Origin of the sequence: Thalassotalea sp. G20_0 (genome assembly GCF_017744175.1) — a bacterium.
Taxonomy (GTDB): domain Bacteria; phylum Pseudomonadota; class Gammaproteobacteria; order Pseudomonadales; family Endozoicomonadaceae; genus Endozoicomonas.
Genome location: NZ_JAGHQV010000036.1, coordinates 1 through 54519 on the forward strand (window position 1 = coordinate 1; position 54519 = coordinate 54519).

Annotated in this window: 20 protein-coding genes; 1 reads left to right on the forward strand and 19 read right to left on the reverse strand. The window is 50.5% G+C overall.

Annotated elements, in window-relative coordinates:
* The 11 genes from J7438_RS18535 to J7438_RS18585 form a co-directional block, all read right to left on the reverse strand.
* Window positions 1-2458 (reverse strand): DUF1601 domain-containing protein (locus tag J7438_RS18535; protein ID WP_209277724.1); only part of this gene is annotated, 2458 nt, incomplete at its 3' end.
* A 156-nt stretch (window positions 2459-2614) separates the two neighbouring features.
* Window positions 2615-5860, reverse strand: coding sequence for an RAP domain-containing protein (locus J7438_RS18540; protein ID WP_209277725.1), 3246 nt, complete (start codon window positions 5858-5860; stop codon window positions 2615-2617).
* Window positions 5861-5966: 106 nt separating this feature from the next.
* Complete coding sequence (locus J7438_RS18545; RefSeq protein WP_209277726.1) at window positions 5967-6722, reverse strand: RAP domain-containing protein; 756 nt, start codon at window positions 6720-6722, stop codon at window positions 5967-5969.
* A complete protein-coding gene (locus tag J7438_RS18550) occupies window positions 6676-8076 on the reverse strand; it encodes a DUF1601 domain-containing protein (protein ID WP_209277727.1) in 1401 nt (466 codons plus the stop codon). The genes J7438_RS18545 and J7438_RS18550 overlap by 47 nt, the downstream gene beginning before the upstream one ends.
* Window positions 8077-8182: 106 nt before the next feature.
* Window positions 8183-11338 carry an RAP domain-containing protein gene (locus J7438_RS18555; RefSeq protein ID WP_209277728.1) on the reverse strand — a complete coding sequence of 1052 codons (3156 nt, stop codon included), beginning with the start codon at window positions 11336-11338 and terminating at the stop codon, window positions 8183-8185.
* Window positions 11339-11444: 106 nt separating this feature from the next.
* Window positions 11445-14993 (reverse strand): RAP domain-containing protein, encoded by a 3549-nt coding sequence (locus J7438_RS18560; RefSeq protein WP_209277729.1) that lies wholly within the window; start codon window positions 14991-14993, stop codon window positions 11445-11447.
* A gap of 106 nt (window positions 14994-15099) precedes the next feature.
* A complete protein-coding gene (locus J7438_RS18565; protein ID WP_209277730.1) occupies window positions 15100-17568 on the reverse strand; it encodes an RAP domain-containing protein in 2469 nt (822 codons plus the stop codon).
* 106 nt (window positions 17569-17674) lie between these two features.
* Window positions 17675-20704 carry an RAP domain-containing protein gene (locus J7438_RS18570; protein ID WP_209277731.1) on the reverse strand — a complete coding sequence of 1010 codons (3030 nt, stop codon included), beginning with the start codon at window positions 20702-20704 and terminating at the stop codon, window positions 17675-17677.
* Between the two features lie 237 nt (window positions 20705-20941).
* Entirely contained in the window at window positions 20942-24754 is a 3813-nt protein-coding gene (locus J7438_RS18575; protein WP_209277732.1) for an RAP domain-containing protein, read from the reverse strand.
* Between the two features lie 212 nt (window positions 24755-24966).
* Window positions 24967-27876: an RAP domain-containing protein gene (locus tag J7438_RS18580; protein WP_209277733.1), complete on the reverse strand. Its 2910-nt coding sequence runs from the start codon at window positions 27874-27876 to the stop codon at window positions 24967-24969.
* 238 nt (window positions 27877-28114) lie between these two features.
* On the reverse strand, window positions 28115-31519 hold the full coding sequence (locus J7438_RS18585; protein WP_209277734.1) for an RAP domain-containing protein: 3405 nt from the start codon (window positions 31517-31519) through the stop codon (window positions 28115-28117).
* Between J7438_RS18585 and J7438_RS18590 the strand changes: the two genes are divergently transcribed.
* Complete coding sequence (locus J7438_RS18590) at window positions 31514-31732, forward strand: hypothetical protein (protein ID WP_209201390.1); 219 nt, start codon at window positions 31514-31516, stop codon at window positions 31730-31732. The two genes, J7438_RS18585 and J7438_RS18590, sit on opposite strands and share 6 nt — an antisense overlap.
* 149 nt (window positions 31733-31881) lie before the next feature.
* On the opposite strand, the gene J7438_RS18595 is transcribed toward J7438_RS18590, so the two are convergent.
* The 8 genes from J7438_RS18595 to J7438_RS18630 form a co-directional block, all read right to left on the reverse strand.
* Window positions 31882-35151, reverse strand: coding sequence for an RAP domain-containing protein (locus tag J7438_RS18595; RefSeq protein WP_209277735.1), 3270 nt, complete (start codon window positions 35149-35151; stop codon window positions 31882-31884).
* A 233-nt stretch (window positions 35152-35384) separates the two neighbouring features.
* On the reverse strand, window positions 35385-38273 hold the full coding sequence (locus tag J7438_RS18600; RefSeq protein ID WP_209277736.1) for an RAP domain-containing protein: 2889 nt from the start codon (window positions 38271-38273) through the stop codon (window positions 35385-35387).
* A 51-nt stretch (window positions 38274-38324) separates the two neighbouring features.
* Complete coding sequence (locus J7438_RS18605) at window positions 38325-39917, reverse strand: RAP domain-containing protein (RefSeq protein ID WP_209277737.1); 1593 nt, start codon at window positions 39915-39917, stop codon at window positions 38325-38327.
* Between the two features lie 76 nt (window positions 39918-39993).
* Entirely contained in the window at window positions 39994-43254 is a 3261-nt protein-coding gene (locus J7438_RS18610) for a DUF1601 domain-containing protein (RefSeq protein WP_209277738.1), read from the reverse strand.
* 157 nt (window positions 43255-43411) lie between these two features.
* On the reverse strand, window positions 43412-47092 hold the full coding sequence (locus tag J7438_RS18615; protein ID WP_209277739.1) for an RAP domain-containing protein: 3681 nt from the start codon (window positions 47090-47092) through the stop codon (window positions 43412-43414).
* Window positions 47093-47151: 59 nt separating this feature from the next.
* On the reverse strand, window positions 47152-49698 hold the full coding sequence (locus J7438_RS18620; protein WP_209277740.1) for a DUF1601 domain-containing protein: 2547 nt from the start codon (window positions 49696-49698) through the stop codon (window positions 47152-47154).
* Between the two features lie 246 nt (window positions 49699-49944).
* A complete protein-coding gene (locus tag J7438_RS18625; protein ID WP_209277741.1) occupies window positions 49945-52467 on the reverse strand; it encodes an RAP domain-containing protein in 2523 nt (840 codons plus the stop codon).
* A 59-nt stretch (window positions 52468-52526) separates the two neighbouring features.
* Window positions 52527-54519 (reverse strand): RAP domain-containing protein (locus J7438_RS18630; protein WP_209277742.1); only part of this gene is annotated, 1993 nt, incomplete at its 5' end.

Here is a 54519-nt window from a genome sequence, read left to right on the forward strand (position 1 = left end):
CTTGTGGTTTAAAGGTAGCTCTCAGATCATTCACGTGGGGCAACAGTGCGGTCACGGCCTCGTTGAGTTCTGGTGTCGACTCCAGCCCGTTGTCCACCAGTTTCGCCATGGCCCACAGCAGGTTGGCGATGTGTTGAGGAATAAATTGGTCTTTCTGTATTTTCACGTGGGGCAACAGAGCGACCACGGCCTTGTTAAGCGCTGGTATCTGCTCCTGCCCGTTGTGCGCCAGTTTCGCCATGGCCCACAGCAGGTTGGCGATCTCTTGTGGTTTAAAGGTAGCTCTCAGATCATTCACGTGGGGCAACAGTGCGGTCACGGCCTCGTTGAGTTCTGGTGTCGACTCCAGCCCGTTGTCCACCAGTTTCGCCATGGCCCACAGCAGGTTGGCAATGGTCTGGGCATTAAGTTGGTTTTTCTGTGAGTTCACGCGGGGCAACAGCGCAGCTACGGCCTTGTTGAGTTCTGGTGACCTCTCATGCCCGTTGTCTATCAGTTTCGCCATGGCCCACAGCAGGTTGGCGATACCTTGTGGTTTAAAGGCAGCTCTCTGTGCATTCACTTGGGGCAACAGTGCGGCCACGGCCTGGTTGAGTTCTGAGGTCGACTCCTGCCCGTTGTCCACCAGTTTTGCCATGGCCCATAGCAGGTTGGCAATACCCTGTGGTGTAAAGTTGGTTTTCTGTGCGCTTACTTGCGGCAACAACGCGGCCATGGCCCCGTTAAGCTCTGGTGTCCGCTTTTGCCCGTTGTCCACCAGTTTCGCCATGGCCCACAGCAGGTTGGTGATTTCCTGTGGTGTAAAGTTAGCTTTCTGTGCGATCACCTGGGGCAATAGCGCGGCCACGGCCTCGTTGAGTCCTGTTGTCCGCTCCAGCCCGTTGCCCACCAGTTTCGCCATGGTCCACAGCAGGTTGGTGATAACCTGGGCATGAAATTGGTTTTTCTGAGCTTTCACCTGGGGCAGCAGTGCGGCCACGGCCTCTTTGAGCCCTGGTGTCCACTTTTGCTCGTTGTCCTCCAGTTTCGCCATGGCCCACAGCAGGTTGGTGATATCCTGGACATTAAATTGGTCTTTCTGTGCGTTCACCCGGGGCAACAGTGCGACCAGGGCATCGTTGAGTCCTGGTGTCCGCTCCAGCCCGTTTTCAACCAGTTTCGCCATGGCCCACAGCAGGTTGGCGATATGCTGAGGAATAAATTGGTCTTTCTGCGCGTTCACGAGAGGCAACAGGACGGCCACGGTCTCGTTGAGCCCTGATGTCTGCTGCTTCGTATTTTCCACCAGTTTCGCCATGGCCCACAGCAGGTTGGCGATACCCTGTGGTTTAAAGTTAGCTTTCAGTGCGTTCACGAGGGGCAACAGGGCGGCTACGGCCTCGTTGAGTCCTGGTGTCCGCTCCAGCCCGTTTTCCAGCAGTTTCACCATTGCCCACAACAGGTTGGCAATGTCCCGGGCACTAAGTTGGTTTTTCTGTGTGTTCACGAGGGGCAACAGGGCGGTCAGGGCCTCGTTGAGTCCTGGTGTCCGCTCAAGCCTGTTGTCCACCAGTTTCGTAATGGCCCACAGCAGGTTGATAATGCCCTGGTCAGTAAGTTGGTCTTTCTGTGCGTTCACGCGGGGCAAAAGGGCGGCCACAGCTTCTTTGAGCTCTGGTGTCCACTCCCCGTTGTCCACCAGTTTCGCCATGGCCCACAGCAGGTTGGCGATAGCCTGGGCGTTGAATTGGTCTTTCAGTACGTTCACGTGGGGCAGCAGGGCGGCCATGGCCCCTTTGAACTCTGGTGTCTGCTTCTGCCCGCTGTGCACCAGTTTCGCCATGGCCCACAGCAGGTTGGCGATTCCCTGGGCATCAATATCCCTGGCTTCAGGTTTTTGGTTGCAGTTAAATATTATTGCATCAAGCAGAGTTGACAATAGGGCAGCTTGAGTCGACTGAATACGCTCATGCATGGGTTTATAAGGGATGAAAGCACCCGCTGAAGTCAATGAATGAAGTGTTGTCGTCAGGCTTCGCCAATTCCAACTCCGTGTTGGGGTAAAGTTTTGCAGCATACGTATGAGCTGGCTTTGTTCCGCACGGTTTAACGATCTTTTTGCAGCTGACGTGTATTTTTTAATTGAAAGGGCATATCGACTGTGATCTCTCCCATCATAGCGATGACCGAAACGATCCGATCTTCTCACCAGATCATCCATTATTTCCTGTTTGATGAGGGCGTTAAAATCTTCAGCAGGGTTTACCGAACGGCGCTGTAGATGTTGAGAAGAGCGTGTGCCAGAAGAATGGTAACATTCATTGTGATCCGGTGCAGTGCGGGGGGGATGATCCCATTGTCTGACTGTGGCATGTCTGTATCGCCCACGCCCTGAAGAAGGGGCAGGGTTATTCGGTTGGTTGTAATCATTACCTGATCTTGTGTAATTACCACTGATACCAGCTGATCTTCTATCCATAATTATATTTCATTAATTCATGAGAATATAAAAAGCAGACTGCGGTTCTGTTCAGAAGTTCATTTTGCTGAACGGTTTATAAACGCAAGTGATTGGAGGAGAACATCTACTCTGAATTGTGAAAACGGTTCCTGAGTCATGATGGCAGGGAGACGATTACTGGCTGTTTGTTCTCTTCTTTATTTGATCAATAAATGGTTTCATTAAATCCTGGTTCCAACGCTGTTTAACCGGAATTTCAATGACCTCAAACCCTGCTTTTTGCAACAGTGCAATTTTCAGCAGAGTCGAACCATTCCTGGTTTTGAAATCACCATTCACGTAATGAAATGGTCCCTGAATTTCAATCACAATGTTGTGATCTGGCAGAAACAGGTCAACCGGAGGCAATAAGTTCAAACTCTTTTCTTCTTCAATCTTCAAAAAGGGAAGGCGTGATTGGAGTTGATTGCGGAAGGAAGTTTGAGGTTCTGAAATGGTTGCCTGGTAATGGGGGACGATCGGACATGGTCTGCCAAGCCAAATGGCGGCCATGGCAATGACGCGTTGATCCTTTTCATTGTCCGGAGGTGTATTTTCCAGGCAAGTAAACAGGTCATCCATGTGCTTTTCAAACACGTTATTTTTATTGGCTTTGGAGACCAGAGACAACCTGGCACAGCATACCATTACGCCCCAGAGAGACATCGATATATCTTGCTGCGAGAACTGAGGGTTTTCACTGATTTTGTGGACAAGCGATTTGAAGATATAGGTAACCATGTCCAGCTCAACGAGCTCACCCAGTTTCGCTGTGGCCCACAGCAGGTTGGCGATTTCCTGTGGTTTAAAGTTAGCTTTCTGTGCGTTCACCCGGGGCAACAACGCCGCCACGGCCTCGTTGAGCCCTGGTGTCCGTTCCTGCCCGTTGTCCACCAGTTTCGCCATGGCCCACAGCAGGTTGGCGATCTGCTGAGGAATAAATTGGTCTTTCTGTGCGCTCACCCGGGGCAACAGCGCAGCCACAGCTTCTTTGAACTCTGGTGTCCACTCCCCGTTGTCTACCAGTTTTGCCATGGCCCACAGCATGTTGGCGATCTGCTGAGGAATAAATTGGTCTTTCTGTGCGCTCACCCGGGGCAACAGCGCGGCCACAGCTTCTTTGAGCTTTGGTATTTTCTCCCCGTTGTCCACCAGTTTTGCCATGGCCCACAGCAGGTTGGTGATCTGCTGGGGAATAAATTGGTCTTTCTGTGCGTTCACGCAGTGCAACAGCGTGGCCACGGCCTCGTTGAACTCTGGTGTCCGCTCCTGCCCGTAGTCCGCAAGTTTCGCCATGGCCCACAGCAGGTTGGCGATACCCTGAGGTATAAAGTTAGCTTTCTGTACGTTCACGAGGGGCATCAGCGTGGTCACGGCCTCGTTGAGCTGTGGTGTCCGCTCCTGCCCGTTGTCCACCAGTTTCGCTATGGCCCACAGCAGGTTGACGATTTCCTGTGGTTTAAAGCAAGCTTTTTGTGTGTTTACGTGGGGCAACAGCGCAGCCACAGTCTCTTTGAGTTCTGGTGTCTGCTCCTGACCGTTGTCCACCAGTTTCGCCATGGCCCACAGCAGGTTGGTGATATCCTGGACATTAAATTGGTCTTTCTGTGTGTTCACCCCGGGCAACAGCGCGACCAGGGCTTTATTGAGCCCTGGTGTCTGCTCCTGTCCATTGTCCACCAGTTTCGCCATGGCCCACAGCAGGTTGGCGATATTCTGAGGAATAAATTGGTCTTTCTGTGCGTTCACATGGGGCAACAGCGCGGCCACGGCCTCTTTGAGCCGTGGTGTTCGCTCCAGCCCGTTGTCCACCAGTTTCGCCATGGCCCACATCAGGTTGGCGATTCCCTGGGCATTAAATTGGTCTTTCTGTGCGTTCACATGGGGTAACAGCGCGACCACCGCCTCTTTGAGTCCTGGTGTTCGCTCCAGCCCGTTGTCCACCAGTTTCGCCATGGCCGACAGCAGGTTGACAATGCCTTGGGGACTAAGTTGGTTTTTCTGTGCGTTCACGATGGGCAACAGGGCGGCCACGGCCTCTTTGAGCCCTGGTGTCCGCTCCAGCCCGTTGTCCACCAGTTTCGCCATGGCCCACAGCAGGTTGGCGATACCCTGTGGTTTAAAGTTAGCTTTCTGTGCGCTCACTTGGGGTAACAGCGCGGCCACAGCCGCTTTGAACTCAGGTGTCCACGCCTGCCCGTTATCCACCAGTTTCGCCATGGCCCACAGCAGGTTGGTGATTTCCTGTGGGTTAAAGTTAGCTTTCTGAGTGTTCACGTTGGGCAACAACGCGGCCACGGCCTTGTTGAGCTCTGGTGTCTGCTCCAGCCCGTTGTCCACCAGTTTCGCCATGGCCCACAGCAGGTTGGCGATACCCTGAGGAATAAATTGGTCTTTCTGTACGTTCACATGAGGCAGCAGCACGGCTACGGCCTCATTGAGCTCTGGTGTCCGCTTCTGCCCGTTGTCCACCAGTTTCGCCATGGCCCACAGCAGGTTGGCAATATTCTGGTTATCAAATTGGTCTTTCTTTGCGTTCACATGGGGCAACAGCGCGGCCACAGCCTCTTTGAGCTCTGGTGTCCACTCCCCGTTGTCCACCAGTTTCGCCATGGCCCACAGCAGGTTGGCGATACCCTGAGGAATAAATTGGTCTTTCTGTACGTTCACGAGGGGCAACAGGGCGGTCACGGCCTCTTTGAGCTCTGGTGTCTGCTTCTGCCCGTTGTCCACCAGTTTCGCCAGGGCCCATAGCAGGTTGGCGATACCCCGGGCATCAATATCCCGGGCTCCAGTTTTTTGGTAGCAGTTAAATATTATTGCATCAAGCAGAGTTGACAATAAGGCAGCTTGAGTCAACTGAACACGCTCATGCATGGGTTTATAAGGGGTAAAAACACCCGCTGAAGTAAATGAATGAAGTGTTGTCGTCAGGCTTCGCCAATCCCAACGCCGTGTTGGGGTAAAATTTTGCAGCATACGTATCAGCTGGCTTTGTTCCGACCGGTTTAACGGTCTTTTAGCAGTTGACGTGTATCTTTTAATTGAACTGGCATATTGACTGTGATTTTTTCCATTATAGCGATGACCGAAACGATCCGATTTTCTCAACAGATCATCCATTATTTCCTGTTTGATGAGGGCATTAAAATCCTGAGCAGGGTTTACTGAACGGCACTGTAGATGTTGAGAAGAGCTGGCTCCAGAAGAATGGTAAAATTCATGGCGACCCGGTGCAGTGCGGGGGGGATTATCCCATTGTCTGACGGAGGCATGTCTATATCGTCCACGCCCTGAAGTAGGGGCATGGTCTTTCGGTTGGTTGTCACGATTACCTGATCTTGTGTATTTACCACTGATACCAGCAGATCTGCTATCCATAATTATATTTCATTAATTCATGAGAATATGAAAAGCAGACTGCTGTTCTGCTCAGAAGTTCATTTTGCTGAACTGTCTATAAACGCAAATGGCTGGAGAAGAACAACTACTCTGGATTGTTAAATGATTCAGAGCCATGCCCTTGTGGCGTGGTGTTTATCCTGGTTTTTATTTTATCAATATATGGTTTCATTAAACCCGGGTTCCAAAGCTGGTTGACCGGGATTTCAATAACCTCAAATCCTGCTTTTTGCAGCAGCGCGATTTTTAGCAGAGTCGAACCATTCCTGATTTTGAAATCATTACTTACGTAATGAGACGGTCCCTGAATTTCAATAACCATGTTGTGATCTGGCAGTAGCAGGTCAGCGGGAGGCAATGAGTTCAGGCTCTTTTCTTCTTCAATCTGCAAAGAGGGCATGCATGATTGGAGTTGATCGCGGAAGTCGGATTGAGGTTTTGAAATGGTTGTCTGGTAATGGGGGACGATCGGACACGGTCTGCCAAGCCAACTGGCGGCCATGGCAATGATACGCTGATCCTTTTCATTGTCCGGGGATGTATTTTCCAGGCGAGTAAACAGGTCATCCATGTGCTTTTCAAGCACGTTATTTGTAGTGGCATTGGAGACCAGAGACAACCTGGCACAGCATACCATTACGCCCCAGAGAGACATAAATATATCTTGCTGAGAGAGCTGAGGGGTTTCACTGATTTTGTGGACAAGCGATTTGAAGATAGAGGTAACCACGTTCAGCTCAACGAGTTCACCCAGTTTCGCCATGGCCCACAGCAGGTTGGCGATACCCTGTGGTTTAAAGTGAGCTTTCTGTGCTCTCACGTTGGGTAACAGCGCGACCACGGCCGCTTTGCACTCTGGTGTCCACTCTTGCCCGTTGCCCGTTGCCCGCCAGTTTCGCCATGCCCCACAGCAGGTTGGCGATGTGCTGAGGAGTAAATTGGTTTTTCTGTGCGTTCACGTGAGGCAACAGCATGGCCACAGCCTCGTTGAGCGCTGGTGTCTGCTCCAGCCCGTTGTCCACCAGTTTCGCCATGGCCCACAGCAGGTTGGCGATTTCCTGTGGTTTAAAGTTAGCTTTCTGTGCGTTCACCCGGGGCAACAACGCGGCCACGGCCTCGTTGAGCTCTGGTGTCTGCTCCTGGCCGTTGTCCACCAGTTTCGCCATGGCCCACAGCAGGTTGGCGATACCCTGCGGTTTAAAGTTAGCTTTTTGTACGTTCACCTGGCGCAGCAGCACGGCTAAGGCCTCGTTGAGCTCTGGTGTCCGCTTTTGCCCGTTGTCCGACAGTTTCGCCATGGCCCACAACAGGTTGGCAATATTCTGGGTATTAAATTGGTCTTTCTGTGCGTTCACATGGGGCAACAGCGTGGCCACAGCTTCTTTGAGCTCCGGTGTCCACTCCCCGTTGTCCACCAGTTTTGCCATGGCCCACAGCAGGTTGGCGATGCCCAGAGGAATAAATCGGTCTTGCTGTGCATTCACGTGGGGCAGCAGGGCGGCCACGCCCTCTTTGAACTCCGGTGTCTGCTTCTGCCCGTTGTCCACCAGTTTCGCCATGGCCCACAGCAGGTTGGAGATTCCCAGGGCATCAATATCCCTGGCTTTAGGTTTTTGGTTGCACTTGAATATTATTACATCAAGTAGCGTGGACAATAAGGCAGCTTGAGTGAGCTTAACACGCGTATCCACGGGTTTATGAGGGGTAAAAACACCCGCTGAAGTAAATGAATGAAGTGTCGTCGTCAGGCTTCGCCAGTTCCAACTCCGTGTTACTGTAAAATTTTGCAGCAAATGTATCAGCTGGCTTTGCTCGGCCCGATTTAAAGGTCTTTTAGACGTTAACGTGTATTTTTTAATTGAACTGGCATATTGACCGTGATTTCTCCCATCATAGCGATGACCGAAACGACCCGATTTACTCACCAGACCATCCATTATTTCCTGTTTGATGAGTGCATTAAAATCTTGAGCAGGGGTTACTGAACGGTGCAGTAGATGTTGAGAAGGGCATGCGTCAGAAGAACGGTAAAATTTATTACGCCCCGGGTTATTGCGTGGGGTATCATCCCACTGCCTGACCGTGGCATGTCTATATCGTCCACGCCTTGAAGAAGCGGCATGGCCACCCGGTTGGTTATAATAATTATCTGATCTTGCGTATTTACCACTGATACCAGCAGATCTTCTATCCATAATTATATTTCATTAATTCATGAAAATATAAAAAGCAGACTGCTGTCCTGCTCAGAAGTTCATTTTGCTGAGCTGTCTATAAACGCAAGTGGTTGGAGAAGAACAACTACTCTGGATTGTGAAATGATTCAGAGCCATGCGCCTTTGGTTGGGTGTTTATCCTGGTCTTTATTTGATCAATACATCGTTTTATTGAATCCGGGCTGCAAAGCTTGTTAGTCGGGATTTCAATGACCTCAAACCCTGATTTTTGCAGCAGTGCGATTTTAAGCAGAGTTGAACCATTCCGGGTTTTGAAATCGTTACTCACGTAATGAAATGGTCCCTGAATTTCAATCACCATGTTGTGATCTGGCAGTAGCAGGTCAACTGGCGGTAATGAGTTCAGACTCTTTTCTTCTTTAATCTTCAAAGAGGGCATGCATGATTGGAGTTGATTGCGGACGATGGTTTGAGGTTTTGAAATCATTGTCTGGTAATGGGGGGCGTATGGACACGCTCTGCCAAGCCAACTGGCAGCCATGGCAATGATGGTTTGATCCTCTTCATTATCCGGGGATGTATTTTCCAGGCGAGTCAACAGGTCATCCATGTGCTTTTCAAGCACGTTATTTTTATTGGCATTGGAGACCAGATACAACCTGGCACAGCATACCATGACTCCCCAGAGAGACATCGATATATCTTGCCTGGAGAGCGGAGGTTTTTCACTGATTTTGTGGACAAGCGATTCGAATGTAGAGGTAACCACATTCAGCTCAACGAGTTCACCCAGTTTCGCCATGGCCCACAGCAGGTTGGCGATATGCTGGGGAATAAACTGGTCTTTCTGTGCGTTCACGTGGGGCAACAGGGTGGTGACGGCCTCTTTAAGCTCCGGTGTCTGGTCATGCACGTCGTCCACCAGTTTCGCCATGGTCCACAACAGGTTGGCGATCCCCTGGGCATTAAATTGGTCTTTCAATGCGTTCACCTGGGGCAACAGCGCGGTGACGGTCTTTTTGAGCTCTGGTGTCGGCTCTTGCACGTCGTCCATTAATTTCACCATGGCCCACAGCAGGTTGGCGATAGCCTGGTCATTAAATTGGTCTTTCTGTGCGTTCACGAGGGGCAACAGGGCAACCACGGCCTTTTTAAGCGCTGGTGTCTGGTCCTGCCCGTTGTCCACCAGTTTCGCCATGGCCCACAGCAGGTTGGCGATATGCTGAGGAATAAATTGGTCTTTCTGTGTGTTTACGTGGGGCAACAGGGCGACTGCGGCTTCCATGAGACCTGTTGCCTGCTCCTGCCCATTGTCCACCAGTTTCGCCATGGCCCACAGCAGGCTGACAATGCCCTGGGCATTGAATTGATCTTTCTGTGCGTTCACGTTAGGCAACAACGAGGCCACAGCCTCTTTGAGTTCTGGTGTCTGCTCCTGACCGTTGTCCACCAGTTTCGCTATGGACCACAGAAGGTTGGTAATTTCCTGTGGTTTAAAGTTAGCTTTTTGTGCGTTCACGTGGGGTATCTGCGCAGCCACAGCTTCTTTAAGCTCTGGTGTCCACCCCTGCCCGTTGTACACCAGTTTCGCCATGGCCCACAGCAGGTTGGCAATCCCCTGGGCATTAAATTGGTCTTTCAATGCGTTCACAAGGAGCAACAGGGCGACCACGGCCTCTTTTAGCCCTGGTGTCTGCTCCTGCCCATTGTCCACCAGTTTCGCTATGGCCCACAGCAGGTTGGCGATTTCCTGTGGGTTAAAGTTAGCTTTCTGATTGTTCATGTTGGGCAACAGGGCGACCACGGCCTCTTTGAGCCCCGGTGTCTGCTCCTGCCCATTGTCCACCAGTTTCGCTATGGCCCACAGCAGGTTGACGATAGCCTGGGTATTAAATTGGTCTTTCTGTGCGTTCACATGGGGCAACAGCGTGGCCACAGCTTCTTTGAGCTCTGGTGTACACCCCCCGTTGTCCACCAGTTTCGCTAGGGCCCACAGCAGGTTGGCAATATTCTGGGTATTAAATTGGTCTTTCTGTGCGTTCACATGGGGCAACAGCGTGGCCGCAGCCTCTTTGAGCTCTGGTGTACACTCCCCGTTGTCCACCAGTTTCGCCATGGCCCACAGCAGGTTAGCGATAGCCTGAGGAATAAATTGGTCTTTCTGTGCGTTCACTTGGGGCAACAGGGCGGCCACGGCCTCGTTGAGCCCTGGTATCCGCTCCTGGCCGTTGTCCACCAGTTTCGCCATGGCCCACAGCAGGTTGGCGATACCCTGTGGTTTAAAGTTAGCTTTCTGTGCGTTCACGTGGGGCAACAACGCGGCCACGGCCCTTTTTAGCCCTGGTGTTCGCTTCTGCCCGTTGTCCGCCAGTTTCGCCATGGCCCACAGCAGGTTGGCGATATGCTGAGGAATAAATTGGTCTTTCTGTGCGTTCACTTGGAGCAACAGCGCGGTCACGGCCTCGTCGAGCTCGGGTGTCCACTCCTGCCCGTTGTCCACCAGTTTCGCCACGGCCCACAGCAGGCTGGCGATGCCCAGAGGAATAAATCGGTCTTGCTTTGCATTCACGTGGGGCAGCAGGGCGGCCACGCCCTCTTTGATCTCTGGTGTCCGCTCCTGCCCGTTATCCACCAGTTTCGCTATGGCCCACAGCAGGTTGGCGATTACCTGGGCCTCAATATGCCTGGCTTGAGGTTTTTGGTTGCACTTGAATATTATTGCATCAAGTAGCGTGGACAATAAGGCAGCTTGAGTGAGCTTAACACGCTGATTCACGGGTTTATGAGGGGTAAAAACACCCGCTGAAGCCAATGAATGAAGTGTTGTCGTCAGGCTTCGCCAGTTCCAGCTCCGTGTTGCTGTGAAATTTTGCAGCAAACGTATCAGCTGGCTTTGTTCCGCTCGATTTAACGGTCTTTTAGCAGCTGACGTGTATTTTTTAATTGAACTGGCATATTGCCCGTGATTTCTCCCATCATAGCGATGACCGAAACGATCCGATTTTCTCAACAGATCATCCATTATTTCCTGTTTGATGAGGACATTAAAATCCTGAACAGGGTTTACTGAACGGCCCTGTAGATGTTGAGAAGAGCTGGCTCCAGAAGAATGGTAAAATTCATTGCGACCCGGTGCAGTGCGGGGGGGATGATTCCATTGTCTGACTGTGGCATGTCTATATCGTCCTCGCGCTGAAGAAGGGGCATGGCGATTCGGTCGGTTGTAATCATTACCTGATCTTGTGTATTTACCGCTGATACCAGCAGAGCTTCTATCCATAATTATATTTCATTAATTCATGAAAATATAAAAAGCAGACTGCTGTTCTGCTCAGAAGTTCATTTTGCTGAGCTGCCTATAAACGCAAGTGGTTGGAGAAGGACAACTACTCTGGATTGTTAAATGATTCAGAGCCATGCGCCTTTGGTGGGGGGGGTATCCTGGTCTTTATTTGATCAATACATCGTTTTATTGCATCCGGGCTCCAAAGCGTGTTGGTCGGGATTTCAATGACCTCAAATCCTGATTTTTGCAGCAGTGCGATTTTAAGCAGAGTTGAACCATTCCGTGTTTTGAAATCGTTACTCACGTAATGAAATGGTCCCTGAATTTCAATCACCATGTTGTGATCTGGCAGTAGCAGGTCAACTGGCGGTAATGAGTTCAGACTCTTTTCTTCTTTAATCTTCAAAGAGGGCATGCATGATTGGAGTTGATTGCGGACGATGGTTTGAGGTTTTGAAGTCATTGTCTGGTAATGGGGGGCGAATGGACATGCTCTGCCAAGCCAACTGGCGGCCATGGCAATGATGGTTTGATCCTCCTCATTATCCGGGGATGTATTTTCCAGGCGAGTCAACAGGTCATCCATGTGCTTTTCAAGCACGTTATTTTTATTGGCATTGGAGACCAGATACAACCTGGCACAGAATACCATGACTCCCCAGAGAGACATCGATATATCTTGCCTGGAGAGCTGAGGTTTTTCACTGATTTTGTGGACAAGCGATTCGAATGTAGAGGTAACCACATTCAGCTCAACGAGTTCACCCAGTTTCGCCATGGCCCACAACAGGTTGGCGATATGCTGGGGAATAAACTGGTCTTTCTTTGCGTTCACGTGGGGCAACAGGGTGGTGACGGCCTCTTTAAGCTCCGGTGTCTGGTCATGCACGTCGTCCACCAGTTTCGCCATGGTCCACAACAGGTTGGCGATTTCCTGTGCATTAAATTGGTCTTTCAATGCGTTCACCCGGGGCAACAGCGCAGTGACGGTCTTTTTGAGCTCTGGTGTCGATTCTTGCACGTCGTCCATTAATTTCACCATGGCCCACAGCAGGTTGGCGATAGCCTGGGCATTAAATTGGTCTTTCTGTGCGTTCACGAGGGGCAACAGGGCAACCACGGCCTTTTTGAGCGCTGGTGTCTGGTCCTGCCCGTTGTCCACCAGTTTCGCCATGGCCCACAGCAGGCTGGCGATATGCTGAGGAATAAATTGGTCTTTCTGTGTGTTTACGTGGGGCAACAGGGCGACTGCGGCTTCCATGAGACCTGTTGCCTGCTCCTGCCCGTTGTCCACCAGTTTCGCCATGGCCCACAGGAGGTTAACAATGCCCTGGGCATTGAATTGATCTTTCCGTGCGTTCACGTTGGGCAACAACGAGGCCACAGCCTCTCTGAGTTCTGGTGTCTGCTCCTGACCGTTGTCCACCAGTTTCGCTATGGACCACAGAAGGTTGGTAATTTCCTGTGGTTTAAAGTTAGCTTTTTGTCCGTTCACGTGGGGTATCTGCGCAGCCACAGCTTCTTTAAGCTCTGGTGTCCACTCCTGCCCGTTGTCCACCAGTTTCGCCATGGCCCACAGCAGGTTGGCGATCCCCTGGGCATTAAATTGGTCTTTCAATGCGTTCACAAGGAGCAACAGGGCGACCACGGCCTCTTTGAGCCCTGGTGTCTGCTCCTGCCCATTGTCCACCAGTTTCGCCATGGCCCACAGCAGGTTGGCGATTTCCTGTGGGTTAAAGTTAGCTTTCTGAGTGTTCACGTTGGGCAACAACGCGACCACGGCCTCTTTGAGCCCTGGTGTCTGCTCCTGCCCATTGTCCACCAGTTTCGCTATGGCCCACAGCAGGTTGACGATTTCCTGTGGGTTAAAGCAAGCTTTTTGTGTGTTTACGTGGGGCAGCAGCGCAGCCACCGCCTCTTTGAGTTCTGGTGTCTGCTCCTGACCGTTGTCCACCAGTTTCGCCATGGCCCACAGCAGTTTGGCAATATGCTGAGGAATAAATTGGTTTTTCTGTGCGCTCACCTGGGGTAACAGTGTGGCCGCGGCCTCTTTGAGACCCGGTGTCCGATCCAGCCCGTTGTCCACCAGTTTCGCTATGGCCCACAGCAGGTTGGCGATAGCCTGAGGAATAAATTGGTCTTTCTGTACGTTCACGTGGGGCAGCAGCGCGGCTATGGCCTCGTTGAGCTCTGGTGTCTGCTCCTGCCCATTGTCCACCAGTTTCGCTATGGCCCACAGCAGGTTGACGATAGCCTGGGTATTAAATTGGTCTTTCTGTGAGTTCACACGGGGCAACAGCGTGGCCACAGCTTCTTTAAGCTCTGGTGTACACTCCCCGTTGTCCACCAGTTTCGCCATGGCCCACAGCAGGTTGGCAATATTCTGGGTATTAAATTGGTCTTTCTGTGCGTTCATATGGGGCAACAGCGTGGCCGCAGCTTCTTTGAGCTCTGGTGTACACTCCCCGTTGTCTACCAGTTTCGCCATGGCCCACAGCATGTTGGAGATACCCTGCGCTTTAAATTGGTCTTTCTGTGCATTCACGCAGGGCAACAGGGCGGCCACGGCCTCGTTGAGCCCTGGTGTCCGCTCCTGGCCGTTGTCCACCAGTTTCGCCATGGCCCACAGCAGGTTGGCGATGTGCTGAGGATTAAATTGGTCTTTCCGGGCATTAACGCGGGGTAACAGCGCGGCCACCGCCTCGTTGAGCGCTGGTATCTTCTCCTGCCCGTTGTCCACCAGTTTCGCCATGGCCCACAGCAGGTTGGCAATATTCTGGGCATCAAATTGGTCTTTCTGTGCGTTCACATGGGGCAACAGCGCGGCCACAGCTTCTTTGAGCTCCGGTGTCCACTCCCCGTTGTCCACCAGTTTTGCCATGGCCCACAGCAGGCTGACGATGCCCAGAGGAATAAATTGGTCTTGCTGTGCATTCACGTGGGGCAACAGGGCGGCCACGGCTTCTTTGAACTCTGGTGTCTGCTTCTGCCCATTGTCCACCAGTTTCGCCATGGCCCACAGCAGGTTGGAGGTTCCCAGGGCATCAATATCCCTGGCTTGAGGTTTTTGGTTGCACTTGAATATTATTGCATCAAGTAGCGTGGACAATAAGGCAGCTTGAGTGAGCTTAACACGCTGATTCACGGGTTTATGAGGGGTAAAAACACCCGCTGAAGTCAATGAATGAAATGTTGTCGTCAGGCTTCGCCAGTTCCAGCTCCGCGTTGCTGTGAAATTTTGCAGCAAACCTATCAGCTGGCTTTGTTCCGCTCGATTTAACGGTCTTTTAGCAGCTGACGTGTATTTTTTAATTGAACTGGCATATTGCCCGTGATTTCTCCCATCATAGCGATGACCGAAACGATCCGATTTTCTCAACAGATCATCCATTATTTCCTGTTTGATGAGGACATTAAAATCCTGAACAGGGTTTACTGAACGGCCCTGTAGATGTTGAGAAGAGCTGGCTCCAGAAGAATGGTAAAATTCATTGCGACCCGGTGCAGTGCGGGGGGGATGATTCCATTGTCTGACTGTGGCATGTCTATATCGTCCACGCGCTGAAGAAGGGGCATGGCCATTCGGTCGGTTGTAATCATTACCTGATCTTGTGTATTTACCACTGATATCAGCAGAGCTTCTATCCATAATTATATTTCATTAATTCATGAAAATATAAAAAGCAGACTGCTGTTCTGCTCAGAAGTTCATTTTGCTGAGCTGTCTATAAACGCAAGTGGTTGGAGAAGAACAACTACTCTGGATTGTGAAAACGCAAGATGTTTACCCTGGCCTTTATTTGATCAATAAATGGTTTCCTTAAATCCTGGTTACAAAGCTGGTTAGCTGGAATTTCAATGACCTCAAACCCTGCTTTTTGCAGCAGCGCGATTTTCAGCAGCGTCGAACCATTCCGGGTTTTGAAATCACCATTCACGTAATGAGACGACCCCTGAACTTCAATCACCATGTTGTGATCTGGCAGTAGCAGGTCAACCGGAGGTAATGAGTTCAGACTCTTTTCTTCTTCAATCTTCAAAGAGGGCAAGCATGATTTGAGGTGATTGCGGACGACAGTTTGAAGTTTTGAAGTCATTGTCTGGTAATGGGGGGCGAACGGACACGCTCTGCCAAGCCAACTGGCGGCCATGGCAATGATGGTTTGATCCTCTTCATTATCCGGGGATGTATTTTCCAGGCGAGTAAACAGGTCATCCATGTGCTTTTCAAGCACGTTATTTTTATTGGCATTGGAGACCAGAGACAACCTGGCACAGCACACCATTATACCCCAGAGGGACATAAATATGTCTTGCTGAGAGAGCTGAGGGTTTTCACTGATTTTGTGGACAAGCGATTTGAAGATAGAGGTGACCACCTTCAGCTCAACGAGCTCACCCAGTTTCGCCATGGCCCACAGCAGGTTGGCGATACCCTGTGGTTTAAAGTTAGCTTTCTGTGCGTTCACGAGGGGTAACAGCACGGCCACGGCTGTTTTCAACTCTGGTGTCCACTCTTGCCCGTTGTCCACCAGTTTCGCCATGGCCCACAGCAGGTTGGCGATGTGCTGAGGAATAAATTGGTCTTTCTGTGCGTTCACGTGAGGCAATAGCGTGGCCACAGCCTCGTTGAGCGCTGGTGTCTTTTCATGCCCGTTGTCCATCAGTTTCGCCATGGCCCAAAGCAGGTTGGCGATGTGCTGAGGAATAAATTGGTCTTTCTGTGCGTTCACGTGGCGCAACAGTGCGGCCACAGCTTCTTTGAGCTTTGGTGTCCACTCCCCGTTGTCCACCAGTTTTGCCATGGCCCACAGCAGGTTGGCGATGTGCTGAGGATTAAATTGGTCTTTCCGGGCATTAACGCGGGGCAACAGCGCGTCCACCGCCTCGTTGAGCGCTGGTATCTTCTCCTGCCCGTTGTCCACCAGTTTCGCCATAGCCCACAGCAGGTTGGCGATATGCTGAGGAATAAATTGGTCTTTCTGTGTATTCACGTGGGGCAATAGCGCGACCACCGCCTCTTTGAGTTCTGGTGTCTGCTCCAGCCCGTTGTCCACCAGTTTCGCCATGGCCCACAGCAGGTTGGCAATGCCCTGGGCATTAAGTCGGTTTTTCTGTGCGTTCACGAGGGGCAGAAGGGCGGCCACGGCCTCTTTGAGCCCTGGTGTCCGCTCCAGCCGGTTGTCCACCAGTTTCGCTATGGCCCAGAGCAGGTTGACAATGCCCTGGGCTTTAAATTGGTCTTTTGCGTTCACGTGGTGCAAAAGTGCAGCCACGGCCTCGTTGAACGCAGGGGTCGACTCCTGACCGTTGTCTATCAGTTTCGCCATGGCCCACAGCAGGTTGGCAATGCCCTGGGCATTAAGTTGGTTTTTCTGTGCGTCCACAAGGGGCAACAGGGCGGCCACGGCCTCGTTGAGCCCTGGTGTCCGCTCCAGCCCGTTGTCCGCCAGTTTCGCCATGGCCCACAGCAGGTTGGCAATGCCCTGGGCCTTAAATTGGTCTTTCTGTACGTTCACGTGGGGCAACAGCACGACAACGGCCTCGTTGAACTCTGATGTCCGCTCCAGCCCGTTGGCCACCAGTTTTGCCATGGCCCAAAGCAGGTTGGCGATACCCCGGGCATCAATATTCCTGGCTTCAGTTTTTTGGCTGCAGTTAAATATTATTGCATCCAGTAGTGTTGACAATAAGTGAGCTTGAGTAAGCTTAACACGCTCATCCATGGATTTATGGGGGGCAAAAACACCCGCTGATGTAAATGAATGAAGTGTCGTCGTCAGGCTTCGCCAGTTCCAGCTCCGCGTTGCTGTGAAATTTTGCAGGAAACGCATCAGCTGGCTTTGTTCAGCTCGATTTAGCGGTCTTTTAGCAGTTGACGTGTATTTTTTAATTGAACTGGCATATCGACTGTGATCTCTCCCATCATAGCGATGACCGAAATGATCCGATTTACTCACCAGGCCATCCATTATTTCCTGTTTAACGAGGGCATTAAAATCCTGAGCAGGGTTTACTGAACGGCACTGTAGATGTTGAGAAGAGCTTGCTCCAGAAGAATGGTAAAATTCATTGCGACCCGGTGCAGTGCGGGGGGGATTATCCCATTGTTTGACTGTGGCATGTCTATATCGCCCACGCCTTGAAAAAGCAGCATGGTCATCCGGTCGGTTATTATCTGATCTTGTGTATTTACCACTGATACCAGCAGATCTGCTATCCATAATTATATTTCATTAATTCATGAGAATATAAAAAGCAGACTGCTGTTCTGTTCAGAAGTTCATTTTGCTGAACTGTCTATAAACGCAAATGGTTGGAGAAGAACAACTACTCTGGATTGTGAAATGATTCAGAGCCATGCCCCTTTGGTGGAGTGTTTATCCTGGCCTTTATTTGATTAATCCATCGTATTATGGAATCCCGGTTCCAAAGCTGGTTAATCGGGATTTCAATAACCTCAAATCCTGATTTTTGCAGCAGTGCAATTTTAAGCAGAGTTGAACCATTCCGGGTTTTGAAATCGCCATTCACGTAATGAAATGGTCCCTGAATTTCAATCACTATGTTGTGATCTGGCAGTGACAGGTCAACCGGGGGTAATGAGTTCAAACTCTTTTCTTTTTCAATCTTCAAAGAGGGAATGCATGATTGGAGTTGGTCGCAGAAGTCGGTTTGAGGTTTTGAAATGGTTGTCTGGTAAGGGGGGACGATCGGACACGGTCTGCCAAGCCAACTGGCGGCCATGGCAATGACGCGCTGATCCTTTTCATTGTTCGGCGGTGTATTTTCCAGGCGAGTAAACAGGTCATCCATGTGCTTTTCAAGCACGGTACTGTTATTGGCATTGGAGACCATAGACAACCTGGCACAGCATACCATTACGCCCCAGAGAGACATAAATATATCTTGCTGAGAGGGCTGAGGGTTTTCACTGATTTTGTGGACAAGCGATTTGAAGATAGAGGTAGCCACGTTCAGCTCAACGAGTTCACCCAGTTTCGCCATGGCCCACAGCAGGTTGGAGATAGCCTGAGGAATAAATTGGTCTTTCAGTGCGTTCACGTGGGGCAACAGCGCGGCCACGGGCGCTTTGAACTCTGGAGTCCACTCCTGCCCGTTGTCCAGCAGTTTCGCCATGGCCCACAGCAGGTTGACGATGTGCTGAGGATTAAATTGGTCTTTCTGTGCGTTCACGTGAGGCAACAGCGTGGCAACAGCCTCGTTGAGCGCTGGTGTCCGTTCATGCCCGTTGTCCATCAGTTTCGCTATGGCCCACAGCAGGTTGGCGATATGTTGAGGAATAAATTGGTCTTTCAGTGCGTTCACCCGGGGCAACAGCGCGGCCACAGCTTCTTTGAACTCTGGTGTCGACTCCCTGTTGTTCACCAGTTTTGCCATGGCCCACAGCAGGTTGGCGATGTGCTGAGGAATGAATTGGTCTTTCCGGGCATTCACCAGGGGCAACAGGGCGGCCACCGCCTCGTTGTGGGCTGGTATCTTCTCCTGCCCGTTGTCCACCAGTTTCGCCATGGCCCACAGCAGGTTGGCGATTTCCTGTGGGTTAAAGTCAGCTTTCTTTGCGTTCACGTGGGGCAACAGCGCGGCCACGGTCTTTTTGATTTCAGGTGTCTGCTCCTGCCCGTTGTCCACCAGTTTCGCCAGGGCCCACAGCTGGTTGGCGATATTCTGAGGAATCAATTGGTCTTTCTGTGCATTCACGACGCGGGGCAACAGCGCGGCCACGGTCTTTTTGATGTCGGGTGTCTGCTCCTGCCCGTTGTCCACCAGTTTCGCCAGGGTCCATAGCAGGTTGGTGATCCCCTGGGCATTAAATTGGTCTCTTTGTACGTTCACGTGGGGCAACAACGCGAACAGAGCCGCTTTGAACTCTGGTGTCCGTTCTTGCCCGTTGTCCACCAGTTTTGCCATGGCCCAGAACAAGTTGGCGATCCCCCGGGCATTAAATTGGTCTTTCCGTGCGTTCACGCGGGATAACAGCGCGGCGACGGTCTTTTTGATTTCAGGTGTCTGTTCCTGCCCGTTGTCCACCAGTTTCGCCATAGCCCATAGCAGGTTGGTGATTTCCTGTGATTTAAAGTTAGCTTTTTGTGCGTTCACGGGGGGTAACAATGCGGCCACGACCGCCTTGATTTCGGGTGTCTGCTTCTGCCCGTGGACTACCAGTTTGGCTATGGCCCAAAGCAGGTTGGTGAGACCCTGTGGGTTAAATCTGGTGTTCTGTGCGTTCACCTGTGGCAACAGTGCGGCGATGGCCTCTTTAAACTCTGGTGTTCGCTCCTGGCCATTGTCCACCAGTTTCGCCATGGCCCATAGCAGGTTGGCGGTTTCCTGTGGTTTAAAGTCAGCTTTCTGTACGTTCACCTGTGGCAACAGCGCGACCAGGGCCTCGTTGAGCTCTGGTGTTTGCTCCTGGCCATTGTCCACCAGTTTCGCCATGGCCCACAGCAGGTTGGTGATTTCCTGTGGTTTAAAGTTAGCTTTCTGTGCGTTCATGTGAGGCAACAGCGCGGCTAAGGCTTCGTTGAGCTCTGGTGTTCGCTTCTGGCCATTGTCCACCAGTTTCGCCATGGCCCACAGCAAGTTGGCGATTTCCTGTGGTTTAAAGTTGGTTTTCTGTGTGTTTACGTGGGGCCATAGAGCGGCCACGGCCTCTTTTAGCCCTGGTGTACACTCCTGCCCGTTGCCTGCCAGTTTCGCCAGGGCCCACAGCAGGTTGGCGATTCCCCGGGCATCAATATCTCTGGCTTCAGGTTTTTGGTTGCACTTGAATATGATTGCATCAAGTAGCGTCGACAGTAAGGCAGCTTGAGTACGCTTAACACGCTCCTCCATGGTGTTATGCGGGGTAAATACACCCGCTGAAATAAATGAATGGAGTGTTGTCGTCAGACTTCGCCAATTCCAGCTCCGTGTTACGGAAAAATTTTGCAGTAAACGTATCAGCTGACTTTGCTCGGCTCGATTTAATGGTCTTTTAGCAGCTGACGTGTAATTTTTAATTGAACTGGCATATAGACCATGATGTTTCCCATCATAGCGATAACCGAACCGATCAGATTGACTTGCCAGACCAGCCACTATTTCCTGTTGGATGAGGGCACTGAAATCTTGAGCAGGGTATACTGAACGGCAAAGCAGATACTGAGAAGAGGGTACGCCAAAAGAATGGGAAAACTCATTACGCCCGGGGATAGAGCGGGAGTGATTATCCCGCTGTCTGACTGTGGCATGTTTATAATGTCCACGCCCTGAAGAAGGGGCATGGTCATTCGGTTGGTTGTAATGATTACCTGATCTTGTGTATTGACCACTGATACCAGCAGAACTTCTATCCATAATTTTATTTCATTAATTCATGAAAATATAAAAAGCAGACTGCGGTTCTGCTCAGAAGTTCATTTTTGTGAAATGTCTATAAAACCAGGTGTTTGGGGATACACATCGACTCCTGGTGTCACCCATCCGTTATTTGCAAATCATCCGGGGCGAAATTCATGAACAACATGTGTTCAACGCTGGCACGCCATCCCTTGAATGTGACAACGGTTTTTGAGTCATGATGGAAGGGGGGGATTACTGGCATTTTTTCTTCTTTTTTTTGCTTTTTGGTCTGCGTGGTTGCTGTTCTGCAGTTTCTTCGGCGGTGAAGTAACCTTGTTCTTCCCACCCTTCATCGGCAGTAAAGTATTCCCCATCTGTATCCCCGCTGGTAAATGATTCAGAGTCATGCCCCTGTGGCGGGATGTTTACCCTGGTCTTTACTTGATCAATACACAGTTTCATTAAGTCCCGGTTACAAATCTGTTTAAACGGGACTTCAATGACCTCAAATCCTGCTTTTTGCAATAGTGCGATTTTAAGCAGGGTCGAACCATTCCTGGTGTTGAAATCACCATTTACGTAATGAAACGGTCCCTGGATTTCAATCACAATGTTGTGATCTGGCAGTAGCAGGTCGACTGGAGGTAATGAGTTCAGACTCTTTTCTTCTTCAATCTGCAAAGAAGGAATGCATGATTGGAGTTGATTACGGAAGTTGGACTGATGTTTTGACATGATTGTCGGGTAACAGGGAGTGACCGGATAGGCTCTGCCAAGCCAACTGGCGGCCATGGCAATGATGGATTGATCCTCTTGATTGTCTGGGCAGGTATTTTCCAGCCGGGTAAACAGGTCATCCATGTGTTTTTCAAGCACGTTATTTTTATTGGCATTGGAGACCAGAGACAACCTGGCACAGCATACCATGACTCCCCAGAGAGACATAAATATCGTTTGTTGACAGAGCTGAGGATTTTCACTGATTCGGTAGACCAGCGATTCGAACGTAGAGATAACCTCGTTCAGCTCAACAAGCTCACCCATTTTTGCTATGCACCACAGCAGGTTGGCGATATGCTGAGGAATAAACTGGTCTTTCTGTGCGTTCACGCAGGGCAAAAGTGCAGCCACAGCCTCGTTGAGTTCCGGAACCCGCTCCTGGCCGCTGTCCATCAGTTTCGCCATGGCCCACAGGAGGTTGGTGATCCCCTGGGCATTAAATTGGTCTTTATGTGCGTTCATGTGGGGCAACAGTTCGGCCAGGGCTTTTTTGAACCTTGGTGTCAGCTCCTGGCCGTTGTCCACCAGTTTCGCCATGGCCCACAGGAGGTTGACGATTTCCTGTGGTTTAAAGTTACCTTGATATGCGTTCACGTGAGTCAACAGCGTGGCCACAGCAGCTTTGAGATCTGGTGTCCACTCCCCTTTGTCCACCAGTTTCGCAATAGCCCATAGCAGGTTGGCGATCTGCTGAGGAGTAAATTGCTCTTTCTGTGTCTTCACGTTGGGCAACAGCGCGGCCACGGCCTCTTTGAGCATTGGTGTCCGCTCCAGCCCGTTGTCCACCAGTTTCGCCATGGCCCACAGCAGGTTGGCGATATGCTGAGGAGTAAATTGGTCTCTCTGTGTGCTCATGTGGGTCAACAGTGTGGCCACAGCATCGTTGAGCTCTGGTGTCCGCTCCTCCCCGTTGTCCACCAGTTTCGCCATGGCCCACAGCAGGTTGGCGATACCCTGGGCCTTAAATTGGTCTTTCTGTGCATTCACACAGGGCAACAGCCCGGTTATGGCTTCGTTGAGATCTGGTGTCTGCTCAAAGCCGTTGTCCACCAGTTTTGCCATGGCCCACAGCAGGTTGGCTATTTCCTGTGGGTTAAAGTTAGCTGTCTGTACACTCATTTGGGGTAACAGGGCAACCACCGCTTCTTTGAGCCCACGTGTTTGCTCTTGCCCGTTCTCCACCAGTTTCGCCATGGCCCAGAACAGGTTGGCGATGCCCTGGGCACTGAATTGGTCTTTCTGTGCGTTCACGAGGCTCAACAGCACAGCCACAGCTTCTCTGAGCCCTGGTGTCCGTTCCTGCCCGTTGTCCACAAGTTTCGCCATGGCCCACAGCAGGTTGGTGATACCCTGGGCCTTAAATTGGTCTTTTTTTGCGTGCACGCAGGGCAACAGCGTGGCCACGGCCTGTTTGAGCCCGGGGGGCTGCTCAAAGCCGTTGTCCACCAGCTTCGCCATGACCCACAGCAGGTTGGCGATATTCTGAGGAATAAACTGGTCTTTTTTTGCCTTCACGTAGGGTAACATCACGGCCACAGCCGCGATCAGGTCTGGTGCCTGCTGCTGGCTGCTGTCCACCAGTTTCCCCATGGCCCAGAGCAGGTTGGCGATCCCCTGGGCACTAAATTGGTCTTTCTTTGCATTCACATGGGGCAACAGTGCGGCCACGGTCTTTTTGAGCTCTTGTGTCTGCTTCTGCCCGTTGTCCACCAGTTTCGCCATGGCCCACAGCAGGTTGGCGATTTCCTGTGGGGTAAAGTGAGCCTTCTGTGTGTTCACGCGGGGCATCAGCGCGGCTACGGCCCGGTAGAGCCCTGGTGTTCGCGCCTGCCCGCTGTCCGCCAGTTTCGCCATGGCCCACAGCAGGTTGGCGGTTTCCTGTGGGTTAAAGCGAGTTTTCTCTCCGCTCACATGGGGTACCAGCGCGGCCACAGCCTTTTTGAACGCTGGTGTCCGCTCCAGCCCGTTGTCCACCAGTTTCGCCATGGCCCACAGCAGGTTGGTGATACCCTGACCCTGGTGACTAAATTGGTCTTTCTTTGCGTTCACTTGGTGCAAAAGCAGGGTCAGGGCCTCTTTGAGTTCTGGTGTCCGCTCCTGCCCGTTGTTCACCAGTTTCGCCATTGCCCACAGCAGGTTGACGATTTCCTGTGGGTTAAATTGAGTTTTCAGTGGTTTCACTTGGGGCAACAGCGTGGCCACAGTTTCTTTGAGCTTTGGTGCTAACTCCCCGTTGTCTACCAGTTTCGCCATGGCCCACAACAGGTTGGCGATACCCTGGGTATTAAATTGGTCTTTCTGTGCGTTCACATGGGGCAGAAGTACGGCCAGGGCCTCTTTGAGTTCTGGTGTCCGCTCCTGCCCGTTGCTTACCAGTTTCGCCATGGCCCACAGCAGGCTGGCGATTTCCTGTGGATCAAAGTTAGCTTTCTGTGCGTTTACCTGGGGCCACAGCGCGGGCACAGCTTCTTTGAGCTGGGGTGTCCACTCCCAGTTGTTCACCAGTTTCGCCATGGCCCACAGCAGGTTGGCGATTCCCTGGGCATTAAATTGGTCTTTGTTTGCGTTTACGCGGGGCAACAGCACGGCCACAGCCTCTTTGAGCTCTGGTGTCAGCTCCTGCCCTCTGTCCACCAGTTTCGCTATGGCCCACAGCAGATTGGTTATGCCCTGGGGATCAATATTCCTCCTCGCTTCAGTTTTGTGGTTGCAGTTAAATATTATTGCATCAAGTAGCGTTGACAATAAGGCAGCTTGTGTACGTGTAACACGCTCATCCATGGGGTTATGAGGGGTAAAAACACCCGCTGAAGTCAATGAATGAAGTGTTGTCGTCAGGCTTCGCCAATTCCAGCTCCGTGTTGCGGTAAAATTTTGCAGTAAACGTATCAGCTTGACTTGCTCAGCTCGATTTAGAGGTCTTTTAGAAGCTGACGTATATTTTTTAATTGAACTGGCATATTGTCCGTGATATCTCCCATCATAGTGATAACCCATGTGATCCGATTTTCTCACCAGGCTTTCCATTACCTCCTGTTTGATAAGGGCATTATAATCCTGGGCAGGGTTTACTGAACGGCGCTGTAGATCTGGAGAAGAGCTTGCGGCCGAAGAATGGTGAAATTTGTTGACCTCCGGAGTATTGCGGAGGGAATTATCCCACTTTCTGACTGTGCCATGTCTGTATCGCCCACCCATTGAAGAAGCGACACGGTCATCCTGTTGGTTGTAATCATTACCTGATTTTGCGTATTTATCACTGATACCAGCAGAGCTTCTATCCATAATGATATTTCATTAATTCATGAAAATATAAAAGGCAGACTGTTATTCTGTTCAGAAGTTCATTTTACTGAAATCTTGATAAAACCAGGTATTTGGGGATACACATCGACTCCTGATGTTACCCATCCGTTATTGAAAATCATCCGGGGCGAGATTCATGAACAACATGTGTTCTGACACTCATTCCCTTGAATGTGAAAACGGTTCTTGAGTCATGATGGAAGGGGGGAGATTACTGGCTTTTTTTTTCTCTTCCCTGTTCTACTTTTTGGTTTGCCTGGTTGCTCTGCTCTATGTTCTTCGGCGGTTAAGTAACCGTGATCTTGCCATCCTGCATCGGCAGCAAAGTATGCCTCATCTGTCCCTGTGCGTGTAAATGATTCAGAGCCATGCCCCTGTGGCGGGGTGTTCACCCTGGTCTTTATTTGATGAATACATCGTTTGATTAAATCCCGGTTCAAAAGCTGGTTAACCGGGATTTCAATAACCTCAAATCCTGCTTTTTGCAGCAGTGCAATTTTAAGCAGAGTCGAACCATTCCGGGTTTTGAAATCGTTACTCACGTAATGAAAGGGTCCCTGAATTTCAATCACAATGTTGAGATCTGGCAGTAACAGGTCAACCGGAGGTAATGAGTTCAGACTCTTTTCTTCTTCTATCTTCAAAGAGGGAAAGCATGATTGGAGTTGATCGCGAAAGTCAGATTGAAGTTTTGACCTGGTAGTCTGGTAATGAGGGACGACCGGACACGGTCTGCCAAGCCAACTTGAGGCCATGGCAATGATGCGTTGATCTTCTTCATTGTCCGGGCATGCATTCTCCAGGCGAGTAAAGAGATCATCCATGTGCATTTCAAGTACGTTATTTTTATTGGCGTTGGAGAGCAGAGACAACCTGGCACAGCATACCATTACTCCCCAGAGCGACATCAATATATCTTGCCCGGAGAGTAGAGGGTTTTCATGGGTTCTGTAGACAAGAGATTCGAACATAGAGGTAACCACGTTCAACTCAACGAACTCACCCAGTTTCGCTATGGCCCACAGCAGGCTGGCAATATCCACTGGTTTAAAGTTGGCATTCTGTGCGTTTACGTTGGATAACAGCGCGTTGACAGCTTCATTGAGCCCAGGTGTTTGCTCTTGCCCGTTGTCCACCAGTTTTGCAATGGCCCAAAACAGGTTGGCAATTTCCTGGGCATTAAATTTGTTTTTCTGTGTGTTCACTTGGGGCAACAGCGCTGCCACGGCCCCTTTCAGTTCTGCTGTCCGCACCAGCCCCTTGTTCACCATCTTCACTATGGCCCACAGCAGATTGGCGATTTCCTGTGGCTTAAAGTTAGCTTTCTGTGCGTTCACGTGGGGCAACATGCTAACCACGGCCTTGTTGAGCCCTGGTAACTGCTCCTGCCCGTTGTCCACCAGTTTCGCCATGGCCCAGAACAGGTTGGCAATAGCCTGGGCATTAAATTGGTCTTTATATGCATTCACGTGGGGTAACAGTGCGGTGACAGCTTCTTTGAGACCTGGCGTCGGATCCAGCCCGTTGTCCACCAGTTTCGCCGTGCCCCACAGCAGGTTGGCGATACCTTTTGGCTTAAAGTTTGCAGTCTGTGTGTTTACGCAATGCAACAGCGCGGCTACGGCCGCTTTGAGCTCCGGTGTCTGCTCCTGCCCGTTGTCCACCAGTTTCGCCATGGCCCACAGCATGTTGGCAATATCCCGTGGTTTGTAAGCTTTCTGTGGGTTCACGCTGGGCAACAGCGCGGCTACCGCCTTTTTGAGCTCTGGTGTCCGTTTCTGCCCATTGTCCACCAGTTTTGCCATGGCCCATAGCAGGTTGGCGATTTCCTGTGGTTTAAAGTTAGCTTTCTGTATGTTCACGTGGGGCAACAGCGCGGCCACGGCTTCGTTGAGTTCTGGTGTTTGCTGCTGGTCAAGGTCCACCAGTTTCGCCATGGCCCACAGCAGGTTGGCGATTTCCTGTGAGTTAAAGTCAGCTTTCTGTGCGTTCATGTGAGGTAACAGCGCGGCTAAGGCCTCGTTGAACTCTGGTGTTCGCTCCTGGCCATTGTCCACCAGTTTTGCCATGGCCCACAGCAGGTTGGCGATTTCCTGTGGGTTAAAGTTAGCTTTCTGTGCGTTCATGTGGGGCAACAGAGCGGCCACGGCCCCGTTGAGTTCTGGTGTCCGCTCCAGTCCGCTGTCCACCAGTTTTGCCATGGCCCACAGCAGGTTGGCGATACCCTGGCTCTTAAATCGGTCTTTCAGTGCATTCACGCGGGGCAACAAGGCGGCCATGGCCCCATTGAGTTCTGGTGTCTGCGCCTGCACGTTGTTCACCAGTTTTGCCATGGCCCACAGCAGGTTGGCGATATGCTGAGGAATAAACTGGTCTTTCTGTGCGTTCATGTGGGGCAATAGCGCGGCAATGGCCTCTTTGAGTTCTGGTGTCCGCTCCTGCCCGTTGTCCACCAGTTTCGCCATGGCCCACAGCAGGTTGGCGATGCCCCGGGCATCAATATCCCTGGCTTCAGGTTTTTGGTTGCACTTGAATATTAATGCATCAAGTAGCGTTGACAATAAGACTGCTTGAGTAAGCTGAACCAGCTGATCCATGGGTTTATGAAGGGTAAAAACACCCGCTGAGGTAAATGAATGAAGTGTTGTTGTCAGACTTAGCCAATTCCAGCTCCGCGTTGCTGTAAAATTTTGCAGCACACATATCAGCTGGCGTTGTTCCGCTCGATTTAACGGTCTTTTAGCAGCCGACGTGTATTTTTTAATGGAACTGGCGTATTGGCCATGATGCCTGCCATCATAGCGATGACCGAGCCGATCAGATTTACTCACCAGGCCATCTATTATTTCCTGTTTGATGAGGGGATTAAAATCTTGAGCAGGTTTTACCGAACGGTACTGCATATGTTGTGAGGAGCGTACGGCAGAAGATCGGTAAAATTTATCACGCCCCGGGTTAGTGCGGGGGGGATTATCCCATTTTCTGACTGTGGCATGTCTGTATCTCCCACGCCCTGAATAAGCGGCACGGTCATCCGGTTGGTTGTAATTATTACCTGATCCTGCGTATTGACCACCGATACCAGCAGAGCTTCTATGCATAATTATATTTCATTATTTCATGAAAATATAAAAAGTAGACTGCTGTTCTGATCAGAAGTTCATTTTGCTGAAATGTCGATAACACAAACGGTTGGGGATACTCATCTACCCCTGATGCCATGCCATCAATCCGTTATTTTCAAATCATCCGGGGCGAGCTGCATGGGCAACAGGTGTTCAACGCTGGCACTGCCTTGAATGTGAAAACGGTTCTTGAGTCATGATGGAAGGGAGGAGATTACTGGTTTTTTCTCGTCCTTTTTCTCCTTTTTGATTTACCTGTTTGCTCTTCTGAAGGTTCTTTGGCAGTTAAGTAACCGTGCTCTTGCGGTCTTTTATCGGTAGTAACGTATGCCTCTTCTCTGTTAAGTGATACAGAATGATCCTGTGGCGGGATGCCTGTCCTGGTCTTTATTTGATCAATATATGATTTCATTAAATCCTGATTCCAAAGTATGCTAGCCGGGATTTCAATGACTTCAAATCCTGATTTTTTCAGCAGTGCGATTTTCAGCAGAGTCGAACCATTCCTGGTTTTGAAATCAGCACTTGCGTAATGAGAGGGTCCCTGAATTTCAATAACAATGTTGTGATCTGGCAGTAGCAGGTCAACCGGGGGCAATGAGTTCAGACACTTTTCTTCTTCAATCTTTAAAGAGGGAATGCATGATTGGAGTTGATCACGGAAATTGGATTGAGGTATTGAAATGGTTGTCTGGTAATGGGGGATGATCGGACACGTTCTGCCAAGCCAATTTGCGGCCAGGGCAATGACGGATTGATCATCTTCATTGTCGGGGGATGTATTTCCCAGGCGAGTAAACAGGTCATCCATGTGTTTTTCAAGCACATTATTTTTATTGGCAGTGGCGACCAGAGACAACCTGGCGCAGCATACCATGACGCCCCAGAGAGACATCAATATGGTTTGCTGAGAGAGCCGGGGAGTTTCACAGATTCGGAAGACAAGCGATTCGAATGTGGCGGTAAACACGTTCAGCTCAATGAGTTCACCCAGTTTCGCCATGGCCCACAGCAGGTTGGCAATACCCTGAAGGTTAAATTGATCCTTCTGTGCGTTCACGTAAGGCAACAGCGCAGCTACGGACTCGTTGAATTCTGGTGTCTGGCCCTGCTTGCTGTCCACCAGTTTTGCCATGGACCAGAGCAGGTTGGTGATACCCTGAGCATTAAATTGGTCTTTCTGCGCGTTCACGCTGGGCAACAGCAAGGCCACGGCCTCTTTGAGCTCTGGTGCCTGTTCCTGCCCTTTGTCCACCAGTTTCGCCATGGCCCACATCAGGTTGGCGATTTCCTGTGGGTTAAAGTTAGCTTTCTGTGCGTTCATGTGTGGCAACAGCGCGGCCACGGCCTCGTTGAGTTCTGGTGTCTGCTCCTGCCCGTTGTCCACCAGTTTCGCGATGGCCCACAGCAGGTTGGCGATATGTTGAGGAGTCAATTGTTTTTTCTGTGAGTTCATGTGAATCAACAGTGCAGCCACGGTCTCTTTGAGCCTTGGTGTCTGCTCCTGCCCGTTGTCCACCAGTTTTGCCATGGCCCACAGCAGGTTGGCGATATGCTGAGGAATAAGTTGCTCTTTCTGTTCATTCACGTGGGGCAACAGCGCGGCCACGGTCTTTTCGAGTCCTGGTATTCGCCCCTGCCCGTTGTCCACCAGTTTCGCCATGGCCCACAGCAGGTTGGTGATTTCCATTGGTTTAAATTCAGCTTTCTGTGCAATCACGTAAGGCAACAGCACGGCCAGAGCCCCGTTGAGCTCTGTTGTCCTGTCCTGCCCGTTGTCCACCAGTTTCGCGATGGCCCACAGCAGGTTGGCGATACCCTGCGGTTTGAAATCAGCTTTCTGTGCGTTCACGTTGGGCAATAGAGCGGCCTCGGCCTCTTTGAGTTCTGCTGTCTGCTCCAGCCCGTTGTCCACCAGTTTCGCCATGGCCCACATCAGGTTGGTGATATGCTGAGCAATAAACTGGTCTTTCTGTGCTTTTATCCCGGGCAACAGCGCGGCCACAGCCGCGTTGAGCTCTGGTGTCCGCTCATGCCTGTTGTCCACCAGTTTCGCGATGGCCCACAGCAGGGTGGCGATTTGCTGAGTAATAAATTGTTCTTTCTTTGCGTTCACGCGGGGCAGCAATGCGGTCACGACTCCGTTGAGGCTTGGTGTCAGCTCCAGCCCGTTGTCCACCAGTTTTGCCATGGCCCACAGAAGGTTGGCGATACCCTGTGGTTTAAAGTTAGTTTTCTGTGCGTTCACGTGGGGCAATAGCGCCGTTAAGGCCTCGCTGAGATCTGTTGTCTGCTCCAGCCCGTTGTCCACCAGTTTTGCCATGGCCCACAGCAGGTTGGCGATTTCCTGTGTGTTAAAGTTAGCTTTCTGTACGTTCACCCGGGGCAGTAATGCAACCAGAGCCTCTTTGAGCCCTGGTGTTTGCTCCTGCCAGTTGTCCACCAGTTTTGCCATGGCCCAAAGCAGGTTGGTGATATCCTGCGCATTAAATTGGCCTTTCTGTGTGTTCACAAGGGGCAACAGCGCGGCCACGGCTTCTTTGAGCTCTGGTGTTCGCTCCTGCCAGTTGTCCACCAGTTTTGCCATGGTCCACAACAGATTGGCAATGTCCCTTGGTTTAAAGTCAGTTTTCTGTGCGTTTACCCGGGGCAACAACGCGGCCACGGCCTTGTTGAGCTCTGGTGTTCGCTCCAGCCCGTGTTCAACCAGTTTTGTGATGGCCCACAGCAGGTTGGCGATTCCCTGTGGTTTAAAATTCGCTTTCTGTATGTTCACATGTGGCAACAGCGCAGCCACGGCCTCATTGAGCCCCGGAGTCCGCTCATGCCCGTTGACCGCCAGTTTTGCCATAGCCCACAGCAGGTTGGCGATCCCCAGAGCATTAAATTGATCTTTTTGTTCGTTCACGTGGGGCAGCAGCGCGGCCATAGCCTCGTTGAACCCTGGTGTTCGCTCCTGCCTGCTGTCTACCAGTTTCGCCATGGCCCACAGCAGGTTGGTGATTCCCTGGGCATCAATATCCCATGCTGCAGCTTTTCGGTTGCACTTGAATGTTATTGCATCAAGTAGCATTGACAATAAGGCAACCTGAGTGTGCCTGACACGCTCATCCACGGGTTTATGAGGGGTAAAAACACCCGCTGAAGTAAATGAATGAAGTGTTGTTGTCAGGCTTCGCCAACTCCAACGCCGTGTGGCTGTGTAATTTTGCAAAAAACGCAGCAGCTGGCTTTGTTCCCCTCGGGTTAAGGGGCTTTGAGAAGCTAACGTGTATCTTTTAATGGAGTTGGCATATTGACTGTGATTTTTCCCATCGTAACGATAACCGAAATGATCAGATTTACTCATCAAATCATCCATTATTTCCTGTTTGATGAGGGCATTGAAATCTTGAGCAGGGTTTACTGAACGGCACGGCAGGTTTTGGGTAAAATATGGGCCAGAAGAGTGGTAAAATTCATTACGCTCCGGAGTAGTGCGGGGGATATTATCCCTCTTTCTGACGGTGGCATGTCTATATTGTCCACACTTTGAATAAGCGGCATGGTCATCCGGTTGGTTGTAATTATTACCGGATCCTGCGTATTGACCACCGATACCAGCAGAGCTTCTATGCATAGTTATATTTCATTAATTCATGCAAATATAAAAAACAGACTGCTGTTCTGTTCAGAAGTTCATTTTGCTGAAATGTCGATAAAACCACACGGTTGGGGATACTCATCTACTCCTGATGCCACCAATCCGTTATTTTCAAATCATCCGGGACGAGATGCATGGGCAGCATGTGTTCAACGCTGGCACTGCCTTGAATGTGAAAACGGTTCTTGAGTCATGATGGAAGGGAGGAGATTACTGGTTTTTTTCTCGTCCTTTTTCTCCTTTTTGGTTTACCTGTTTGCTCTTCTGAAGGTTCTTTGGCGGTTAAGTAACCGTGGTCTTGCGGTCTTTTATCGGTAGTAACGTATGCCTCTTCTCTGTTAAGTGATACAGAATGACCCTGTGGCGGGATGCCTTGCCCTGGTCTTTATTCGGTCAATATATAATTTCATTGAATCCTGATTCCGAAGCATGTTGGCCGGGATTTCAATGACTTCAAATCCTGATTTCTTCAGCAGTGCGATTTTCAGCAGAGTCGAACCATTCCTGGTTTTGAAATCAGCACTTGCGTAATGAGATGGTCCCTGAATTTCAATCACCATGTTGTGATCTGGCAGTAGCAGGTCAACCGGAGGCAATAAGTTCAGACACTTTTCTTCTTCAATCTTTAAAGAGGGAATGCATGATTGGAGTTGATCACGGAAATTGGATTGAGGTATTGAAATGGTTGTCTGGTAATGGGGGATGACCGGACACGTTCTGCCAAGCCAGCTTGCGGCCATGGCAATGATGGATTGATCATCTTCATTGTCGGGGGATGTGTTTCCCAGCCGAGTAAACAGCTCATCCATGTGTTTTTCAAGCACATTATTTTTATTGGCAGTGGCGACCAGAGACAACCTGGCGCAGCATACCATGACGCCCCAGAGAGACATCAATAGGGTTTGCTGAGAGAGCCGGGGGAGTTCACGGATTTGGTAGACAAGCGATTCGAACGTGGCGGTAAACACGTTCAGCTCAATGAGTTCACCCAGTTTTGCCATGGCCCACAGCAGGTTGGCGATACCCTGAGGATTAAATTGATCCTTCAGTGCGTTCACGCGGGGCAACAGCGCAGCCACGGCCTCGTTGAACTCTGGTGTCTGGTCCTGTCTGGTGTCCACCAGTTTTGCCATGGCCCAGAGCAGGTTGGTAATACCCTGAGTATTAAATTGGCCTTTCTGCGCCTTCACATGAGGCAACAGCACGGCCACAGCCTGGTTAAACTCCGGTGTTTGCTCCAGCCCGTTGTCCACCAGTTTCGCCATGGCCCACAGCAGGTTGGTGATATGCTGGGGAGTTAATTGGTCTTTCTGTGCGTTTACCATGGGCAACAGCACGGCCACAGCCTTGAAGAGCCGTGATGTTTGCTCCAGCCCGTTGTCCACCAGTTTCGCCATGGCCCACAGCAGGCTGGCGATATGTTTGGGAATAAATTGTTTTTCCTGTGGGTTCACGTGAATCAACAGTGCCGCCACGGCCTGGGTGAGCTCTGGTGTCCGGTCCTGTCCGTTGTCCACCAGTTTTGCCATGGACCACAGCAGGTTGGCAATATCCTGTGCATTAAATTGGCTTTTCTGAGCGTTCACATAAGGCAACAACGCGGCCACGGTCCTTTCGAGTGCTGTTGTTCGCTCCTGTTTGTTGTCCACCAGTTTCGCCATGGCCCACAGCAGGTTGGCGATTTCCTTTGGTTTAAATTCAGCTTTCTGTGCCATCACGTGAGGCAACAGCGCGGCCAGAGCGCCGTTGAGCTCTGGCGTCCTTTCCTGCCCGTGGTCCACCAGTTTTGCCGTGGCCCACAGCAGGTTGGCGAGACCCTGTGGTTCAAAATCAGCTTTCTGTGCCTTCACCTTGGGCAATAGCGCGGCCACGCCCTCTTTAAGTTCTGCTGTCTGCTCCAGCCCGTTGTCCACCAGTTTTGCCATGGCCCACATCAGGTTGGTGATCTGCTGGGCCATAAACTGGTCTTTTTGTCCGTTCACATGGGGCAACAGCGTGGCCACAGCCTCGTTGAGTTCTGGTGTCCATTCCTGGCTGTTGTCCACCAGTTTCGCGATGGCCCACAGCAGGTTGGCGATTTGCTGAGGAATAAATGGTTCTTTCTGTGCGTTCACGCGAAGTAGCAACGCGGTCATGGCCTCTTTGAGTTCTGCTGTCTGATCCAGCCCGTTGTCCACCAGTTTTGCCATGGCCCACAGCAGGTTGGCGATACCCTGAGAATTAAATTGGTCCTTCTGTGCGTTCACGTGGGGCAATAGCACGGCTATGGTCTCGCTGAGATCGGTCGTCTGCTCCAGCCCGGTGTCTACCAGTTTTGCCATGGCCCACAGCAGGTTGACGATACCCTGTGGTTTAAAATTGGTTTTCTGTGCGTTTACGAGGGGCAATAGCACCGCTAAGGCCTCGCTGAGATCTGTTGTCTGCTCCAGCCCGTGGTCCATCAGTTTCGCCATGGCCCAGACAAGGTTGGCGATATCCTGCGCATTAAATAGGCCTTTCTGTGCGTTCACACAGGGCAACAGCGCGGCCACAGCTGCTTTAAGCTCTGGTGTCTGCTCCAGCCCGTTGTCCACCAGTTTCGCCATGGCCCACAGCAGGTTGGCAATTTCCCGTGGTTTAAAGTCAGTTTTTTGTGCGTTTACCTGGGGCAACAACGCAGCCAGGGCTTTGTTGAGCTCTGGTGTTCGCTCCTGTCCGTGTTCAACCAGTTTGGTTATGGCCCACAGCAGGCTGGCGATTCCCTGTGGTTTAAAGTTCGCTTTCTGTAGGTTCACATGTGGCAATAGCGCAGCCACGGCCTCATTGATCCCCGGATTCCGCTCCTGCCCGTTGACCACCAGTTTCGCCATGGCCCACAGCAGGTTGGTGATCCCCTGAGCATTAAATTGATCTTTTTGTGCGTTCACATGGGGCAACAGTGCGGCCATAGCCTTGATGAGCCCTGGTGTTCGCTCCTGCCCGCTGTCTACCAGTTTCGCCATGGCCCACAGCAGATTGGTGATTCCCTGGGCATCAATTTCCCACGCTGCAGCTTTTCGGTTGCACTTGAATACTATTGCATCAAGCAGCGTTGACAATAAGGTGCCCTGAGTGCGCCTGACACGAACATCCACGGGTTTATGAGGGGTAAAAACACCGGCTGAAGTAAATGAATGAAGTGTTGTTGTCAGGCTTCGCCAACTCCAACGCCGTGTGGCTGTATAATCTTGCAAAAAAATCATCAGCTGGCTTTGTTCCGCTCGGGTTAAGGGGCTTTGAGAAGCTAACGTGTATCTCTTAATTGAATTGGCATATTGACTGTGATTTTTCCCATCATAACGATAACCGAAATGATCAGATTTACTCACCAGTTCATCCATTACTTCCTGTTTGATGAGGGCATTGAAATCTTGAGCAGGGTTTATTGAACGGCACGGCAGGTTTTGGGCAAAGTATGGGGCAGAGGAGTGGTAAAATTCATTACGCTCCGGAGTAGTGCGGGGGATATTATCTCTCTTTCTGACGGTGGCATGTCTATACTGTCCTCGCTCTGAATAAGCGGCATGGTTATCCGGTTGGTTGTAATTATTTTCGTATCTACCACTGATGCTAGCAGAGGTTCTATGCATAATTATATTTCATTAATTCATGAGAATATAAAAAGAAGACTGCTGCTCTGTTCAGAAGTTCATTTTGCTGAAATGTCTATAAAACCAGGTGTTTGGGAATACACATTGACTCCTGGTGTCTCCGTTATTTTCAAATCATCCGGGGCAGGACGCATGGGCAACAGGTATTCAACGCTGGCATTCTTCCCCGGGAATGTGCAAATGGTTCTTGAGTCATGATCGAAGGGCGGAAATTACTGGCTGTTTTTTCTCTTCCTCTTTGCTGGTTTGCCGGTTTGCTCTTCTGAAGGTTCTTTGCCAGTCAAGTAACCATGATCTGAGGGTTGCCTGCCTTTATCAGCAGTAATGTATGCCTGATCTGCCCACCTTCTTTTAAGTGATACAGAGCCATGCTCCTGTGGCAGGATGCCTGCCCTGGTTTTTATTTGATCAATATATGGTTTCATTAACTCCTGATTCAAAAGCCTGTTAACCGGAATTTCAATGACCTCAAATCCTGCTTTTTGCAACAGTGCGATTTTAAGCAGAGTCGAACCATTTCTGGTGTTGAAATCACCACCCACATAATGAGAGGGGCCCTGAACTTCAATCACCAGGTTGTGATCTGGCAGCAGCAGGTCAACCGGAGGTAATGCGTTCAGACTCTTTTCTTCTTCAATCTGCAAAGAGGGAACGCATGATTGGAGCTGATCGCGAAAGTCAGATTGAAGTTTTGACCTGGTAGTCTGGTAACAGGGAACGACCGGACACGGTCTGCCAAGCCAGCTTGCGGCCATGGCTATGATGCGTTGCCCCTCTTCATTGTCGGATCCATTTTCCAGACGAGTAAACAGGTCAACCATTTGCTTTTCAAGCACGTTATCTTTATTGGCATTGGAGACCAGAGACAACCTGGCACAACATACCATTAGCCCCCAGAGAGACATCAATATGTTTTGCTGGGAGAGCTGAGGATGTTCGCTGATTCGGTAGACTAGCGATTTGAACGTAGAGATAACCACGTTCAGCTCAGGGAGTTCACCCAGTTTCGCCATGGCCCACAGCAGGTTAGCGATTTCCTGTGGTTTAAAGTTAGCTTTCTGTGCGTTCACTTGGGGCAACAGCGCGGCCAGGGCCTCGTTAAACTCTGGAGTCCACTCCTGCTCGTTGTCCACCAGTTTCGCCATGGCCCACAGCAGGTTGGCGATATGCTGAGGAATAAATTGGTCTTTCTGTGCACTCACGAGGGGCAGCAGCACGGCCACGGCCCCTTTGAGCCCTGATGTCTGCTGCTGCCCGTTGTCCACCAGTTTCACCATGGCCCACAGCAGGTTGGCGATATGCTGAGGAATAAATTGGTCTTTTTGTGCCCTCACGTGGGGTAACAGCGCGGTCACGGCTTCGTTGAGTTCTGGTGTCCGCTCCTGCCCGTTGTCCACCAGTTTCGCCATGGACCACAGGAGGTTGGCAATATCCTGTGCATTAAATTGGCTTTTCCGGGCGTTCACATGCGGCAACAGCGCGGTCACTGCCTCGTTGAAACCTGGTGTCGATTCCTGCCCGTTGTCCAGCAGTTTCGCTATGGCCCAGAGCAGGTTGGCGATTTCCTGTGGTTTAAATTGAGCTTTCTGTGTGTTCGCGCAGGGCAACAGCGCGGCCACGGCCTCATTGAACTCTGGCGTCTGTTCCTGGCCGTTGTCCACCAGTTTTGCCATGGACCACAGCAACTTAGCGATTTCCTGAGGTTTAAATTGAGCTTTCTGTGTGTTTACGTAGGGTAACAGCGTGGCTATGGCCCCTTTTAGCTCTGATATCCTATCCTGCCCGTTGTCCAGCAGTTTCGTCATGGACCATAGCAGGTTGGCGATACTCTGGGCATTAAATTGCTGTTTTTGTACGTTCACGAAGGGCAATAGCGCAGCCACGGCCTCGTTGAGCTCCGGTGTTCGCTTCTGCCCGCTGTCTACCAGTTTCGCCATAGCCCACAGCAGGCTGGTAATGCCCTGGCTATTAAATTGGCTTTTCTGTGCGTTCACGAGGGGCAACAGCTCGGCCATAGCTCCCTTGAAAACAGATGTCCGCTCCTGCCCGTTGTCCACCAGCTTCGCCATGGACCACAGCAGGTTGGCGATATGCTGAGGTATAAATTGGTCTTTCTGTGCACTCACGAGGGGCAACAGCACGGCCACGGCCCCTTTGAGTTCTGGTGTCTGCTCCTGCCCGAGATCCACCAGTTTCGCCATGGCCCACAGCAGGTTGGCGATATGCTGAGGAATAAATTGGTCTTTCTGTGCGTACACGAAAGGCAACAGCGATGCCACGGCCTCGTTGAACTCGGGTGTCTGGTCCTGCCCGTTGCTCACCAGTTTCGCCATGGCCCACAGCAGGTTGGCGATTTCCTGTGGTTTAAAGTCAGCTTTTTTTGCATTCACGTGGGGCAGCAGCGCAGCCACAGCCTCTTTGAGCCCTGGTGTCCGCTCGTGCCCGTTGTCCACCTGTTTTGCCATGGCCCACAGCAGGTTAGTGATTTCCTGAGCACCAATATCACTGGCTTCAGGTTTTTGGTTGCCGTTAAATATTATTGCATCAAGTAGCGTTGACAATAAGGCAGTTTGAGTACGCTTAACACGCTCATCCAAGGATCTATGAGAGCTAAAAACACCCGCTGAAGTAAATGAATGAAATGTTGTCGTCAGACTTCGCCAATTCCAGCTCCGCGTTGCAGTAAAATTTTGCAGCAAACGCATCAGCTGGCTTTGTTCTATTCGATTTAACGGTCTTTTAGCAGCTAACGTGTATTTTTTAATTGAACTGGCATAATGACCGTGATATCTCCCATCATAGTGATGACCGAACTGATTCGATTTATTCACCAGACTATTGATTATTTCTTTTTTTATGAGGGAATTAAAATCTTGAGCAAGGTTTACTGAACGGCGCAGTAGATTTTGAGGAGGGCGTGCGCCAGAAGAATGGTAAAATTCATTACGCCCCGGGATAGGGCGGGGGGGATTATCCCACTGTCTGACTGTACACTCTCTATATCGTCCACGCCTTGCAGAAGCGGCATGGTTTTCCGGTTGGTTGTCATCATTACCTGATCTTGCGTGTTTACCACTGATACCAGCAGAGGTTCTATGCATAATTATATTTCATTAATTCATGGAAATATAAAAAACAGACTGTGGTTCTGTTCAGAAGTTCATTTTACTGAAATGTTTATGAATTTTTTTCCTTTTCTTTTTTCTGTTTTTTGGTTTGTCTGTTTGCTGTTCTAAATGTTCCTCGGCGGCTAAGTAACGTTGATCTGAGGATTGACACTCTTTGTCGGCGGCAACGTTTGTCTCATCTACGCACCCGATTTTAACTGATGCACTGCCATGGCCCTGTGGTGGGATGTCCACCCTGGTCTTTATGTGATCAATAATTAAATCCGGGTTACAAAGCTGGTTAACCGGGATTTCAATGACCTCAAATCCTGCTTTTTGCAACAGTGCGATTTTCAGCAGAGTCGACCCATTCCTGGTTTTGAAATCACCACTCACGTAATGAAACTTTCCCTGAATTTCAATCACCATGTTGTGATCTGGCAGTATCAGGTCAACCGGCGGTAATGAGTTCAGGCTTTTTTCTTCTTCAATCTGCAAAGATGGAATGCATGATTTCAGCTGATCGCGAAAGTCGGATTGATGTTTTGATATGAGAGTCTGGTAATGGGGGACGACCGGGGACGTTCTCCCAAGCCAACTTGCGGCCATGGCAATGATGGTTTGTTCTTCTTCATTGTCCGGGGATGACTTTTCCAGATGAGTAAACAGGTCAACTATGTGCTTTTCAAGCACGTTATTTTTATTGGCATTGGAGACCATAGACAATCTGGCACAGCATACCATTACTCCCCAGAGAGATATCAATATCCCTTGCTGAGAGAGCTGCGGGATTTCACTGATTTTGTAGACAAGCGATTCGAACGTAGAAGTAACTACGTTCAGCTCAACGAGCTCATCCAGTTTCGCCATGGCCCACAGCAGGTTGGTGATATTCTGAGGAATAAATTGGTCTTTATGTGCGCTCACCAGGGGTAACAGCGCGGCCACGGCCTCTTTGAGTCCTGGTGTCCGCTCCAGCCCGTTGCCCACCAGTTTCGCCATGGCCCACAGCAGGTTGGCAATTGCCAGGGCTTCAATATCCATGGCTTGAGGTTTTTGGTTGCAATTGAATATTATTGCATCAAGTAACGTTGATAATAAGGCAGCTTGAGTAAGCTTAACACTCTGATCCATGGGGTTATGAGGGGTAAAAACACCCGCTGAAGTCAATGAATGAAGTGTTGCCGTCAGGCTTCGCCAATTCCAACTCCGTGTTGCGGTAAAATTTTGCAGCAAATGTATCAGCTGGCTTTGTTCAGTCCTGTTTAACGGTCTTTTGGCTGCTAACGTGTATTTTTTAATTGAACTGGCATATTGCCCGTGATTTCTCCCATCATAACGATGGCCAAAACGATACGATTTATTCACCAGATCATCCATTATTTCTGGTTTGATGAGCGCATTAAAATCCTGAGCAGGGTTTACTGAACGGCACTGCAGATGTTGAGAAGGGCATGCATCAGAAGAACGGTAGAATTCATTACGCTCCGGGTTTGTGCGGGGGGGATTATGCCACTGTCTGACTGAACAATGTCCATATCGACCACGCTTTGAAGAAACGGCATGATCATTCGGCTGATTATAATCATTATCCGATCTTGCGTATTTATCACTGATGCCAGCAGAGCCTCTGTCCATAATTATATTTCATTAATTCATGAAAATATAAGAAGCAGACTGCTGTGCAGTTCAGAAGTTCATTTTGCTTGAATGTTTATAAATTTAAGCGGTTATTGGCTTTTTTCTTCCTTTTTCTTTTTTTGGGTTTGCCTGTTTGCTTTTCTAAATGTGCTTCGGCGGTTAAGTAACGGTGATCAGAGGATTGCCACCCGGTGTTAAGTGATGCACAGCCATGATCCTGTGGCGGGATGTCCACCCTGGTCTTTATTTGATCAATACATCGTTTTATTGAACCCGGTTTCCAAAGCGTGTTCGTCGGGATTTCAAAGACCTCAAATCCTGCTTTTTGCAGCAGTGCGATTTTCAGCAGAGTCGACCCATTCCTGGTTTTGAAATCACCACTCACGTAATGAAACGGTCCCTGAACTTCAATCACAATGTTGTGGTCTGACAGTAGCAGGTCGACTGGAGGTAATGAACTCAGACTCTTTTCTTCTTCAATCTTTAATGATGGAATGCATAATTGGAGTTGATCCCGGACGACGCTTTGGGGTTTTGAAATGATTGCCTGGTAATGGGGGACGACCGGACACGCCCTGCCAAGCCAACTGGCGGCCATGGCAATGGTGCATTGATTCTCTTCATTATTCGGGGAGGTATTTTTCAGGCGAGTAAACAGGTCATCCATATGCTTTTCAAGCACGTTATTTTTAGTATGGGATTCTAGAAACAGCCTGGCACAGCACACCATGACTCCCCAGAGAGACATCCATATCTCTTGCGCAGAGAGCTGAGGGTTGCCACTGATTCGGTAGACAAAAGATTCAAAGGTAGAGCTCACCACACCCAGCTCAACGAACTCACCAAGTTTTGCCATGACCCACAGCAGGTTGGCGATACCCTGGGTATTAAATTGTTCTTTCTGTGCATTCACGTGGGCAAACATCGCGGCCAGGGCCGCTTTGAGCTCTGGTGTCTGCTCCAGCCCGTTGTCCGCCAGTTTGGTCATGGCCCACAGCAGGTTGGTGATGCCCTGGACACTAAATTGGTCTTTCTGAACGTTCACGCGGGGCAGCAGAGCGACGACCGCCTCGTTGAGCCCCGGGAGCCACTCCTGCCTGTCGTCTATCAGTTTCGCCATGGCCCATAGCAGGTTGGCGATATGCTGAGGAATAAATTGGTCTCTCTGTGCATTCACGTGGGGTAACAGCGCGGTCATGACCTCTTTGAGCTCTGGTGTCTGCTCCAGCCCGTTGTCCACCAGTTTCCCAATGGCCCACAGCAGGTTGGCGATATGCTGAGGAATAAATTGGTCTTTCTGTGCGTTCACGCAGGGCAACAGTGCGGCTACGGCCTGGTTGAGCCTTGCTGTCCACTCCAGTCCGTTGTCCACCAGTTTCGCCATGGCCCACAGCAGGTTGGCGATTTCCTGGGCATTAAACTGGTATTTCTTTACGTTCACGTGTGGCAACAGCGTGGCCACGGTCTCGTTGAGTTCCGGGGTCCGTTCCTGCCCGCTGTCTACCAGTTTCGCCATGGTCCAAAGCAGGTTGGTAATACCCTGAGGGTTAAAGTTAGCTGCCTGTGCGTTCACATGGGGTAACAGCCTGGCCACGACTTCTTTGAGCTTTGGCGTCCGCTCCAGCCCGTTGTCCACCAGTTTCGCCATGGCCCACAGCAGGTTGGCAATACCCTGTGGTGTAAAATTAGCCTTCTGTGCGTTCACGTGAGGCAACAGTCTGGCCACAGTTTTTTTAAGCTCTGGTGTCCACTCCAGCCCGTTATCCACCAGTTTCGCCAAAGCCCACAGCAGGTTGGTTATTTCCTGTGGTTTGCTGTTAGCTTTTTGTGCGACCACTTGGGGCAATAGCACGGCCAGGGCCTCTTTGAACTCTGGTGTCCGCTCCAGCCCGTTGTCCACCAGCTTCGCTATGGCCCAGAGCAGGTTGGAGATTTCCTGTGGTTTGTTAGCCTGGGCGTTCACGTGATGCAACAGCCCGGCCACGGCTTTGTTAAGTTCTGGTGTTCGCTCCAGCCCGTTGTCCACCAGTTTCGCCATGGCCCACAGCACGTTGGCGATACCCTGGGGATTGAACTGGTCCTTATGTACGTTTACCTGGGGCAATAGCGTGGCCAGGGTTTCTTTTAGCTCTGGTGTCCGCTCCTGTCCGTTGATCACCAGTTTCGCCATGGCCCACAGCAGGTTGGCGATATCCTGGGCATTAAATTGGTCATGCTGCGCGTTGACGTGGGGCAGCAGCTCGGACACGGCTTCGTTGAGCCCGGGTGTCTGCTCCTGTCCGTTGACTACGAATTTAGCCATGGCCCACAGCAGGTTAGCGATTTCCTGTGGATTAAAGCCAGCTTTTTGTACGCTCACGTGGGGCAACAACGCAACCAGAGCCTCTTTGAGCCCTGGTATCCACTCCTGCCCGTTGTCCACCAGTTTCGCCATGGCCCACAGCAGGTTAGCGATATGCTGAGGAATAAATTGGTCTTTCTGTGTTATCACGTGGGGCAACAGTGCAGCCACGGCCTCTTTGAGCCCGGGTGTCTGTTCCTGCCTGTTGTTCACCAGTTTCACCATGGCCCACAGCAGGTTAGCGATATGCTGAGGAATAAGTTGCTCTTTCTGTGTGTTCACGTGGGGCAAAAGGGCGGCCACGGCCTTTTTGAACTCTGGTGTCCGTTCCTGCCCGTTGTCCACCAGTTTTGCCATGGCCCACAGCAGGTTGACGATTCCCCGGGCATCGATATCCCAGGCTTGAGGTTTTTGGTTGCACTTGAACGCTATTGCATCAAATAGCATGGACAATAAAGCAGCTTGAGTGAGCTTGGCACGCTGATCCACGGGCTTATGAGGGGTAAAAACACCCGCTGAAGTCAATGAGTGAAATGTTGTCGTCAGGCTTCGCCAATTCCAGCTCCGTGTGACTGTGAAATTTTGCAGCAAATGCATCAGCTGGCTTTGTTCAGCTCGATTTAACGGTCTTTTAGACGTTGACGTGTATTTTTTAATGGAACTGGCATATAGACCGTGATCTCTTCCATCATAGCGATGACCGAAACGAACCGATTTACTCACCAGGCCATCCATTATTTCCTGTTTGGTGAGGGCATTAAAATCTTGAGCAGGGTTTACTGAACGGCGCTGTAGATATTGAGAAGAACATGGGGCAGAAGAATGGTAAAATGCATTACGCCCCGTGGCAGTGTGGGGGGGATTATCCCATTGTTTGACTGTGGCATGTCTATATCGTCCACGGCTTGAAGAAGCGGTCTGGTCATCCGGTTTGTTGTAATTATTGCCTGGTCTTGCGTATTTACCACTGATACCGACAGAGCTTCTGTCCATAATTATATTTCATTAATTCATGAAAATATAAAAAGTAGACTGCTGTTCTGTTCAGAAGTTCATTTTACTGAAATATCTATAAAACCAGGCCGCAGGGGATACACCTCTACTTCTGATGCCACCAATCCGTTATTTTCAAATCATTTTGGGCAACTACTTATGGCCTTTTTTTTCTCTTCCTTTTTCTTTTTTCTGGTTTGCCTGTTTGTTTTTCTAAATGCTCTTCGGCGGTTAAGTAACAGTGATCTGAGGATTGCCACCCTTTATCGGCGGTAACGTTTGCCTCATCTGCCCACCCGATTTTATGTGATACAGAGCCATGGCCCTGTGGCGGGATGTCCACCCTGGTCTTTATTCGATCAATACATCGTTTTATTGAATCCGGGCTCCAAAGCGTGTTAGTCGGGATTTCAATGACCTCAAATCCTGATTTTTGCAGCAATGCGATTTTAAGCAGAGTTGAACCATTCCTGGTATTGAAATTACCACCCACGTAATGCGATGGACCCTGAACTTCAATCACTATGTTGTGATCTGGCAGAAGCAGGTCAACTGGCGGTAATGAGTTCAGGCTCTTTTCTTCTTCGATCTGAAAAGATGGAATAGATGATTTGAGTTGATCACGGAAGTCGGCCTGGGTTTTTGAAATGTTGGTCTGGTAATGGCAAACGACCGGACAGGCTCTGCCAAGCCAACTTGCGGCCATGATCATGATGGATTGTTCCTCTTCATTATCTGGCGAGGTATTTTCCAGGCGAGTGAACAGGTTATCCATGTGCTTTTCAAACACGTTACTTTTATTGGCATTGGAGTCTAGAGCCAACCTGGCACAGCATACCATTACTCCCCAGAGAGATATCGATATCTCTTGCTGAGAAAACTGAGGGTTCTCACTGATTCGATAGACAAGCGACTCGAACGTAGAGGTAACCACGTTCAGCTCAAGGAGTTCACCCAGTTTCGCCATGGCCCACAGCAGGTGGGAGATATGCTGAGGAATAAACTGGTCTTTCCTTGCGTTCACTTGGGACAAAAGCGCGGTCATAGCCTCGTTGAGCTCTGGTGTCTGCTCCTGCCCGCTGATCACCAGTTTCGCCATGGCCCACATCTGGATGGCGATATCCTGGGCATTAAGTTGGTCATTCTGTGCCTTCAAGTGGGGCAACAGCGCGGCTACCGCCGCTTTGAGTTCTGGTATCTGCACCTGCCCGTTGTCCACCAGTTTCGCCATGGCCCACAGCAGGTTAGCGATTTCCTGAGGTTTAAAGTTAGCTTTCAGTACTTTCACGTGGGTCATCAGCGTGGCTACCGCCGCTTCGAGCCCTGGTGTCTCTTTGTCCACCAGTTTCGCCATGGCCCACAGCAGATTGGCGATACCTTGTGGTTTAAAGTTAGCTTTCTGTGCATTCACGTGGGGCAACAATGCGCCTGAGGCTTCTTTGAGCCCTGGTATCTGCTCCAGTCTGTTGTCCACTAGTTTCGCCATGGCCCACAGCAGATTGGCGATATCCTGGGCATTAAATTGGACTGCCTGTGCGTTCACGTGGAGCAACAGAGCGGCCACGGCCTCCTTGAGCCCTGGTGTCTGCTCCAGCCCGTTGTCCACCAGTTTTGCCATGGCCCACAGCAGGTTGGCAGTTTCTTTTGGCGTAAAGTCAGCTTTCTGTGCGTTCACGTGGGGCAACAGCACGGCCACAGCCTCTTTGAACCTTGGTATCTGCTCCAGCCTGTTGTCCACCAGTTTCGCCATGGCCCACAGCAGGTTGGTGATATCCCGGGCATTAAATAGGTCTTTCTGTGCGTTCACGTGGGGCAACAGCACGGCTAAGGCCTCTTTGAGCCCTGGTGTCTGTTCCAGCCCGTTGTCCACCAGTTTTGCCATGGCCCACAGCAGGTTGGCAGTTTCCTGTGGTTTAAAGTTAGCTGTCTGAGCGTTCACGAGAGGCAACAGTATGGCCACGGTCTCTGTGAGCCCCGGTGTCAGCTTCTGCCCGTTGTCCACCAGTTTTGCCATGGCCCACAGGAGGTTGGCGATTTCCTGTGGGTTAAAGTGAGCTTTCTTTGCGTTCACGTGGGGTAACAACGCGGCCACGGCCTTTCTGACAACCGATGTCTGCTCCAGCCCGTTGTCCACCAGTTTCGCTATGGCCCGCAGCAGGTTGACGATTTCCTGTGGGTTAAAGTTAGCTTTCTGAGTATTCACGATGGGCAACAACGCGGCCACGGCCTTTTTGAGTTCTGGTGTCTGCTCCTGGACGCTGTCAACCAGTTTCGCCATGGCCCACAGCAGGTTGGCGATACCCTGAGGAATAAATTTGTTTTTTTGTGCGTTCACGTGGGGCAACAGCGCGGCCACAGCCTCTTTGAGTTCTGGTGTTTGCTTTAGCTCATTGTCCACCAGTTTCGCCATGGCCCACAGCAGGTTGGCGATTTCCTGTGGATTAAAGTTAGCTTTCTGTGGGTTTACGTGGGATAAAAGTGCGGACACGGCTTCTTTAATCTCTGGTGTCCATTCCTGCCCGTTGGCCATCAGTTTCGCCATGGCCCAGAGCAAGTTGGTAATATGCTGGGCATTAAATTGGGCTTTCTGTGCGTTCACGCGGTGCAACAGCGCGGTCACGGCCTTTTTGAACTCTGGTGCCTGCTCCTGAACGTTGTCCACCAGTTTCGCTATGGCCCACAGCAGGTTGGCGGTACCCTGAGGAATAAATTGGTCTTTTTGTGCGTTCACTTGGGGCAGCAGCGCGGCCACGGCCTCTTTGAGTTCTGGTGTTTGCTCCTGACCATTGTCCACCAATTTTGCCATGGCCCACAGCAGGTTGACGATTTCCTGTGGTTTAAAGTTAGCTTTCTGTGCGTTTACATAGGACAAAAGTACGAATACGCCCTCTTTAAGCTCTGGTGTCCACTCCTGCCCGTTGGCCACCAGTTTCGCCATGGCCCACAGCAAGTTGGTAATATGCTGGGCATTAAATTGGGCTTTCTGTGCGTTCACGTGCTGCAACAGCGTGGTCACAGCCTCTTTGAGTTCTGGTGTTTGCTCCTGCCCTTTGTCCACCAGTTTTGCCATGGCCCACAGCAGGTTGGCAATATGCTGGGCATCAAATTGGGCTTTCTGTGCGTTCACGCGGTGCAACAGCGTGGTCACGGCCTCTTTGATTTCTGGTGTTTGCTCCTGCCCTTTTTCCACCAGTTTTGCCATGGCCCACAGCTGGCTAGCGATTCCCCAGGCATCAATATCCCTGGCTTGGGGTTTTTGGTTGCACTTGAATATTATCGCATCAAGTAGTGTTGACAATAAGGCAGCCTGAGTAAGCTTAACACGCCCATCCATGGGTTTATGAGGGGTAAAAACACCCGCTGAAGTCAATGAATGAAGTGTGGTTGTCAGGCTTCGCCAGTTCCAACGTCGTGTTATGGTAAAATTTTGCAGCAAACCTATCAGCTGGCTTTGTTCAGCTCGATTTAACTGTCTTTTAGCAGTTGATGTGTATTTTTTAATTGAATTGGCATACAGGCCGTGATATCTCCCATCATAGCGATGACCGAAATGATCCGATTTGTTCACCAGATCATCCATTATTTCTGGTTTGATGAGCGCATTAAAATCTTGAGCAGGGTTTACTGAACGGCGCTGTAGATGTTGAGAAGGGCATGCGTCAGAAGAACAGTAAAATTTATTACGCCCCGGGTTAGTGCTAGGGGGGTTACCCCACTGTCTGACTGTACAATGTCCATATCGACCACACTTTGAAGAGACGGCATGGTCATTCGGCTGGTTATAATCTTTATTCGATCTTGCGTATTGACCACTGATACCGGCAGAGCTTCTGTTCATAATTATATTTCATTAATTCATGAAAATATAAAAAGCAGACTGCTGTGCAGTTCAGAAGTTCATTTTGCTGAATCATTTATATAAGCAGTGCCGTATTTCTCATCTGCCGATCCGCTTTTAAGTGATACAGAGCCATGCCCCTTTGGCGGGATGTCTACCCGGGTCTTTATTTGATCAATACATAGTTTCATTGAATCCTGGCTCCTGAGCAGGTTAACCGGGATTTCAATGACCTCAAATCCTGATTTTTGCAGCAGTGCGATTTTCAGCAGAGTTGAACCATTCCTGGTTTTGAAATCACCACCCACGTAATGAGACGGTCCCTGAACTTCAATCACCATGTTGTGATCTGGCAGTAGCAGGTCAACCGGAGGTAATGAGTTCAGGCTCTTTTCTTCTTCAATCTTCAAAGATGGAATGCGTGATTGGAGTTGATCGCGGAAGTCGGCTTGAGGTTTTGAAATAGTTGTCCGGTAATGGGGGACGACCGGACACGCTCTCCCAAGCCAACTTGCGGCCATGGTCATGGCCATGATGGATTGATCCTCTTCATTATCTGGGGATGTATTTTCCAGGCGAGTAAACAGGTCATCCAGGTGCTTTTCAAGCCAGTTATTGTTATTGGCATTGGAGTTTAGAGACAATCTGGCACAGCAAACCATTACTCCCCAGAGAGACATCAATATGTCTTGCTGGCAGAGCTGAGGGTTTTTACTGATTCGGTAGACAAGCGATTCGAACATAGAGGTAACCACGTTCAGCTCAACGAGCTCACCCAGTTTCGCCGTGGCCAACAGCAGATTGGCGATTTCCTGTGGTTTAAAGTTAGCTTTCTGTGCGTTCACGTGGGGCAACAGAGCGGCCACGGCCTCGTTGAGCTCTGATGTCCACTCCCCGTTGTCCGCCAGTTTCGCCATGGCCCACAGAAGGTTGGTGATTTCCTTTGGTTTAAAGTTAGCTTTCTGTGCGTTCACGTGGGGCAACAGCGCGACTACGGCCACGTTGAACTCTGGTGTTTGCTCCTGCCCGTTGTCCACCAGTTTCGCCATGGCCCACATCAGGTTGGCAATATGCTGAGGAATAAATTGGTCTTTTTGTGCTTTCACCTGGGGCAGCAGCGCGGCCACGGCCTCGTTGAGCCTCGGTGTTCGCTCCTGCCCGTTGTCCACCAGTTTCGCCATGGCCCACAGCAGGTTGGCGTTTTGCTGAGGAATAAATTGGTCTTTCTGTCCTTTCACGTGTGGCAACAGCGCGCCCACAGCCTCTCTGAACTCTGGTGTCCGCTCCTGCCCGTTGTCCACCAGTTTCGCCATGGCCCACAGCAGGTTGGCGATATGCTGAGGAATAAATTGGTCTTTCTGTGCGTTCACGTTGGGCAACAGCGCGGCCAAGGCCTCTTTGAACTCTGGTGTCTGCAACAGCCCGTTGTCCACCAGTTTCGCCATGGCCCACAGCAGGTTGGCGATTTCCTGTGGTTTAAAGTTCGCTATTTGTGCATTTACGTTGGATAACAGCGCGACCACAGTTTCTTTAAGCTCTGCTGCCCACTCTCCGTTGTGCACGAGTTTCGCCATGGCCCACAGCAGGTTGGCGATACCTTGTGATTTAAAGTTAGCTTTCTGTGCGTTCACGAGGGGCAACAGCGCGGCCACGGCCCCGTTGAGCCCAGGTGTCAGCTCCTGCCCGTTGTCCACCAGTTTCGCCATGGCCCACAGCAGGTTGGTGATTTCTTGTGGTTTAAAGTTAGCTTTCACTGCGTTCACGTGAGGCAACAGCGCGACCACGGTCTTTTTTAACTCTGGTGTCAGCTGCTGCCCGTTCTCCACCAGTTTTGCCATTGCCCACAGCAGGTTGGCGATATGCTGAGTATTAAATTGGTCTTTCTGTGCGTTCACGTGGGGCAACAGCGCGGCCACGGTCTCGTTGAATTCTGGTGTCCGCCTCAGCCCGTTGTCCACCAGTTTCGCCATGGCCCACAGCAGGTTGGCGATTCCCCGGGCATTAATGTCCCTGGCTTGAGGTTTTTGGTTGCACTTGAATATTATTGCATCAAGTAGCGTTGACAATAAGGCAGCTTGAGTAAGCTTGACATGCTCATCCATGGGTTTATGAGGGGTAAAAACACCTGCAGAAGTCAATGAATGAAGTGTTGTCGTCAGGCTTCGCCAGTCCCAACCCCGTGTTATGGTAAAATTTTGCAGCAGACCTGTCAGCTGGCTTTGTTCAGTTCGATTTAACGGTCTTTTAGCAGCTGATGTGTATTGTTTAATTGAATTGGCATACAGGGCGTGATTTCTCCCATCATAGCGATGACCGAATCGTTTCGATTTACTCACCAGATCATCCATTACTTCCTGTTTGATGAGCGCATTAAAATCTTGGGCAGGGTTTACTGAACGGCGCTGTAGATGTTGAGAAGGGCATGCGTCAGAAGAACGGTAAAATTTATTACGTCCCGGGTTAGTGCGTGGGGTATCATCCCACTGCCTGACCTTGGCATGTCTATATCGTCCACGCCTCGAAGAAGCAGCACGGCCACCCGGTCGGTTATAATCATTATCTGATCTTGCGTATTGACCACTGATACCAGCAGAGTTTCTGTCCATAATTATATTTCATTAATTCATGAGAATATAAGTAGACTGCTGTTCTGTTCAGAAGTTCATTTTGGTGAAATGCTTATAAATTTAAGCGGTTGGGGAAACCCATTTACTCCTGATGCCACCAATCCGCTATGTTCAATCAGGGGCGAGACAATCGGTTACAACCATTGATCAATCTGCCCACGGATCACTTGCGGGTAAGGTCGAAAAGCTGAAAGCCCTCCCCGGAATATGAACACAGTTCTTGAGTCATGGTGAAAGGGAAGAGGTTATTGGCTTTTTTTTCCTCTTCCTTTTTCTTTTTTTGGGTTTGCCTGTTTGCTTTTCTGAATGCTCTTCGGCGGTTAAGTAACAGTGATGTGAGGATTGCCCTCCTTTATCGGCGGTGACGTATGCCACATCTGCCCATCCGATTTTATGTGATACAGAGCCATGGCCCTGAGGCTGGATATCGACCCTGGTCTTTATTTGATCAATACATCGTTTTATTGAATCCGGGTTCAAAAAGGTGTTAGTCGGGATTTCAATGACCTCAAATCCTGCTTTTTGCAGCAGTGCGATTTTCAGCAGAGTCGAACCATTCCTGGTGTTGAAATCACCACTCACGTAATGAGACGGTCCCTGAATTTCAATCACCATGTTGTGGTCTGGCAATAGCAGGTCAACCGGAGGTAATGAGTTCAGACTCTTTTCTTCTTCAATCTTCAAAGATGGAAGGCATGACTGGAGTTGATCGCGGAAGTCGGTTTGAGGTTTTGAAATGCTTGTCTGGTAATGGGGGATGACCGGACACGTTCTCCCAAGCCAACTTGCGGACATGGAAATGATGCGTTGATCCTCTTCATTATCCGGGGATGTATTTTCCAGGCGAGTAAACAGGTCATCCATGTGTTTTTCAAGCACGTTATTTTTATTGGCATTAGAGTCTAGAGACAACCTGGCACAGCATACCATGACTCCCCAGAGAGACATCAATATCGCTTGCTGAGAGAGCTGAGGTTTTTCACTGATTCGGTAGACAAGAGATTCGAACGTGGATTTAACCACGTTCAGCTCTACAAGCTCACCCAGTTTCGCCATGGCCCACAGCAGGTTGGCGATATGCTGAGGAATAAATTGGTCTTTCTGTGCGTTCACGTGAGATAACAGCGCGGCTACAGCCTCTTTGAGACCTGGTGTCTGCTTCTGCCCGTTGTTCAACAGTTTCGCCATGGCCCACACCAGGTTCGCGATTTCCTGTGGTTTAAAGTGAGCTTTCCGTGCGTTCACGAGGGGCAACAGCGCGGCCACGGCCTCTTTGAGCAGCGGTGTCAGCTCCTGCCCGTTGTCCACCAGTTTCGCCATGGCCCAAAGCATGTTGGCGATCCCTTGAGCATTAAATTGGTTTTTCTGAATGTTCACGAGGGGCAACAGAGCAGCCACGGTCTCTTTGAGCCTTGGTGTCTGCTCTTGCCCGTTATCCACCAGTTTCGCAATGGCCCACAGCAGGTTGGCGATTTCCTGTGGTTTAAAGTTCGCTATTTGTGTGTTCACGTGGGGCAACAGCGCGGCCATGGCCTCTTTGAACTCTGGGGTCCGCTCCTGCCCGTTGTCCACCAGTTTCGCCATGGCCCACAGCAGGTTGGCGATATCCTGGGCATTACATTGGTTTTTCTGTGCCTTCACGTGAGGCAACAGCGCAGTCACGGCCTCATTGAACTCTGGTGTCTGCTCCTGCCCGTTGTCCACCAGTTTTGCCATGGCCCACAGCAGGTTGGCGATTTCCTGTGGTTTAAAGTGAGCTTTCTGTATGTTTACGTGAGGCAACAGCGCGGCCACGGCCTCTTTGAGTTCTGGTGTCCGTTCCTGCCCGTTGTCTACCAGTTTCGCCATGGCCCACAGCAGGTTGGCGATTTCCTGTGGTTTAAAGTGAGCTTTTTGTGCGTTCACGTGGGACAACAACGCGGCTACGGCCTCTTTGAGCCCTGGTGTCCGCTCCTGTCCGCTGTCCACCTGTTTCACTATGGCCCACAGCAGGTTGGCGATTTCCTGTGGTTTAAAGTGAGCTGTCTGTGCGTTCACGTGGGGCAACAGTGCGGCCACGGCCTCTCTAAGCTGTGGTGTCCACTCCTGCCCGTTACCCACCAGTTTCGCCATGACCCACAGCAGGTTGGCGACACCCTGGGCATCAATATCCCTGGCTTGTTGTTTTTGGTTGCACTTGAATATTATTGCATCAAGTAGCGTTGACAATAAGGCAGCTTGAGTACGCTTAACACGCTCATCCATGGGTTTATGAGGGGTAAAAACACCTGCTGAAGTCAATGAATGAAGTGTTGTCGTCAGGCTTCGCCAATTCCAGCTCCGTGTTGCGGTAAAATTTTGCAGCAAACGTATCAGCTGGCTTTGTTCAGCTCGATTTAACGGTCTTTTAGCAGCTGATGTATATTTTTTAATTGAATTGGCATACCAGCCGTGATTTCTCCCATCATAGCGATGACCAAAACGATCCGATTTACTCACCAGATCATCCATTATTTCCTGTTTGATGAGCGCATTAAAATCTTGAGCAGGGTTTACTGAACGGCGCTGTAGATGTTGAGAAGAGCATGCGTCAGGAGAACGGTAAAATGCATTGCGCCCCGGGTTAGTGCGTGGGGTATCATCCAACTGCCTGACCGTGGCATGTTGGTATCGTCCACGCCTCGAAGAAGCAGCACGGCCACCCGGTCGGTTATGATTATTATCTGATCTTGCGTATTGACCACTGATACCGGCAGAGCTTCTGTCCATAATTATATTTCATTAATTCATGAAAATATAAAAAGCAGACTGCTGTGCGGTTCAGAAGTTCATTTTGCTGAAATGTTTATATAAGCAGTGCCGTATTTCTCATCTGCCGACCTACTTTTAAGTGATACAGAGCCATGACCCTGTGGCTGGATGTTTATCCTGGTCTTTATTTGATCAATACATAGTCTCATTGAGTCCTGGCTCCTGAGCTGCTTAACCGGGATTTCAATGACCTCAAATCCTGCTTTTTGCAGCAGTGCGATTTTCAGCAGAGTCGAACCATTCCTGGTGTTGAAATCGCCACTCACGTAATGAGACGGTCCCTGAATTTCAATCACCATGTTGTGGTCTGGCAATAGCAGGTCAACCGGAGGTAATGAGTTCAGACTCTTTTCTTCTTCAATATTCAAAGATGGAAGGCATGACTGGAGTTGATCGCGGAAGTCGGTTTGAGTTTTTGAAATGTTTGTCTGGTAATGGGGGATGACCGGACACGTTCTCCCAAGCCAAATTGCGGACGTGGAAATGATGCGTTGATCCTCTTCATTATCCGGGGATGTATTTTCCAGGCGAGTAAACAGGTCATCCATGTGTTTTTCAAGCACGTTATTTTTATTGGCATTAGAGTCTAGAGCCAACCTGGCACAGCATACCATGACTCCCCAGAGAGACATCAATATCGCTTGCTGAGAGAGCTGAGGTTTTTCACTGATTCGGTAGACAAGAGATTCGAACGTGGATTTAACCACGTTCAGCTCTACAAGCTCACCCAGTTTCGCCATGGCCCACAGTAGGTTGGCGATTTCCTGTGATTTAAAGTTAGCTTTCTGTGCGTTCACGAGGGGCAATAGCGCGGCCACGGCCTCTTTGAGCTCTGGTGTCCGCTCCTGACCGTTGTCCATCAGTTTTACCATGGCCCACAGCAGGTTGGCGATATGCTGAGGAATAAATTGGTCTTTCTGTGCGTTCACGTGAGACAACAGCGCGGCCATAGCCTCTTTGAGACCTGGTGTCTGCTCCTGCCCGTTGTCCACGAGTTTCGCCATGGCCCACAGCAGGTTGGTGATTTCTTGTGGGTTAAAGTTAGCTTTCGCTGTGTTGACGAGTGGCAACAGCGCGGCCACAGTCTCTTTGAGCAGTGGTGTCAGCTCCTGCCCGTTGTCCACAAGTTTCGCCATGGCCCACAGCAGGTTGGCGATTTCCTGTGGTTTAAAGTTAGCTTTCTGTGCGTTCACGCAGGTTAGCAGGGCGGTCACGGCCTCTTTGAACCTTGGTGTCTGCTTTTGCCCTTTGTCCGCCAGTTTCGCCATAGCCCACAGCAGGTTGGCGATATGTTGAGGAATAAATAGTTCTTTCAGTGCTTTCACGTGGGGCAACAGCGCGGCCAAGGCTTCGTTGAGCCCTGGTGTCCGCTTCAGCCCGTTGTCCACCAGTTTCGCCATGGCCCACAGCATGTTGGCGATTCCCTGGGCCTTAAATTGGTTTTTCTGTATGTTCACGCGGGGCAACAGCACGGCCACGGCCTCTTTGAGCCTTGGTGTCTGCTCTTGCCCGTTATCCACCAGTTTGGCCATGGCCCACAGCAGGTTGGCGATATGCTGAGGAATAAACTGGTCTTTTTGTGCGTTCACATGGGGCAACAGCGAGGCCACGGCCTCTTTGAGCTCTGGTGTTCGCTCCTGCCCTTCGTTCGTCAGTTTCGCCATGGCCCACAGCAGGTTGGCGATATCCTGGGCATTAAATTGATCTTTCTGTGCATTCACGTGGGGCAACAGCGCGGCTTCGGCCTCTTTGAGCTTTGTTGTCTGCTCCTGCCCGTTGTCAACCAGTTTCGCCATGGCCCATAGCAGGTTGGTGATTTCCTGTGGTTTAAAGTTAGCTTTCTGTGTGTTCACGTGGAGCAACAGCGCGGCTATGGCCTCTTTGAACTCTGGTGTCCGCTCCTGCCCGTTGTCCACCAGTTTCGCCATGGCCCACAGCAGGTTGGCGATAGCCTGAGGAATAAATTGGTCTTTCTGTGCGTTCACATGGGGCAACAGCACGGCCACGGCC

What these genes read in the sequence shown, in the direction of transcription:
- J7438_RS18625 (WP_209277741.1), bottom strand. Translation starts at nt 52,467, where the DNA reads ATGGACAGAAGCTCTGCCGGTATCAGTGGTCAATACGCAAGATCAGAT.
- J7438_RS18560 (WP_209277729.1), bottom strand. Translation starts at nt 14,993, where the DNA reads ATGGATAGAAGCTCTGCTGATATCAGTGGTAAATACACAAGATCAGGT.
- J7438_RS18600 (WP_209277736.1), bottom strand. Translation starts at nt 38,273, where the DNA reads ATGCATAGAACCTCTGCTGGTATCAGTGGTAAACACGCAAGATCAGGT.
- J7438_RS18610 (WP_209277738.1), bottom strand. Translation starts at nt 43,254, where the DNA reads ATGGACAGAAGCTCTGTCGGTATCAGTGGTAAATACGCAAGACCAGGC.
- J7438_RS18570 (WP_209277731.1), bottom strand. Translation starts at nt 20,704, where the DNA reads ATGGATAGAAGTTCTGCTGGTATCAGTGGTCAATACACAAGATCAGGT.
- J7438_RS18555 (WP_209277728.1), bottom strand. Translation starts at nt 11,338, where the DNA reads ATGGATAGAAGCTCTGCTGGTATCAGCGGTAAATACACAAGATCAGGT.
- J7438_RS18585 (WP_209277734.1), bottom strand. Translation starts at nt 31,519, where the DNA reads ATGCATAGAAGCTCTGCTGGTATCGGTGGTCAATACGCAGGATCCGGT.
- J7438_RS18590 (WP_209201390.1), top strand. Translation starts at nt 31,514, where the DNA reads ATGCATAGTTATATTTCATTAATTCATGCAAATATAAAAAACAGACTG.
- J7438_RS18615 (WP_209277739.1), bottom strand. Translation starts at nt 47,092, where the DNA reads ATGAACAGAAGCTCTGCCGGTATCAGTGGTCAATACGCAAGATCGAAT.
- J7438_RS18565 (WP_209277730.1), bottom strand. Translation starts at nt 17,568, where the DNA reads ATGGATAGCAGATCTGCTGGTATCAGTGGTAAATACACAAGATCAGAT.
- J7438_RS18575 (WP_209277732.1), bottom strand. Translation starts at nt 24,754, where the DNA reads ATGGATAGAAGCTCTGCTGGTATCAGTGATAAATACGCAAAATCAGGT.
- J7438_RS18550 (WP_209277727.1), bottom strand. Translation starts at nt 8,076, where the DNA reads ATGGATAGAAGATCTGCTGGTATCAGTGGTAAATACGCAAGATCAGAT.
- J7438_RS18595 (WP_209277735.1), bottom strand. Translation starts at nt 35,151, where the DNA reads ATGCATAGAACCTCTGCTAGCATCAGTGGTAGATACGAAAATAATTAC.
- J7438_RS18620 (WP_209277740.1), bottom strand. Translation starts at nt 49,698, where the DNA reads ATGGACAGAAACTCTGCTGGTATCAGTGGTCAATACGCAAGATCAGAT.
- J7438_RS18540 (WP_209277725.1), bottom strand. Translation starts at nt 5,860, where the DNA reads ATGGATAGCAGATCTGCTGGTATCAGTGGTAAATACACAAGATCAGGT.
- J7438_RS18580 (WP_209277733.1), bottom strand. Translation starts at nt 27,876, where the DNA reads ATGCATAGAAGCTCTGCTGGTATCGGTGGTCAATACGCAGGATCAGGT.
- J7438_RS18605 (WP_209277737.1), bottom strand. Translation starts at nt 39,917, where the DNA reads ATGGACAGAGGCTCTGCTGGCATCAGTGATAAATACGCAAGATCGGAT.